Raw genomic sequence first — 55,615 nt, forward strand, 5'->3', positions numbered from 1 at the left:
ACTGTGGAACGCGATGTTGGTGATGTTCGCGCCCGACGTGGAGCCGCCGATGATGTCGATGTTGGTGTACGTCGCACCCGTGGGCATCGTGTCGGGCGTGGCGGCGATCTCGCTGGGCGTGCGCAGGTCGTAGACCGCCTTGATGCCCAGGCCGTTGAGGGTCGCCAGATCCGCCGCCGACGGCGTCAGCGCGTTGGAGCGGTAAAACACCCCGCCACGCATCGTGCCGTCATTGGCCGTGGAGTACGCGGTGGTGAGACCGGCGACATCGCGCAAGTTATCGATGCTCTTCAGGCGTGGGGTGTTGAGGGGGACAGTCTCGGCCGCCTGGGCGGCAGCGATGGACAGGCTCAAAACAGACAGCGAACACACAAGTCGTTGGAACACAGTGCAGCCTCATTGAAATCGCGTTGGGCTGACTAATATCTAGATTGAAATGGCGCTGAACATGACAAATCGCCTGCACACGCAAATCACTGCGCGATGTGTCCAGGTGGCTCGTTTTCTGTCCGTGTAATGCCTGTTGTGCGGTCAACCTGGGAGGCAGGTTATTGGGGATGTGCTGGTCGGGAACGAAATACGCGGTGGTCGCCGATCAAATGCCTGTCGCAATGATGGGTGATCCGACCTGCGCAGACCGCTCATCGGTAATCACGCCTACCTGTAATTTCTGACAGTAGATACACGGCGCGTCCGTCATTAGCATCGTGTTGTACGGGTACGAACTGACCTGCAACTGATGCCGTCTAACATTGAAAGGAGATCGATCGTGGCGACCAACAACAAGAGTATTGTGTACCGGTGTGAACCCTTGTTGCCTTATGCATATATCAAGCAGGCCTTCGCAATGAAGGTTGATCAAGGGTTTATGAGTAACGGCTGTACCGTTGTCATCCCGGGCTCTGACTACCTGAAGCCGGGGGATGAACTTATCGCTAATTTATATATTGAAAATACAGGAGATTTTTTCAGGTCTTTTACTTTGGACGAGACTAACGTCCTGAATGGAATAACCTGGAACGTTATGAAGTTTACAGGGATTGTTTATTTGGACTCCAGGGTTGAACTGTATTACACCCTACCCACGCTTGAGTTGTGTTCTCGGACCCAACCCTATGTCGTCGCGACATTGTCATAGGCACAGAGCGCCCCGCCAGTTGTTGTTTTAAGTAAATGAGGGCATTTGTCTTGAAGTTGAGTGGGGGCAGGAAAAGCTTTTCGGCAGTCGATCAATGCTGGGCGACCAGCACGTAGTGAGCCCGCTCATGAGGTTGCCAGACGTTTGAACAATTGCGTCCAAAAACGGATGACTGATCATCTTTTGGCCCGCATCGGTGACAGGCAGACAGTTGGCGGAGTTGAGTAAACGTGTTGGTGGGTTGTTTCTGGATCACCGCCCAAGGCCGTCAAGGCCAAGGACGGTGAACATTTCAAAGACCCGAATTCCAGTAGACCGTAAGGCTGCTCCGCTTAAGTGAACAGCATTACGCCTCTCAGCGAGTTTTTTGCTTCTCTGAAACTGATCTCTACGGCTGCGAACTCAGTGGGTTTTTTTCGAAGTCGACAGACCGGCCTTACTCAAGCCTTTGGTGTTGTGCTCACCCGGCGTCGAGGCCGAAATAGCCGTGGCCTTGGCAACACCACGGGTATCGGAGTGGGCGAGGCCTGAGGTCGTGGCGCCATGACCGTTGTCATCGTTGCGTTCATTACCGTAGTGGTTCCCGCTCAGGCCACGGTCGCGCACGGATTTGCCGGCATGGTCGCTGTCCAGCCCGTTAGCGCGGCCGTTACTGCCAGAGTGGCCGGTGCCGGCGTGTCCGCCGCCCATACCGCCGCCGTGGCCTCCACCGTTTCCGCCACCATTGCCTCCGCCGTTTCCACCGCCGCCACCGCCGCCGTTTCCGCCGCCACCACCGCCGCCGCCGTCCTTCGCGTATGCCGACCCCATGATCGACAGGCCATCAGGGAGTAACGGGGCGGCTGCAAGCATCATGGCGCATGACATTACAGCAACGAGACTCTTGTTTTTAAAAAGCATGATTGCTTCCATAGGAGGTTGATATCGCGTGATGTATGACGCGATATCTCCCCAACAGTTCAAGAACCACGACAAACGGCTGCAAATCCCTCAACTCGCTGTAGCCCTCGGCCAGAGCGGCACTGAGGCCACGAAGGCCGCCATTGCCCTGTCAATCAAACGCACCGTCAAGAATTTCATAGACAAGCCCGGTGGCCAGCGCAACCAGGATCAGGTCCGTGCCGACCTGCTGCCATTCGTAGCCGTCATAGTGGGGCAGCCTGCCGACCAGTCGGCCATCGAGTTTTTTGGCGATGCCGGGTGGAAGCGGTTTGCCCCGGGCAAGGTTCTTTTGAATACCCGGTGGCAAATCGGGTCCTGGGCTCCAGTAGCCTGTGTTCACGCCAATGATCTCGAGCACGCTGCCACGGTTGATGCTCGGGCCGTTGCTCCAGTCCCCACCGCCGCCGGAACTCTTGCTCTTGTTGCCATGGCCGCCCTGGTTGCCCTGGCCCTGGCTTCCCTGACCCTTGTTGCCTTGGTTGCCATGGGTGACCTTCCCGCTACCCTGGCCATTACCGGGATCAGCCAGCGCCGTCACCGAGCCACAGACCAGCGTCAAACAAGTAACCGCCGCAATCAATGATCGAGTCCTGAACATGATTCATTCCTTCGTGGTGGGGAATATTCCCTGAAATTTAGACGTTATAGACGAAGATGGTTCCATCGAGTCACCCACCGTCAAACCGTCTACGCTGATCCGTTCGAAGCCTCGCAGGTGTTTGCCGAAATCTGCCCCGCTGACTCAGCCCCTGATACAACCCCGATACCCGCTTGTAACACCAAGACACTTAGCCGCCCTGCCCCTCGCCCCTAGAGTGAAGCCGTCAATGGACTGCAGCGCCAAGCGCCGGCAGCCCATTGTTTGCCCAACACACCACCAAGGAAGAGGGAAACCATGAGCAAATCAATCGCTGTCAGCCAACAGAGCCAGCAGCTTCACAATGATGTGCAAGAAGCCGTCAAGTCGATCATGGGTGCAACGCAACTCAAGGCGTCGGATTACGGCCGGGTACTGAGGTCGGCCCTGGCGGCTTCGCAAAAAACCGTCACCATCGAAATCGCCGCCGGCGACCTGTCGCTGCTGAAGAAGTCCGGCTACAAGCTGTGCTTTGCCAAGAAGGTGGGTAACGCCGACTACAACGTGGTCTGGCAGTCCTATGACGCTTACCTGAGTAACAACGAGTTCAGCTGGACGCCGCAGTATCAACTGTTCGCCTCCAACGTGTTCAAGGAAAACGTGCAAGTCAAAGTCTCGACCAACATCGTCAACATTGGCCTGGGGCAAACATCGACACTCGATGAGCACGGTCTGTTGAGTTCGGCGGTTACCGGTGGCCCGGACATGTCCCTGACTTTCGTGAACAACTACGCGCCGATTCATCCGGGGGTCAACCAGTTGTCCACCGGCATCGATGGCAATCAGGTCAGTACGCCAATCTACGTGGCCGTAAACCAGGTCGTCACCGGCAATACCGTACTGACGCCGGTGGAAACCATCCTCGTGTGGTTCGAACAGAACGTACAGACCAGCACCATGTTCAGTACCTCACGCTCCAAGGCGATCGAAATCGACCTGACGTTCGATAACACCGCAGCTCGCCTTTACGAAGGCGGTCAGTGGAAAACCGTGTAACCGTCATGCCGGGGCAACCTTGCGGTTGCCCCTTCACTCCTCTTTGCCCGCCGTGGCGAAGTAGCCCGTCAGCGAGCGACAGATCGACTGCGCGAGGTCCTCCTGGGTGGCGATGCCATAGGGTCGATCACGATCGAACTGCGCCGACCAGCGAATCCGCCCCTGCGCCACATCCACCAGGCGCAATGACGCTCGCACCCGCGAAGGCTCGACCCGCACGCTGCCCTCCAGGCAATAGCTGTAACGCCCACCACGCTTGAAGTTCAGTACCGGCTCGACGTTGCGTGCCACCCGCATCAACACATGATTGGTCCCGGTCTGCGCCTGCTCGAACGACTCGAACAGCCGGCAGCTCAACTCCTCGCACAAGCCCCGGGTAAAGTCATCGCCATCGCGGGTGAGGCAGGTAAACGGCTGGATCTGGACCACAGGATGGCGAGTGCCGACGCCCTTGGGCCGCAGCCGCTGATAGGACAAGCGATAGCACCCGGGTGGAATGCACAAACGCACCGGGTCTTGCTGGCCGTTGCCGGCGTAATGCGCTGCGAGTTTGCGTCGCAAGCGCCCCACCTGCACTCGCACCACCGGATCGTCGCCCGTGCAATAAACGGCCGGGTCACGACGAAACACCGCGATGCCAATGGCGTGTTCGGTCAGCGGCGTTTTGCAAGCCTGAAGGTCGTGCTCGACCAGAAAGCGCAACAGACTGCCCATGCGCCTGGACTTGGCAAACAACGGGCTGACCAGCAACAGCGCCAGCACTCGCTCGATTTCTTCCCGATCGGGCGGCTCGGGAACCCCCGCCGCAGCTGGATCGGCCATGCTTTTGATCACCATCGCCTGCCTCCGTGCAGGTTGCCGACAGGAATGGATGTCGCGCTCCGTGATAACCCTTGCAGCGTGAGCGGGAATAAGGCTCGGACACTGCAACGACCAAGCGTAGCAGCCGTGTTGATATCGGCAGGCAATTGCGGTGATAGCAACCCGCCATCCGACGAACGTTCAATCTTGACGTCTGAAAAATGTGTAGGACTTGTTCCTTTGTGGCGAGGGAGCTTGCTCCCGCTTGGCCACGAAGCGGCCCTCATCCCTTGCAACTCATTTCCTCAGACACACCGCACCGTCCCGCTTTGCGGCGGCAGAGCCGCCGAGCGGGACGGTGCGGCGATCCGACAAGCTCCCTCGCCACAGGGGCCGTATGGCCTGCACCAGCCTCCCCGACTACGCCGAAAACGACATCAACACCGTCACTAATATTGTTTACAAGTATTCAGTTTTTAAACCCTTTTGCCATTACTTGCAAAACTAATAACTCTTGCATATGCAGGATCCATGTCTGATCCATCAGGTCGCCCACCTTCAGTCCATACGTTAGTAAATTGACCATGTATTTTCCCTTCAACAGGGTTCATTTCAATAAACCGTACTGTACCACCTACTATGAACCCTCCACTTACCATATCGTTTCCACCTTGAATCAACAGAGCGGAAAACCCTCCTGAGCCGACCTTGTAGTCAACATTTAATTCGAAGTCAAAATGCGAAAAGTTTACTCGAAGCACCCAATCGTTAGGTTGCATTTCGCGGTCATACCCATAAAAATAACGCTGCCCCTCTGCAGTAAATCTGCCACCGAACTGAACCTCACTGACAATATTTTGAAATTCACTATCCGTCAGTACAATTTTAAATTTTGCCTGCCAGTCACTTTCCATAGGGAACCCATCGGAAATAATATTTTCTGTTATTACTGTTTTCATGATCGACACCTATAATTAATTAAAACACCGAAGCTTTACGAGCTCACTGAGAATAATCAAATATCAGCCCATCAACACCTGTCATAAATAACAGTTTTTTATATCATTTCTCTATATCAAAACTAAAATTACATCAACAAAGCAACAGACATTTCCTTCATACTTTTTGCGGTTTCAATCGACGAATACAGAGGCATCGCCTACGCAGTCAATTACGTAGATCCGCTGGGTTTAAATGGCTACATCAGCCACCAGTAAATCTCTGGCGAGACCGAAGCTCATTGCCCACGCCCTGCATTCGGTGCAGGCCCTGGACTGATCAGCGACTGAGACGCACAAAAGCGCTTTTTTGAAAAACGTCTAAAAAATTCATCTCCCCCGCCGATTCATTTAGACTCGGCTGTTGGCTCATGGGGCCAGGCCAAGCCCTGTAACGGATATCCAAGACAGTTCTTCATGAAAAAAATAATCAGTTATTTGCGAAACAGTTACTGGAAAAGATGGATTCGCAAACACAAATGCAAAGTGGCAGGCGGTGTATTGTCACTGCACAAAAGAACGGCACTGACCATAGAAGAAGGCGTGACGCTTGGGCATATGGTCATAGAGTCGAAAAAGCTGGAAATCGGTGCGCATACCTATATCCGCAGTGACTGCTTCCTTTCGGCGGTCTCCTCCATTGGCAGGTTTTGCTCCATCAGCAGCAGCTGTTTTATCGGCCAGCAAAAGAGCTCACATCCGCTGGACTGGCTCAGTTCACATCCCTTTCAATATACCGATACGGCGCTGGTTTACGACCCGGAGGTTGCGGACATCACGATTGGGCATGACGTCTGGATCGGCCATAGCGCGATGATCCTGGAAGGCGTGACCATTGGCACCGGCGCTGTCATCGCAACCCGCGCCCTGGTTGCCCATGACGTGCCACCGTACGCCATTGTTGCCGGCACCCCGGCAAAAGTCGTCAAGTATCGGCACACACCCGAGTTGATCGAAGCGCTGATCAACAGCAAGTGGTGGGATGTCGATGTCGAGGTACTCAAGACATTACCGCTCAATGATCCACAAGCCACTTTGGCTCTGTTGGCCACCCTGCAGAAAGAAAACCGCGCCGACTACCAACAGATAGAGATAACCCGCAAAGGGTGCAGTGTTTTGTCTTGAGCAGCAGGAATGACCGATTCGAATGATAAAAAAACCCGCATCAGCTGCGGGTTTTGACGACGGGTTCCTGATGAACCCTGCCTGCAAAGCGCTTATCAGAAGTTCGCCGGCGTGTTGGCGCTGATGATTTCCGCCTCATCCGCCCCGATATTGCGAAACCGGTGCGGCAAGGTCGTCGGGAAATAATAGCCATCCCCGGCGTTGAGTACACTCACCTGGCCATCCACGGTCAATTCCACGGTACCCCGTGTCACCAACCCACACTCCTCGCCTTCGGAATGCACGATCGGCTCTTCGCCGGAGCTGGCGCCCGGTGCGTATTGCTCGCGCAGCAAGCGCATCTGCCGGCTTGGCACGGATGCACCGATCAGCAGCAGGCGCAGGCCGTGGCGGCCGAGGTCGGGCTGTTCGTTGGCACGGAAGACGTACTGGTGTTCGCGCGGTGGCTGATCGAAGGTGAAGAAGTCGGCCAGGGACATGGGGATGCCCTCCAGCAATTTCTTCAGGGAGCTGACGGAAGGACTGACCCGATTCTGTTCGATCAGGGAGATGGTTGCATTGGTGACGCCGCTACGCCGGGCCAGCTCGCGCTGGGACATTTTGTAGCTTTCGCGTACTAATTTGAGTCGTGAGCCCGTGTCCATGACAGCCTTATGTGCCAACCCGTAGGAGCGAGCTTGCTCGCGATTGCGATCCGCCCTTCAACATTGATGTCGACTGAATCAACGCTTTCGTCGGATCGCCGCCCGGAGCAAGCTCGCTCCTACAGGGATAATGGATGGGTGGAGTGCAGGCGCGGATCACGCCGTTTTCCGGTCCCGGAAACGTGAAAGGCGGCTATTAAATCACGTTTGTTCGTAATGCTCAGCAGGTTCGATAAACGGTGCCGGAAAAGAACCTGTGGGAGCGAGCCTGCTCGCGATGGCGGTGTGTCAGGCAGCATCCATATTGACTGATATGACCTCATCGCCAGCAGGCTGGCTCCCACAGGAGACAGCGGTGTTGCTGATGTAAAAAGCCGGCGGCACCCTTTGGGGAGATGCCGCCGGCGAGGTAAAGCTTAGATGCCGAAACGGTCACGCAACGAGTAGTACACGGCGCCGAGGGCGGTCAATGGCGCCGAGAAGGTGCGCCCGCCGATCATCGGCATGTGCGGCAAGGATGCAAACGCGTCGAAGCGCTCGGCGTCGCCACGGATCATTTCCGAGATCAGCTTGCCGGCCAGGTGCGAGCAAGTGACGCCGTGGCCACTGTAGCCCTGCATGTAGTAGGCGTTCTTCTCGATACGGCCGAATTGCGGCATGCGCGACATGGTCAGCAGGAAGTTGCCGGTCCAGCGGTAGTCGATCTTCACGTCCTTCAATTGCGGGAAGGTCTTGAGGATCTTCGGGCGGATCAGTTGTTCGATGTCGTCCGGCTCGCGTGCACCGTAGACCACGCCACCGCCGTACAGCAGGCGGTTGTCGGCGGTCAGGCGGTAGTAGTCGAGCAGGTAGTTGCAGTCTTCGACGCAGTAGTTGTTCTTGATCAGGCTGCGGGCCTGCTGCTCCGACAACGGCTCGGTGACGACGATCTGCGAACCGCACGGCATGCTCTTGCTGGTCACGCGGTTGTCCAGGCCCTGCGGCAGGTAGGCGTTACCGGCGATCAACAGGTACTTGGCCTTGACCACACCTTTGGCGGTGCGCACGGTGATGGGCTCGCCGTAGGTGATGTCCACCGCCGCCGATTGCTCGTAGATCTTGCCGCCCAGGCCAATGATGGCCGAAGCCTCGCCGAGTGCCAGGTTCAGCGGGTGAATGTGGCCGCCCTGCATGTCCAGCAGGCCGCCGACGTAGGCATCGGAACCGACTTCGCGCTTGATGTCGGCCGCGTCGAGCATTTTCAGGTTCTTGTTGCCGTAGCGTTCCCAGCTCTTCTTCTGTTCGGCCAGACCCTTGAGTTGCTTCTTGTTCATCGCCGCGAAGATACCGCCGGGACGGTAGTCGCACTGGATGTCGTAGTGCTGTATGCGCTGACGGATGATGTCGGCGCCTTCGAAGATCATGCTGCCGAGGACTTCGGCAGTCTTGTCGCCGTAGCGCTCTTCGATGACATCGACGTCGCGGCTGTAGGAGTTGACCAGTTGGCCGCCGTTGCGACCGCTGGCGCCGAAGCCGACTTTGGCCGCTTCGAGCACGGTCACGCTGTAGCCCGCTTCGGCGAGGAACAGGGCCGAGGACAGGCCGGTGTAGCCGGCGCCGATCACGCAGACGTCGCAGTCCACCGCGCCTTCCAGCACCGGGAAATCGCCGGTGAAGTTGCGGGTGGCGGCGTAGTAGCTGTTTACATGCTGTTGTGTTGAAGAGTTCTGTTTCATACGTTTCTCCGATGGCCGCCGACAGAGCCGGCGACCGTCGCTTTATTGTTATCAGAGCTTGATCCAGGTCGCCTTGAGTTCGGTGTACTTGTCGAACGCGTGCAGCGATTTGTCCCGACCATTACCCGACTGCTTGAACCCGCCGAACGGCGCGGTCATGTCGCCGCCGTCGTACTGGTTGACCCAGACGCTGCCGGCACGCAGGCCACGGGCGAAGGTGTGGGCCTTGCTCAGGTTGCTGGTCCATACGCCGGCGGCCAGGCCGAAGATGCTGTCGTTGGCAATCGCCAAAGCTTCTTCAGCGGTGTCGAAGGTGATGACCGACAGCACCGGGCCGAAGATTTCTTCCCGAGCGATGGTCATGGCGTTGGTCACGCCGTCGAAAATCGTCGGTTCCACGTACTGGCCACCGGTGTCTTCGAGGGTGCGGCTGCCGCCGGCGATCAGTTGGGCGCCCTGCTCTTTGCCGATGCCGATATAGCGCAGTACGTTGTCCAGTTGACGCTGGTCGACGACCGCACCGACGGTGGTTGCAGGATCGAGGGCGTGGCCTGGTTTCCAGGCTTGCAGGGCTTCCACCAACAGCGCAATGAACTGCTCGCGGATCGAACGCTCCACCAGCAAGCGAGAACCGGCGGTACAGACTTCGCCCTGATTGAAGGCGATGCCACTGGCCGCTGCCTGTGCTGCCGCGCGCAAGTCCGGCGCGTCGGCGAATACTACGTTCGGGCTCTTGCCCCCGGCTTCAGCCCAAACGCGTTTCATGTTGCTCTGCCCGGCGTAGATCATCAGCTGCTTGGCAATCGCCGTGGAACCGGTGAAGGCCAGCACGTCGACGTCCATGTGCAATGCCAGCGCCTTGCCGACGGTGTGGCCGTAGCCCGGCAGGACGTTGAACACACCTTTCGGGATGCCGGCATCCAGTGCCAACTGCGCGATGCGTATCGCGGTCAGCGGGGATTTTTCCGAAGGTTTGAGGATGAACGAGTTGCCCATCGCCAGGGCCGGGGCGAATTTCCAGCTGGCCATGATCAGCGGGAAGTTCCACGGCACGATGGCCGCGACCACACCGACGGCTTCGCGGGTCACCAGGCCAAGCTGATCCCGGGGGGTGGCGGCGACTTCGTCGTAGATCTTGTCGATGGCTTCGGCGGTCCAGCGGATCGCGTTGGCGGTCGCCGGAATATCGATGCTCATGGAGTCGCTGATCGGCTTGCCCATGTCGAGGGTTTCGAGCAGGGCCAGTTCTTCCTGGTTGGCCAGGATCAGGTCGGCGAAACGGATCAGGATGCGCTTGCGCTCGGCCGGGGCCAGGTTGGCCCACACGCCGGATTCGAAGGTACGGCGCGCCACGGCGACCGCTGCATTGGCGTCGGCTTCGTCGGTGCTGGCGACATTCGCCAGGAAACGACCGTCCACGGGGCTGATGCATTCGAACGTCGCACCGCTGGCGGCTGCGCAGTATTGGCCGTCAATGAATGCGCGACCTTCGATGGTTAGGGACTGGAAGCGCTGCTCCCAATCGCTGCGAGTGTTTGTCATGGTTGTGACTCGACGCAGGGGATTGGATGACGGACGAGCGAACGCCCATCCATCAAAACTTGGTAATCCGACCCCTGTAGGAGTGAGCCTGCTCGCGATAGCGGTGGATCAATCAACATCACTATTGAATGTGATGACGCTATCGCGAGCAGGCTCACTCCTACAGGGATTTGAGTGGTTCTTTAGACCGTGTGCAAGTACCAGTTGTACTCAAGGTCCGAGATGGAGTTCTCGAACTCGGCCAGCTCGCTTTCCTTGCACGCCACGAACACGTCGATGTACAGCGGGTCGATGTACCTGGCCATGACTTCGCTGTCGTCCAGCTCGCGCAGGGCGTCGCGCAGGTTGTTCGGCAGGCTCTGCTCGTTTTGCTCGTAGCTGTTGCCTTCCACCGGGGCGCCCGGTTCGATCTGGTTGGTCAGGCCGTGATGTACGCCCGCCAATACCGAAGCCATCAGCAGGTACGGGTTGGCATCGGCGCCCGCCACGCGGTGTTCGATGCGCACCGAATCTGGCGAGCCGGTCGGCACACGCACCGCCACGGTGCGGTTGTCGATGCCCCAGCTCGGCGAGTTCGGCACGTAGAACTGCGCGCCGAAACGACGGTAGGAGTTGACGTTCGGGCAGAGGAACGCCATCTGCGCCGGCAGGGTCTCGAGCACACCGCCGATCGCGTGTCGCAGCGCGGCGTTCTGCTCGGGATCCTCGCTGGCAAAGATGTTGTTGCCTTCTTTGTCGAGAATCGAAATGTGCACGTGCAGACCGTTGCCCGCCTGGCCAGGATACGGCTTGGCCATGAAGGTGGTGTCCATCTCGTGGTCGTAGGCGATGTTCTTCACCAGACGCTTGAGCAGGACGGCGTAGTCGCACGCCTTGATCGGGTCAGCCACGTGATGCAGGTTGACTTCGAATTGCGCCGGGGCGCTTTCCTTGACGATGGCGTCAGCCGGGATGCCCTGCTCTTTTGCGCCTTCGAGGATGTCTTGCAGGCAGTCGACGTATTCGTCGAGGTCGTCGATCAGGTACACCTGGGTCGACATCGGACGCTTGCCGGACACCGGCGAACGTGGCGATTGCGGACGACCGTTCACGTTGTCCTGGTCGATCAGGTAGAACTCCAGTTCGAACGCGGCGCAGATGGTCAGGCCCATGTCGTCGAACTTGCGCACGATATTAGCCAGCACTTCACGCGGGTCGGCGAAGAATGGCTCGCCTTCGAGCTCGTGCATGGTCATCAGCAGTTGCGCGGTCGGGCGCTTCTGCCAAGGCTCGATACTGAGAGTGCCGGGGATCGGGAAACAGATTCGGTCTGAATCGCCGATGTCCAGACCCAGGCCGGTGCTTTCCACCGTAGAACCGTTGATGTCCAGCGCAAACAGTGACGCCGGCAGGTTGATGCCTTTTTCGTAAACCTTATGAAGACTGGTGCGCTCGATGCGCTTGCCGCGCACCACACCGTTCATATCCGCAATCAGAAGGTCGACGTACAAAACCTCAGGATATTTCTTAAGGAATGCGTTTGCTTCGTTGAGTTGAACGGCACGCAGAGGGACCGACATGATGCACCTATTTTTAGCTGTTAATTATTATGTTCACTACCCTTTCACGAGCCCAGTCAACCCGAACGGCAAAGTGAAGTCAATAGCGAACACCTGGCCTTTCAACGTTTATTTTAGGGCCTCTCAGACGGACGAGAGTGCCATATACGCCCTCAAACACGCGTAAAGCCTGAAGATCGGACGCGCGGCGTTTAGAATTTTTTACATGAGAGTTGTTAATTAAAATCAACAAGGCTAAGCTCCAGAAAAGCTCGTTCAAGTGTGAAACTTCGAGGTGATAAAAATGGCACTCAAGCCATTGATCGGCGTTACTGCGTGCGTCAAACAGATTGGCCTGCACCCCTACCACATCAGCGGTGACAAGTACTTGCGTGCTGTCAGCGTTGCGGCGCTGGGGCTGCCTGTCGTTATTCCTTCCTTAGGCGACCTGACCGAAATCGATGACCTGCTGCCGCAGCTCGACGGTCTGTTGCTGACCGGCTCGCCATCGAACGTGGAACCCTTCCACTATCAAGGCCCCGACAGCGCCCCCGGCACGGATCATGATCCGGCGCGGGATGCCACCACCCTTCCCCTGATCCGCGCCGCGATTGCAGCGGGCGTGCCGGTGCTCGGCATCTGCCGTGGCTTCCAGGAAATGAACGTGGCGTTCGGTGGCAGCCTGCATCAGAAGGTCCATGAACTGCCTGGCTTGCTCGACCATCGCGAGGCCGACCATCCGGACCTGGCCGTGCAATACGCTCCCGCTCACGGGGTGAATGTGCAGCCCGGTGGTGTGTTCGAAGCGCTGGACCTGCCTGCGGTGTTCCAGGTGAACTCGATTCACAGCCAGGGCATCGACCGACTCGCGCCCGGCCTGCGCGCCGAAGCCGTCGCACCCGATGGCCTGATCGAGGCGATCTCGGTCGAACACAGCAAAGCGTTTGCCCTCGGCGTGCAATGGCACCCGGAATGGCAGGTGCTGGATAACCCTCCTTACTTGAGTATTTTCCAGGCGTTCGGCGAAGCCTGCCGGCAACGGGCGGCACTGCGTCACTCGAGCTGACGACCTGATACCCGCATTCAACGATTGACTGCCCAACGCGAGCGGGCAGGCGCTTGTGCGTGCCCCGCTCGCGAAAACAACACACTGCAATAACAACAAGTACGACCAGGCAGCCAGGATGGCGGCGCCGAATAAACCCAGGGCGGGAAACGCAATTCCCTGTAGGAGCGAGCCTGCTCGCGATGGATGTCCGGACACCGCGGGCACTCAGACTGCCAGCGTCATCGTCAGCGACCATCGCGAGCAGGCTCGCTCCTACAAGGGATCAGCGCGGACCGGCTTCACGGGTTTGCAATCCACTATTAAGCCGGGCCGTGTTGGCCGGGCGACTGAAACCTGTTGGGAGTTTCACATGGCAAACGCCTCCAGCATCTACAGGAAGGCTCTTGAGGGTCACCAGGCACCGAAAAAGGTGTTGGTGAAAATCGATCGCGTCACCAAGAAGTTCGACGAAACCACCGCTGTGGACGATGTGTCCCTGGAAATCCACCAGGGTGAAATCTTCGCCCTGCTCGGTGGTTCCGGCTCCGGTAAATCGACCCTGCTGCGCATGCTCGCCGGTTTCGAGCGCCCGACCGAAGGCCGGATTCTGCTCGACGGCGTCGACATCACCGACATGCCGCCGTACGAACGACCGATCAACATGATGTTCCAGTCCTACGCGCTGTTCCCGCACATGACGGTGGCGCAGAACATCGCCTTCGGCCTCAAGCAGGACCGTTTGCCAGCGGCCGAAATCGAAGCCCGGGTGCAGGAGATGCTGCGCCTGGTGCACATGACCCAGTACGCCAAGCGCAAACCGCACCAACTGTCCGGTGGCCAGCGTCAGCGCGTGGCCCTGGCCCGTTCCCTGGCCAAGCGTCCGAAGCTGCTGCTGCTCGACGAGCCAATGGGCGCACTGGATAAAAAGCTGCGCTCGCAAATGCAGCTTGAGCTTGTCGAGATCATCGAGCGCGTCGGCGTGACCTGCGTGATGGTGACCCACGACCAGGAAGAGGCCATGACCATGGCCGAGCGCATCGCGATCATGCACCTGGGCTGGATTGCCCAGATCGGCAGCCCGGTCGACATCTATGAAGCACCGGTCAGCCGCATGGTCTGCGAATTCATCGGCAACGTGAACGCCTTCGACGGCACCGTTGTCGAGGACCTGGAAGGTCACGCGATCATCCACAGCCCGGACCTTGAGCAGAAGATCTACGTCGGTCACGGCGTAAGCACTTCGGTGCAGGACAAGTCGATCACCTACGCGATCCGCCCGGAAAAGCTGCTGGTCAGCACCGTCAAGCCCGAGAACCGCTACAACTGGTCCGCCGGCAAGGTGCACGACATCGCCTACCTCGGCGGCCACTCGGTGTTCTACGTCGAGCTGCCTGGGGGCAAGATCGTCCAGTCGTTCATGGCCAACGCCGAACGCCGTGGCGCGCGTCCGACCTGGGACGATCAGGTCTACGTGTGGTGGGAAGACGACAGCGGCGTGGTACTGCGCGCATGAAAACCTTCAATCAGCAATTTCTGAGACTGGTCCCCAGCGGGCGCAAGCTCGTCATCGGGATTCCATTCATCTGGCTGTTCCTGTTCTTCATGTTGCCGTTCTTCCTGGTGATGAAGATCAGTTTTTCGGAAGCAGCCCTGGCCATTCCGCCGTACTCGGAGATCTACACCTTCGCTGAGCAAAAATTTCAGCTGCTGTTGAACCTCGGTAACTACAGCCTGCTGACCCAGGACGAACTGTACATCTCGGCGTACCTCGGCTCGTTGAAAGTAGCGTTGCTCAGCACGATGATGTGCCTGGTGATCGGTTTCCCGATGGCCTACGCGATCACCAAGGCCAGCAAGGAAGCGCAAAACGTCCTGCTGCTGTTGATCATGATGCCGACCTGGACCGCGATCCTGATCCGCGTTTACGCGTGGATGGGCATCCTCAGCAACAACGGTTTGCTCAACGCATTCTTGATGTGGACCGGACTGACCTCGGCGCCGATCGAGATCCTCAACACCAACACCGCCGTCTACATCGGGGTCGTTTACGCCTACCTGCCGTTCATGGTGTTGCCGCTGTACGCCAACCTGGTCAAGCACGATGGCAGCCTGCTGGAAGCCGCGTCGGACCTGGGTTCGAGCAACTTCAACAACTTCTGGAAAATCACCGTGCCGTTGGCCAGGAACGGCATCATCGCAGGCTGCATGCTGGTGTTCATTCCGGTGGTCGGTGAGTTCGTGATTCCGGAACTGCTGGGCGGCCCGGAAACCCTGATGATCGGCCGTGTGTTGTGGCAAGAGTTCTTCAACAACCGCGACTGGCCGGTGGCGTCTGCCCTGGCGGTGGTGATGCTGTTGATCCTGATTGTGCCGATTCTGCTGTTCAACCGCAGCCAGGCCAAAGAGATGGAGGCACGGGGATGAAACGCTTCGGATTTTCAAAGTTCATGCTGATTTTCGGCTTGTCGTTTATCTACCTGCCGATGCTGATTCTGGTGATCTACTCGTTCAACGCATCCAAGCTGGTGACGGTGTGGGGTGGCTGGTCGATCAAGTGGTACGCCGGTCTGCTGGACAACTCGCAATTGATGGGTTCGGTGGTGCGCTCGCTGGAAATCGCCTGCTACACCGCCATCGCGGCAGTCGCACTGGGCACCCTGGCAGCGTTCGTCCTGACCCGCGTTACGCGTTTCAAGGGCCGCACGCTGTTCGGTGGCCTGGTCACCGCACCGCTGGTGATGCCTGAGGTGATCACCGGTCTGTCACTGTTGCTGCTGTTCGTGGCCATGGCGCAGTTGATCGGCTGGCCGATGGAGCGTGGCATCGTCACGATCTGGATCGCCCACACCACCTTTTGTGCCGCCTATGTGGCGGTGGTAGTCTCCGCCCGCCTTCGCGAGCTGGACCTGTCCATCGAAGAAGCGGCCATGGATCTGGGGGCGAAGCCGTTCAAGGTATTTTTCCTGATCACCATTCCGATGATCGCGCCGTCGCTGGCGGCCGGCGGCATGATGTCGTTTGCCCTGTCGCTGGATGACCTGGTGCTGGCGAGCTTCGTGTCTGGCCCGGGTTCCACGACCCTGCCGATGGAAGTGTTCTCGGCGGTGCGTCTTGGGGTCAAGCCCGAGATCAACGCCGTGGCCAGCCTCATCCTGCTGGCGGTATCCATCGTGACCTTCATGGTCTGGTACTTCAGCCGCCGCGCCGAAGCCACCCGCAAGCGCGCGATCCAGGAAGCCATGGACCAGACTGCCAGCGAATCCTGGCAGCAGCCTGAAAAGAAAATGGCGGGAGCGACGGCCTAGTGCCACCCCCCCAGTAGGAGCGAGCTTGCTCGCGATGGACGTAAACGATGACGTGGGCTGTCTGAATCAACGCGGCGTCCTTGTGTTTTTCGCGAGCAGGCTCGCTCCTACAAATGAGCGCTCTCGCCACAGGTTTTGTGTTTTTGAATAAAAAAGAAATGGAGTTGTACCGATGAAAATGTTTGGCAGGACTCTGCTGACACTGTCCTTATTGGGCGCAATCGCCACTGGCGCCCAGGCCAATGACAAGGTTCTGCGCGTCTACAACTGGTCGGATTACATTGGCCCGGACACCGTCAAGAAGTTCGAGGACGAGACTGGCATCCAGGTGACCTACGATGTCTTCGACAGCAACGAAACCCTTGAGGCACGCCTGCTGGCGGGCAAATCCGGCTACGACATCGTGGTGCCGTCCAACAGCTTCCTGGCCAAGCAGATCAAGGCCGGTGTCTATCAGGAATTGGACAAATCGAAGCTGTCGAACTGGAAAAACCTCAACCCGGTGCTGCTGAAAAACGCCTCCGCCAGCGATCCCGACAACGCCCATGCCATTCCGTACATGTGGGGCTCGATCGGTATCGGCTTCAACCCGCAGAAGGTCAAGGAAGTGCTCGGCGCCAACGCCCCGACCAACTCCTGGGACCTGTTGTTCAAACCGGAAAACGCCGAGAAGCTCAAAGCCTGCGGCATCAGTTTCCTCGATTCACCGACTGAAATGATCCCGACCGCCCTGCACTACCTGGGCTACCCGGTGAACGATCAGGACAAACAGCACATCGCCCAAGCCCAGGCGCTGTTCATGAAGATTCGCCCGAACGTGGCGTACTTCCATTCCTCGAAATACATCTCGGACCTGGCCAACGGCAACATCTGCGTGGCCGTCGGTTACTCCGGCGACGTGCTGCAGGCCAAGGCCCGCGCCCAGGAAGCCGGGGACAAGGTGAAGATCGACTACAGCATCCCGAAAGAAGGCGCCGCCAGTTTCTACGACATGCTCGCCATCCCCCGCGATGCCGCCAACGTCGAGAACGCGTACCTGTTCATGAACTTCCTGATGCGCCCCGAGGTGATTGCCGACATCACCAACAACATCGGCTACAGCAACGCGAACGCGGCGGCCACGCCGCTGGTCGATGAAGCGATCCGCAACGATCCGGGTTCCTACCCGCCAGAAGCGGTGATGGCCACGCTCTACGCCGTGCCGGACCAGCCGATTGCCGTCCAGCGGGTCATGACCCGGGGCTGGACCAAGGTGAAACTCGGGCAGTAATTCACTCGAAAATGCCTTCGCGAGCAGGCTCGCTCCCACATTGGTCCGTGTTGAACCGGTGATATGTGAACGACGCTCCCCCCTGTGGGAGCGAGCCTGCTCGCGATGAGGCCAGAACATCCAGCACACATTTCAGCTTTACCAATTTCCGTTCACGCAGCGCCTTACCACCGCTGCCTCTCCTGCAAGTAGAACGGCCTCACCTGGCTCCCTCGGTTCAGGTGAATGTTGGCGCCCTCGGGCGCCTTTTTTTATGAGCGGTCAACAACAAGCAGCGGCCATTCGGCCAGCGCCCGATAGCGTCCCTTGTGGGATTCGAACAAGGTGAACCGGTCGGCACGCAGGAAGAACTCCGGCGCCGTTGCGGACTCCGGCACCGGCGCCCGATAGTCCCGCGCCAGGGTCAGATGCGGACGGTATTCCCTTGGCGCTTGCTCCAGCCCAAACGGCAACATCGCCTGTTCCAGGGCATACACCAGGCGCAGCAATGCCGGGGGCGCCTGCTGCGGCGCGAGCACCAGCGCTCCTGCCCTGCGCCACACGTCCAGCCGGTCCAGCACCACCGTCAAGCGCTCGCCCGGTGTGCGGATCGACGCCGCAGCCGTGCAGATCTCGGCGATCTGCGCCACGCCCACCGCCCCCAGAAACTTCAGCGTCAGGTGAAAGTTTTCCGCCGGCACCGGCCGTCCGTTGCGCAGTTGCAGCGCACTGCGCCACTGCGCTATCTCCCGGCGCTGCGCCGGGGCGCAGTTCAGCGCAAAGAACAGACGCTTGAACGGCTCGCGGGATTCGTCGTTCATGCAGGGCACCTCGTGGGAAGACTGCATGAGTGTACCCAACACCCGCTTATCGACCAGCGCATTTCTGGCATCGTGGGACATGCGCGTTATAGTTCTAGGGGGCGTTCTCAATTAGTTTTCCCGCCGCGTTGTCGCCTTAAAGCGGGCCAGGCAAGGCGCAGGCCGCTGGGAATGGTTGTTCCCTTTCCAAGGCCTGCAACGCAGCCTGGCCCGCTTTAAGGCACAACCCGAAGGGCCGGGCCTGCTGTTGTGCAGGGCTGCGTTGCTCGAAGCTTATTTGGAATGACCAAACCACGCTTCTCGCGCCTTGCCCTGCACAACAGCAGACCCGGCGCGGCGTGAAAACTAATTGAGAACGCCCCCTACCATCCCGAAAAACCGGAGGGGGCCATGCGACAGATCATCAGCAAGGAACCATGGTGGGCCAGGCCGCCCGAGCCCGGCCAGGATGAACTCAAGCTGGAATGGGGCTGGCTGGTGCATTACAGCGAAGGCGAGCCGCGCTTCGAGTTCATCCGTGAGCGGCCGACGGACGACGAAATCCGCGAGCGCAAGAGTTGCAGGATCACCCCGACGCCGGAGTGATCCCACGTGCGACGTCAGGCCTGGAGGAGTACTTCGAACCCGCCGTAGACCATGCGCTGGCCATCGAAGGGCATCGGATTGACGTCCGGCTTCATGCGCGGGTCCTGCATCATCCTGTCCATTCCGGCATTGCGGGTGGCCTTGTCAGGCCAGATGATCCAGCCAAAGGCAACGGTTTCGCCTTCCTTGAGCTTCACCGACATGGGAAACGAGGTGACCTTGCCTTCCGGGACATCCTCGCCCCAGCATTCGACAATGCTCAAGGCACCGTTTTCCTTGAAGACCAAGGCGGCGATTTTGGCGTGCCTGATGTATTGCTCACGGTTGGCGGTGGGTACGGCAGCGATGAAACCATCGACATAAGACATGAGTATTTCTCCTTGGGTCATGGGGTGTTCTGCTGCGTAGTCGGTTGCGATGGCGTCAAATCGACAGTCCCGGCGCTCAATCCGACCGGCGGTGCAGTGCGGTCCGCCAGGCTGCCCTCGATCTGCCCCGCCATGTACAGCGTGCCGGCCATGACGCCGCTGGTCGGGTTCTGCACCAGCTTGAGCCAGGCCTTGTCGAAGGTATTGCCCAGGCTGCTGCGAATCAGCGCCTCGCTGTCGGGCCGGTCATTGGCCTGAATCAGTGCGCGAATGCCCGCCACCCCTACCGTGATCAAGCCACCGGCGAGTTTCCCGGCTGCCGCGGCCACGGCGCTGGCGGCCCCGCGCGGGGCCATCTCGGCTTCCATCCGCCGGCTGGCGCGCCTGGCCACCGGCGCCATCGCGGTGTCTGTTGAACCCACGCCCCTGTCGCCACCGGCCTTGTGGACTTTATCGATCAGCGCGGCGTAGGCCGGCAGAGTGTTCAGCGGTTCGGTGCGCACGATCTGGTACAACGAGGCGTTCCGCGTCGGCGGCGGTCCGAGGGCGATGGCCGGGATTTTCTGGATACGCCCATTGAGCTGGGCCATCGGCACGCCGTGGCGGGTGGATATCTTCTGCAGTTCCTCCTTGAGGATGTCAACGTAGAACGCCACTGACAGGCCGAGAATCGAATCGGGATCGACTTCCTGTGCCACGGGGGCCAGCACCTTCTCCTGATAGGCTTCGAGCAGGTAGGCCGCCAGACGTTTTTCCGATGCGTCCTGCTCGCCCTTGGCGCTGAGGGTGTACCAACTGACCTTCATCGACAGCCATTCCTGGGTCCAGTAACTGCTGAACCACGGAATGAAATTCTGTTCGGTCAATTCATAGACCCGGGTGCGCCAGTAATCCATCGCACCGCGGGAGTAGATTCGGGTCTGCTCGGTGGCCGACTGCGACGCGGCGACGATTTCCCGGTCCACTTGTTGCCAGGTGCTCGCTGAAACGATGACCGGCGCCACTTCCACCGGCGCACGCGGCGGTGTGGCGCACCCTGCCAACACCACCAGTACGGCAATGATCAGTGAACGCAGGCTCAAGATCGCGACTTCCTGCAGTGTGCACCGGGCAGAATGCCCGACACCCAAAACCCTCGGTTTAAGTATAGGTGGCGGTGTCCGTGAGGCCGCCTTCGCGAGCAGGCTCGCTCCCACAGGTTCACCGCCAATCAGGGTGGGAGCGAGCTTGCTCGCGATGGGGCCCGCATCAACAGCGCAAAAACCACCATCACTGGCGTCGATATTCACCATCGCCGCGATTGCCTTCCGCTTTAACGCCGTCAGCGTAGGATCGATCCCAAGCCAACTCGAAACCCCGAATCGGAGGGAAACCTCATGCTGATCCATCTGCTGACCTGCCTGACCCTGACGGCGTTCACATTGAGTGTGTTTGCCTGGTACGTCCTGAGCGAGGAGCAAACGTCATGATTCACACGGTCACCCTCGCCGTACGTTTCCCGGTGTTCGGCAACAATTTCTACGCTCAGGAATTCGAGTCATGTAAAGAGTTGACTCTGCTCTTCGACGAGAAGTTCGAGGCGTTGCTGATGCCGGCAGCCGATCATCACTTCAGCAACGAAGTGGTCGGGCTCAATGATCAGTTCCGCTTTTTGAATGATGTGCTGGTCGAGCATCTGCTGGATGTCGAATTGGCAAAAGGCTCGGCCCGTTCGTTCGGGTTCTGACAGCGACCGCCGGTCGTCCGGGCTCACAACGATCGCTGGCTATTACCGATCCCCTTGGCAATATCGATCCCCCAATCCATCGCTGCTTCCATGTCCAGCATGTGCGGCCGTGGGTCGTGGTTTTCATTGATGGCCGTGCCGTCCGGCCGATAGACACCGATGAACATGCTCAACGAACCGTCCTTCAATATCTCGGCCTTGACCTTGATGCTGCATCCGTTCGATAGCGTTTCCTTGTGCTCCACATGGCGCTCGGTCATGACTGCATTGCTCCCCTGACTGAATTCAAACCCTACTGGCCATGCTAGCTCAGCCCCCGGAACTGCGCCGACCCGCTGGACCGGAGGGCCTGCCCTGACAGCGGCGCAATGCCACCTATACTGAAAACCACCTCCCCCCAGGGGGATCTGCACGTTCAACAATAAAAAGCAGAGGTGGAACATGGTCTGGCAGCAAGTCTACGATCCGTTCGGTAACCCGGTGCTTTCAACGCTCATGGCGGCTGTGCCGGTGGTGGTGATGCTGGCGTCCCTCGCGTTTTTTCATGTCAAGGCGCACCTGGCGGCGTTGCTCGCCCTGGCCTCGGCCTTGCTGATCTCGATCTTCGCCTTCGGCATGCCGGCGGGCATGGCAGGTTCGGCGGCGTTGTTCGGTGCGGCCAACGGCCTGCTGCCAATTGGCTGGATCGTGTTGAACATCATCTTCCTGCACCGCCTGACCACCGAGAACGGCTCGTTCAAGGTGTTGCAAGACTCCCTGGCGCGCATCACCGATGACCGACGCCTGCAATTGCTGCTGATCGCCTTCTGCTTCGGCGCGTTTTTCGAAGGCGCCGCCGGTTTCGGTACGCCGGTGGCGGTGACCGGAGCGATCCTGATCGGGCTGGGCTTCTCGCCACTCGCCGCCTCGGGGCTGGCGCTGATCGCCAACACCGCCCCCGTGGCGTTCGGCGCCCTCGGTACGCCGATCATCACCCTGGCCAAGGTCACCGGGCTGGATGAAATGGAACTGTCGATGATGGTCGGCCGGCAGTTGCCCTTCTTCTCGGTGTTGGTGCCGTTCTGGCTGATCTGGGCTTTTGCCGGCTGGCGCAAGATGGTGGAAATCTGGCCGGCGATCCTGGTGGCCGGGGTCAGTTTTGCCGTGCCGCAGTTCCTGGTGTCCAACTACCACGGGCCAATGCTGGTGGACGTAATCGCCGCGCTGATTTCCATGGCCTGCCTGACCGGCTTCCTCAAGGTGTGGAAACCCGCCACCGTGCACACTTCCGCTGCGCTGTCCGGCCGTGTCGACGACTCGAAGATCGACGCCGAGCACGACGAAAAACCTGTACCCACTGCAACCTTTGCCAACGAGGCAAAACCGGCCGTGATGCGGGCGTGGATGCCGTGGCTGATCCTCACGGTCTTCGTGTTCATCTGGGGCACCCAGGGCTTCAAGAACACCTTCGACACCCGCCCCGCCATCGACCCGCAAACCAGTGCCGCCAAGCTCGATCCCCAGGGCAAGCCGATGCGTGAGGCGAACCCGGTGTTTGCGCCGGTCGTGACCTTCACCACCCTGCACTTGCAGGTCGAGAAAGTCCCGCCCGTGGTGGCCGCGCCGAAAACCGAAGAAGCGGTGTACAAGTTCACCTGGTTCACCGCCACCGGCAGCGGCATTCTGCTGGCGGCGATTGTCGGCGGTTTGCTGATGGGGTACTCGATCCCGCAACTGATACACCAGTACCTGCGCACCCTGTGGGTGGTGCGTTACTCGCTGATCACCATTGCGGCGATGCTCGCGCTGGGCTTCCTCACGCGCTACTCGGGACTGGACGCGACCATGGGCCTGGCCTTCGCCGCGACGGGCATTTTCTACCCGATGTTCGGCACCCTGCTCGGCTGGCTCGGCGTGGCATTGACCGGCTCGGACACCGCGTCCAACGTGCTGTTCGGCGGCTTGCAACGGGTGACGTCCGAGCAACTGGGCATCAGCCCGGTGTTGATGGCCGCCGCCAACAGTTCCGGCGGGGTCATGGGCAAGATGGTCGACGCCCAGTCGATCGTGGTCGCCTCCACCGCCACCCGCTGGTACGGCCATGAAGGGGAAATCCTGCGTTACGTGTTCTTCCACTCGATTGTGCTGGCGATCCTGGTCGGCGGGCTGGTGACATTGCAGGCCTATGTCGCGCCGTTCAGCCATATGGTGGTGGGCGGGCATTGAGTCTGCGCTACCTGCTCCCAACGCTTGCAACGCCCGGGCTCCGTCGCCCGGGCGTTGGCATTTTCCGCGCAGATTTATTGAATGAATGCCCGTTTCAGGCTGACAAACATCCCATGGACAGTCGGCCGTTACAGGCCAATGATGTACATCAGTGGCCTCCAGCGGGAGTCATGAACCAATGAACATTCTCTACGATGAACGCGTTGACGGCGCCCTGCCCGACGTCGACAAACAGGCGCTGTTGCAGGCCCTGCAAACCCGCTTGCCGAAGCTGGAAGTCTTGCATCATCGGGAGGAACTCAAGCCCTACGAGTGCGACGGGCTGTCGGCCTATCGCACCACGCCGATGCTGGTAGTGCTGCCCCGATCCATCGACGAAGTCCAGGGGGTGCTGCGGGTCTGCCATGAGCTGCGCGTCCCCGTCGTGGCCCGTGGCGCCGGCACCGGTTTGTCCGGTGGTGCACTGCCCCTGGAGAAAGGCGTGCTGCTGGTGATGGCGCGCTTCAACAACATCCTGCACATCGATCCTGCCGCCCGTACCGCGCGGGTTCAGCCCGGCGTGCGCAATCTGGCGATCTCCCAGGCGGCGGCGCCCTTTGGCCTGTATTACGCGCCGGATCCGTCCTCGCAAATTGCCTGCTCCATCGGCGGCAACGTCGCGGAAAATGCCGGTGGCGTGCACTGCCTCAAGTACGGCCTGACCGTGCACAACGTGCTCAAGGTCGACATCCTCACCGTCGATGGCGAGCACCTGAGCCTGGGCTCCAATGCCCTCGACGCCCCCGGTTTCGACCTGCTGGCGCTGTTCACCGGCTCCGAAGGCCTGCTCGGGGTGATCACCGAGGTCACGGTCAAGCTGCTGCCCAAACCCCAGACCGCCAAAGTGCTGCTGGCGGCGTTCGATTCCGTGGAAAAAGCCGGGCGCGCGGTCGGCGACATCATTGCCGCCGGCATCATCCCCGGTGGCCTGGAAATGATGGACAACCTGGCGATCCGCGCCGCCGAGGACTTCATCCACGCCGGTTATCCGGTGGATGCCCAGGCCATTCTGCTGTGCGAGCTCGATGGTGTTGAAGCCGATGTCTCTGATGATTGCGCCCGGGTGCGCCAGGTGTTGCAACAGGCCGGCGCAACTGAATTGCGCCAGGCCAAAGACGAAGCCGAGCGCGTGCGCTTCTGGGCCGGGCGCAAGAATGCCTTCCCGGCGGTGGGCCGCCTCTCCCCGGACTACTACTGCATGGACGGCACCATCCCCCGCCGCGAACTGCCCGGTGTGTTGCACGCCATCGCCGAGCTCTCTAACGAATACGGCCTGCGGGTGGCCAACGTGTTCCATGCCGGCGACGGCAACATGCATCCGTTGATCCTGTTCGACGCCAATCAACCCGGTGAACTCGATCGAGCCGAAGCCTTGGGCGGCAGGATTCTGGAGCTGTGCGTGAAAGTCGGCGGCAGCATCACCGGTGAACACGGCGTGGGCCGCGAGAAGATCAACCAGATGTGCGCGCAGTTCAACAGCGATGAGTTGACCCTGTTCCATGCCGTCAAGGCCGCCTTCGACCCCGGCGGCCTGCTCAACCCCGGCAAGAACATTCCGACCCTGCACCGCTGCGCCGAATTCGGTGCCATGCACATACACGGCGGTCAATTGCCCTTCCCTGAGCTGGAGCGTTTCTGATGCGCAGCCCTGAAGATTTCGATGACAGCCAGTCACTGCTGGAGCAGGTCAATCGGGCGCTGGAAAACACCACGCCGTTGCGCATCCAGGGTTCCAACAGCAAAGCCTTTCTGGGCCGCACCACAGCCGGGGAAATTCTCGATACCCGGTCGCACCGGGGCATTGTCAGTTACGACCTGACTGAACTGGTGATCACCGCCCGTTGCGGCACGCCATTGTCGCAACTGGCGCGGGTGCTGGACGCCGCACAACAGATGCTGCCCTGCGAGCCACCGTCCTTCGGCGACGGCGCCACCGTCGGCGGCATGATCGCCTGCGGACTGTCCGGGCCACGGCGCCCGTGGGTCGGTTCGGTGCGGGACTTCATTCTTGGCACGCGGGTCATCACCGGTCAGGGCAAACTATTGCGCTTTGGTGGCGAGGTGATGAAAAACGTCGCCGGCTACGACCTGTCGCGCCTGATGGCAGGCAGTTACGGCAGCCTGGGACTGATCACCGAAGTGTCCCTCAAAGTGCTGCCAAAACCCCGGCGAGCCTTAAGCATCAGCCTGGAAATGGACGCCGAACGGGCCTTGCTGCGCCTGGCGGAATGGGGCCAGCAGCCGTTGCCGATCAGCGCGGCCTGTCATGACGGCTCACGCCTGCACCTGCGGCTCGAGGGCGGTGAAGGTTCGGTGGCGGCGGCCCATGAGCGCCTTGGGGGCGAACGGCTGGAGGCTTTTTTCTGGGACGATCTCAACGAACAGCGCTTGAGTTTCTTCGATCAAGACCAGCCGCTTTGGCGCCTGTCGCTGCCGCACAACACACCGCTCCTGTCGCTGCCGGGGCGCCAGTTGATCGACTGGGGCGGTGCCCAGCGCTGGCTGAAATCCGATGCCGATGCAGCGTACATACGCCAGGTCGTCGACGAGGTCGGCGGCCATGTCACCTGCTTCAGCCACGGCCTGACCGACAACCCCTTCCATCCGCTACCCCCAGCGCTGATGCGTTATCACCGCAACCTGAAACAACAACTCGATCCACGGGGCATCTTCAACCCCGGACGCCTGTACGCGGAGCTTTGAACCATGCAGACGACCCTGAGTGAAAGCGCCAGCCATCTGCCCCGCGCCGCGGAAGCCGAAAGCATCCTGCGCACCTGCGTGCACTGCGGGTTCTGCAATGCCACTTGCCCGACCTATCAATTGCTCGGCGATGAACTGGACGGCCCACGGGGCCGAATCTACCTGATCAAGCAGGTGCTGGAAGGCAACGACGTCACGCAAAAGACCCAACAGCACCTGGACCGCTGCCTGTCGTGCCGCAACTGCGAAACCACCTGCCCCTCGGGCGTCGATTATCACAACCTGCTGGACATCGGGCGCGCGGTGGTCGACGCGACGGTGCCACGCCCCCTCGGCCAGCGCCTGTTGCGCGAAGGGTTGCGCCAGACCGTGCCCCATCCAGAGCTGTTCAAGAGCCTGGTCAATGGCGGCCAGGTGTTCCGCGCACTGCTGCCCGGCACCCTGCAAAGCAAGTTGCCGCGCAATGTCTACCCGGCCAAGCCGCGTCCCATGACCCTGCGTGAGCGTCAGGTGCTGATGCTCGAAGGTTGCGTGCAGCCCAGTCTGTCGCCCAACACCAATGCCGCGGCGGCGCGGGTGCTGGACCGGTTGGGGATCAGCGTCATCGCGAGCCGCGAAGCCGGTTGCTGCGGCGCCGTGGACTACCACCTTGACGCCCAGGCCGTTGGCCTCGACCGTGCCCGGCGCAACATCGACGCGTGGTGGCCGGGCATCGAAAAAGGCGCCGAGGCGATTGTGCAAACGGCCAGCGGTTGCGGCGCCTTCATCAAGGATTACGGCCACCTGCTCGCCAGCGACCCGGCCTATGCCGACAAGGCGAAAAAGGTCAGCGAGCTGGCCCGGGACCTGGTGGAGGTGTTGCGCGACGAACCGCTGGAAAAGCTCGGCATCCACGCCTCGCAACGCCTGGCCTTTCATTGCCCCTGCACCCTGCAGCACGGGCAGAAACTTGGCGGTGCCGTGGAAGCGCTGCTGACCGGACTCGGCTTCAACCTGACCTGCGTCCCCGACGGACACCTGTGCTGCGGTTCGGCGGGCACCTATTCGCTGACCCAGCCCGAACTGTCGCGACAACTGCGCGACAACAAGCTCAACGCCCTGGAAAGCGGCCATCCCGAGGTCATTGTCACGGCCAACATCGGCTGCCAGTCGCACCTTGACGGCGCGGGGCGAACCCCGGTGCGGCACTGGATCGAACTGGTCGAAGCCGCCCTGCCCTAACCGAACCCTGGAGATGCCCATGAACAGCAAAGCCGTTCTGAGTCTGAACGAAATCGGCCACATCCTCGCCGCCGCCCGCGCCGAAGCACAGGCCAATCAATGGGCCGTGACCATCGTGATCGTCGATGACGGCGGCCACCCGCTGGCCCTGGAACGCCTCGACGGCTGTGCGCCCGCCAGCGCGTATATCGCCACCGAAAAGGCACGCACCTGCGCCCTCGGGCGACGCGAATCGAAAAGCTATGAAGACATGGTCAACGCCGGGCGCTACGCTTTCCTTTCAGCACCCTTGCTGACTTCGCTTGAGGGTGGTGTACCGATTGTCTTCGATGGCCAGGTGATTGGTGCTATCGGTGTCTCTGGCGTCAAGCCTGAGCAGGATGCGCAAGTGGCCAAGGCCGGGGCGCAGAGCCTGAAATGAACAGAATGCACATCAAACATCCACCATAGAGCCCTGTGGGAGCGAGCCTGCTCGCGATGGCGGCAGATCAGTCGACATCCATGCTGAATGACACTCCGCTATCGCGAGCAGGCTCGCTCCCACAGGGACGGCGTTTCGCCAACAAGATTGATCCGTGTTAAACCAGCCGAGAGGAGTTGCAGCAATGACCCGTCTAACTGCCAAAGACTTTGCCCCCGAACTGCTGGAACTGTACGACTACTACGCCCACGGCAAGATCAACCGCCGGGAGTTTCTCGACCGTGCGGCGCTGTTTACCTTCGGCGGGTTGACCGCCGGCGCCCTGCTCGCCGCGCTAAGCCCAAACTATGCGCTGGCCGAGCAAGTCGAGTTCACCGATCCGGACATTCTTGCCGAGTACATCACCTACCCCTCGCCCAAGGGCCACGGCCAGGTTCGCGGTTATCTGGTGCGTCCGGCCAAGGCCAGCGGCAAGGTGCCGGCGGTGGTGGTCGTGCACGAAAACCGCGGGCTCAACCCCTACATCGAAGACGTCGCGCGGCGTGTGGCAAAGGCCGGTTTCATCGCCCTGGCCCCGGATGGCCTGAGTTCGGTCGGCGGTTATCCCGGCAATGACGACAAAGGCCGCGAACTTCAGGCGAAGGTCGACCCGGAAAAGCTGATGAACGACTTTTTCGCCGCCGTCGAGTGGATGATGAAACACCCCGCCGCCACTGGAAAAGTCGGCATCACCGGGTTCTGCTACGGCGGTGGCGTGACCAACGCCGCCGCCGTGGCCTATCCGGAACTGGGAGCCGCCGTGTCGTTTTATGGCCGTCAGCCGACGGCCGAGGAAGTGCCCCGGATCAAGGCCCCGGTGATGCTGCACTACGGCGAACTGGACACGCGGATCAACGAAGGCTGGCCCGCCTATGAGAAAGCGTTGAAGGCCGGGGGCAAGACCTATGAGGCCTATATCTATCCGGGCTGCAATCATGGTTTCCACAATGATTCGACGCCGCGTTATGACGAGGCGGCGGCGAAGCTGGCGTGGGAGCGGACGTTGGGGTGGTTTAAAAAGTACCTGGTTTGAATAAAAGTCCTGGGCCAGCAGGACTGGCCCCATCGCGAGCAGGCTCGCTCCTGCATTGGGCTTCAGTCGTAGACAGACTTTGTGTTCACCGAAGATCCCTGTAGGAGCGAGCCTGCTCGCGATGGCGGTCTCACGGCTGATGACTACTTCGGCTGAGCCACGGTCCGCAGATACGGCTTCAGGGTCTTGAAGCCATCCGGGTATTTCTTCTTCGCGTCTTCGTCAGACACCGACGTCGGGATGATCACGTCTTCACCCGGCCGCCAGTTCACCGGCGTGGCGACGGTATGTTTGGCGTTGAGTTGCAGGGAATCGAGCAGACGCAGCACTTCATCGAAATTGCGCCCGGCGCTCATTGGGTAGATCAGCATGGCCTTGACCTTCTTGTCCGGGCCGACGATGAACACCGAACGCACCGTGGCGTTGTCCACCGCCGTGCGCGCACCGCCGCTGGCATTGGGGTGGATCATGTCGTAGAGCTTGGCCACCACCAGGTTTTCGTCGCCGATCAGCGGATAGTTGACCGCGCAGCCCTGGGTCTCGGCGATGTCGCCTACCCAACGATTGTGGTCACTGACCGGGTCGACGCTGAGGCCCAGGACCTTGGTGTTGCGCTTGTCGAATTCCGGCTTGAGTTTGGCCAGGTAACCCAGTTCGGTGGTGCACACCGGGGTGAAATCCTTGGGGTGGGAAAACAGAATGGCCCAGCCATCGCCGACCCATTGGTGAAAATTGAGGGTGCCTTCGGTGGTGTCGGCGGTGAAGTCCGGTGCTTCGTCGCCAATACGGATAGCCATGTTCGATCTCCTTGCAGTGATGGACAGGGACGCCGCCAAGGCTGTGAATGCACTTCCGGCGGCATGGACGCGAAACAGTATAGGAGAGGTTCGACGACTCGCCGCAACGCTTGGAACAAGTCGCTAACCCACCAGCGCAATCAGTTGCTGACGCTGGGCATCGGTCAGCATCGGGCCGAATCCGGCGCGGGCGTTTTCCGCCATGTAGCGCGGGTTGCCGGTGCCGGGAATCACGCAGGTCACCGCCGAATGCGACAGCAGGAACTTCAGCGCCAGTTGCGGCCAGCTCTTGACCCCGACTTGCGCCGCCCAGCCTGGCAGCGGTTTGTCTTTCAATTTGGCCAGCAAGCCGCCACCGCCAAACGGCCGGTTGCAGATCACCGCCACCCCCCGCTCGCGGCACAACGGCAGCAGGCGTTTCTCTGCGCCGCGATCATCCAGGGCGTAGTTGATCTGCAAGAAGTCCAGGGGTTCGGCCTTGAGTACCGCCTCCACTTCTTCATAGGCCGACGCCGTGTAATGGGTGATGCCGATGTAGCGAATGCGCCCTGCTTCTTTCCAGTGGCGCAGGGTCGGCAGGTGCGTCTGCCAGTCCAGCAGGTTGTGGATCTGCATCAGGTCGATCCGGTCGGTCTGCAACAGGGCGAAGGATTGTTCCATTTGCGCGATGCCTTCTTCGCGGCCCCGGGTCCACACCTTGGTGGCCAGGAACGCCGGTGAGCGCGGCTCATGGATCGACAGCAACTCGCCGATGGTCTGTTCGGCGCGACCGTACATCGGCGAGCTGTCGATCATCTTGCCACCCTTGTCGAATAACGCATCCAGCACCGCGGGCAAGTCTTTGTAGGCCAGTTGCGAAGGCTCGACATCGAATCCGCGATAAGTGCCCAACCCTACGATCGGCAAGGACTCATTGCTGGAAGGAATGGCGCGGGTCTGCATGGTCTTGCCTCCTGTTCCCGTCAACGGCTCGGGTTGTGCACCCACCGGACCGAACGTGAAGACCGCCGAAGCACCGGCAGCCAGCGTGAGTACTTCTCTACGGGTGTAACCCTCAGGATGGCTCATAAAACGCTTCTCACCAGTCGCAGGGGGCCGGCCTGTTGCGCCGACAACCCGGATTACCCGCGCCAAGGGTCGATTGACTACACTCAGAAAGCCTTGCGGCACCAGCCACTTTCAAACCCCGAGCCGTCAATGCCGCCCACTAACGTTAGTCGAATGTCACGTACCCTGGTGTTACTCATCGTCATCATCGCTGCGTTGTACCTGGCGCTGTGCGTGGCGCTGTTCGTGTTCCAGCGGGCGCTGATTTATTACCCGCAACCGCGCGCCGTCGGGACCACCGCGACGCTAATCACCCTGCCGGTCACCGACGCGCAGGTACTGGTCTCCATCCGACCGCACGAAGGTCCCAATGCGCTGATTTATTTTGGCGGCAATGCCGAAGACGTCTCGCGCAACCTGCCCGAGTTCACCCAAGCGTTCCCTGACTACGCGCTGTACCTGCTGCATTACCGTGGATATGGCGGCAGTTCCGGCTCGCCCTCCGAAGAGGCCAATGCCCGCGACGCCATCACCTTGTTCGACCTGGTACATGCCAGCCATCCGCATGTGGCGGTGGTCGGTCGCAGTCTGGGTTCCGGGGTGGCCGTGCGCCTGGCCAGCGAACGCCCGGCCGCGCGACTGGTGCTGATCACGCCCTACAACAGCCTCGAAGGGCTCGCTGCCCGTCAGTTCCGCTGGTTTCCGGTGCGCTGGTTGTTGAAGGACAAATACCCGTCCTGGCAGTACGCCGCCCGCATCACGGTGCCGACACTGTTGATCGCAGCCGAGCATGACGAAGTGATTGCGCGTTCGAGTACTGAACGTTTGTACACACACTTCGCCAAAGGCGTGGCGTCACTGCGGGTGATACCGGGGACGGGGCATAACTCGATCGGCGAAAGCCCTGAATACTTAAAGGTGCTGAGGGATGGGTTGTAGCCAGCAAGGTAGAACATACCTGTGGCCTGAGAGCCTCCACGGTTAAGGCTCTGTCGGCGGCCGTTCATCCGAGAGTTTGCCAACACCCAATAAAAACATATTTTTATGCCTATATTGATATTGTCGAACGTTCCCATTCTCAGAGGGTGCCGTCATGAATATCAAAACCCTGGCTTTGCTCCTGCTGGCGTTGTGTGCGCAACCGGTCTGGAGCCAGACGCCTGCCGCCTCACCCGCCACTGCCGACAGCCCCGCGCTGACCACGCGCCTGGCCGAGCGTGACCTTTGGGTCGAACACATTTTCTGGATCAGAAACTACGCGCTGGCCAATCAATCCGCCGACAAAAAACAAGCCAAAGTCGCGGCGGACCAGGTCGTCGACAACGCCACCAAAATCGCCAACAGCATCGCCCCGCTCTACGGTCAACCGGCGGCGGATCAACTGCTCAAGCTGCTTGCCGGTCACTGGGGCGCGGTGAAACACTACAGTGATGCCACTGTGGCCAAGGACGCCAAGGGCAAGCAGGCCGCCGTCACCGAGTTGACCGCCAACGCCAAGGCGATTGCGGCGTTTCTCGCTACGGCGAACCCCAATCTGCCTGAAGCCACGCTGGTCAACATGTTGTCGGCCCATGGCGGTCACCACGTTGCCCAGATCGACGAGTTTGCCGCGCACGATTACGCTGGCGAAGCCCGCACCTGGGCGATGATGCGCACGCACATCCTGGCCCTGGCCGACGCCTTGACCGGTGCGCTGGTCAAGCAATTCCCGGACAAGTTCTGATACCGCGCGAGGGCACACCATGCTGGAAGGACTGGGCCGAACACAGCAGGACCTGCTCAATGCACTGCTGCACCATGGGGGCGGCATGAGCATTGACGAGTTGGCTGAGCACTTGGCAGTCACGCGCACGGCGATCCGCCAACACCTGGCGGCGCTGGAGCGTGACGGCCTGGTGCTGCGCGGCGATACCCGTCCGACGGGCCGTCGTCCGGAGCAGCTGTATCGGCTCACCGACCACGCGCGGGAGCAGTTCCCTCGCCACTATCAGCTACTGGCCAGCGTACTGATTGATGAAGTCGCCACCATCATCGGCCCCGAAGCCCTGGCCTCGCTGATGCGCAGCATGGGCCGCAAGCTGGCTTCGGACCTGGAACAACAGGTCGTGGATGAAGCCAGGATCGTGCAGCACATGACCCAGACGGGCTACGAAGCCGAGGTGTTTTTTCGCTCAGGCGGCACCCCGGAAATCGTCGCCCATAACTGCGTGTTCCATCGCCTGGCCGCCGAGCACCCGGTGGTCTGCGAACTGGACCTGGCCTTGATCGGCGCGTTGGGCGGCGGTGAAGTCGAGCACAGCGAGTGCATGGTGCGTGGCGGGCATGTCTGTCGCTTCAGGCTGCGACCGACAGAAGCCCCTGAACCACCACTCGAACACTGACCTTACAGATCGACCATCTGCATGTTCGCTTTGAGAAAGCCCATCAACTCGGCTGCCGCTGGCGACAGGCTGTGCCCCTTGCGGCACAGAATGCCGATCTGGCGTTCCAGTCGCGGCTCTGAAAGCGGCAGGAACGTCAGTTTCTCATTGCCCTGTGGGAACGCCAGGGACGGCAGCGTCGTGATGCCAATGCCCTCTTCAAGCATCGCGATCAGCGAAATCATGTTGGAGACGAACAGCAGACTGCTGTCCAGCAACCCCGCCGCTTCCGTGCCTGCAAGCAAGCGCGAGGTGCCATTGCGCACCAGCGGCCAGGCTTGCAGGCTCGACCAATGCAATGCCTCGCCTTTGGCCACCAACGGATGATCGTGGCGGCAGACCACCCCCACCCGATCACTCAGAATCGGCACGAACTCAATGTTTTCGTCCGCCGCCCACACGCTGCTGATCGCAAAATCCACCTGCCCCTGGACCAACAGCTGCTGCACGCTGTCGGCATTGCCGTCCTGCATGCTGATGTGCATTTTCGGGTGCTCGCTGACAAACCGTGCGAGCAGATGCGGCAACAACCGACTGGCCACCGACGGCACCGTAGCGATGCTCACCTGACCGATTTCATGCCTTGCCAGCAAACTGACTTCGCGGGCGATGCGGTCGTGATGCGCCAGCAAATCCTGGAACAGCGGCAAACAGTGCTCGCCGAATGGCGTCAGTTCGGTTTTGCCGCCCTTTTCGAACAATGGCTGGCCGAGCTTCTGCTCCAGCTCGCGCACAGCCAGGGACAGCGCCGGTTGCGTGCGATAGGCCTGCCTTGCCGCGCCGTGGAAGCTTTTCAGCTGGGCAACCAGGACGAAATAGCGCAGCTGGGTAATCTTGAGCTCGGGAAGCACGGTAAGTTTTCCTTATCATTTCATATTTATTATTAATTTTTATTTGCAGATTAATACTCTCAAGATGGGACCAACGCAATCGGAGGTTCCCATGGCACTGCAACCCTACAAAAACTACATCGGCGGCAACTGGTGCGAAGGCCAGGGCGTCATCGCCAACCACAGCCCTTCGGATGTTCAAGACCTCATTGGCCATTACCACCAGGCCAGCGCCGAACAGACACTGGATGCCATCGCCGCCGCCCGCGACGCCCAGCCGCAATGGGCGACCAGTGGCCTGGAACAGCGCCAGCACGTATTGATGGCCATCGGCAACGAGTTGATGGCGCGCAAGGAAGAACTCGGCGAACTGCTCTCCCGGGAAGAAGGCAAGCCGCTGGCTGAGGGCGTCGGCGAAGTCAATCGCTGCGCGCAGTTCTTCCACTACTACGCGGCTGAAGTGCTGCGTCAGATGGGCGAGACAGCCGCCTCGGTACGCCCTGGCATCGAGATCGAAGTCCAGCGTGAACCAATCGGCGTGATCGGCATCATCACGCCGTGGAATTTCCCCATGGCCACCGCCGCGTGGAAGATTGCCCCGGCCCTGGCCTTCGGCAACGCCGTGGTGTTCAAACCGGCAAACCTGGTACCGGCCAGCGCCTGGGCCCTGACTGAAATCATCAGCCGTCAGGCCTTGCCCGCCGGTACCTTCAATCTGGTCATGGGCAGCGGCGCTGTGGTCGGCGAAAGCCTGATCCAGTCCGCCGACATCGATGCGTTGACCTTCACCGGTTCCCTGCAGACCGGTCGCCGCGTCGCGGTCGCCACCGCCAGTAATCTGGTGCGTTGCCAACTGGAAATGGGCAGCAAGAACGCCTTGGTGGTGCTCGATGACGCCGACCTCGACATCGCCGTGGAATGCGCGTTGAACGGCGCCTTCTTCGGTACCGGGCAAAAGTGTACGGCCTCGTCGCGATTGATCGTCTGCGACGGCATCCATGACCGCTTCGTCGAGGCGTTGGTGGCACGCATGCGTCAACTGAGGGTCGGCCATGCCCTCGGAGATGGGGTGCAGATCGGTCCGGTGGCTGAAGCCCGGCAACTGGAACAGAACCTTCATTACCTGCAACTGGCAGAAGGCGAAGGCGCAACCCTGGTCGAGGGTGGCCAATTACTGAACCTGGAGCCGGCCGGGTACTACCTGCGACCCGCCCTGTTCACCAACACCCACAACACCATGCGCATCAATCGCGAAGAGGTTTTCGGGCCGATTGCCTGTGTGATCCGGGTCAGCGATTACGAAGAAGCCCTCGCCGTGTTGAACGACACCGAATACGGCCTCACCGCCGGGATCATCACCCAATCGCTGCGTTATGCCAGCGACTTCAAGCGCCGTGCCCGCACCGGTTGCGTCATGGTCAACCTGCCCACCGCCGGCACCGATTACCACGTGCCGTTCGGCGGCCGCAAAGCCTCCAGCTTCGGGCCGCGCGAGCAAGGGCAATACGCCCGCGAGTTCTACACCGTGGTCAAGACCACCTACGTGCGTCCTTGAACAGGAGATCGCCATGCACGATTTATTGATGATCGACGGCCTGCAATATTCCCACTGGAACGAAGAGATCTTTCGCCAGATGCAGGCCGGTGGCCTGAGCGCGGTGCACGCCACCATCGCCTATCACGAGAACGCCCGGGAAACCCTGTCGCGCATCGGCGAATGGAACCGCCGCTTCGAAACCTGGCCCGAGCTGATTCGTCCGGTGCGCGAGGCTTCGGACATTCGTCTGGCGCATCAGGAGGGTCGCGTCGGGATTTTCTTCGGCTTCCAGAACTGCTCGCCGATTGAAGACGACATCAGCCTGGTGGAGGTTTTCCGCCAGCTCGGCGTGCTGATCATGCAGCTCACCTACAACAACCAGAGCCTGCTGGCCAGCGGTTGCTACGAGACCGAAGACAATGGCATCAGCCGTTTCGGCCGCCAGGTGATCCGCGAGATGAACCGCGTCGGCATGCTGATCGACATGTCCCACAGCGCCGAGCGCAGCACCCTGGAAGCCATCGAGTTGTCGAGCCGGCCGGTGATCGTCTCCCACGCCAACCCATCGAGTTTCCATGCGGCCAAACGCAACAAGTCCAACGCGGTGTTGCGCGGCATCGCCGAGTCCGGCGGCCTGCTGGGTTTCAGCACTTACCCGTTCCACCTCAAGGGTGGGTCGGGCTGCACCCTGGAATCGTTCTGCGACATGGTTGCCAGCACGGCGGAGCTGATGGGCGTCGAACACATCGGCATCGGCACTGACCTGTGCCAGCAACAACCCCTGCAAGTGCTCGAATGGATGCGCAACGGGCGCTGGAGCAAAGACAAGGATTACGGCGAAGGATCAAAGGACAACGCCAACTGGCCGACACCGCTGCAATGGTTCCGCGACAGCCGGGATTTCCCGATCATCGCCCAGGGCCTGCGCGACCGTGGCTTCGCCGAGGACGAGGTACGCAACATCATGGGACTCAACTGGTTGCGCCTGCTGGAAAACGCTACGACGGCGCAAGACTGACTCTTGATCGACACCGTGAGGACAGCATGAAAAATAACAACAATAGCCTCCCGTTCATCTCCCCGACCGGCGATGCACAGCCCCAGGCGCGTATTTTGGAGGCATCATGAAAACATCCGACTCCCTGCAAGCCGACGTCCAGCCACTGGACCTTGCACCGCCGAAAAAAGACATCGACTGGCCGCTGTTTTTAATCAGTGGCGGCTTCCTCGGCGCCTTCCTGATCGCGGCACTGATCGACATCGATGGCGTATCGCTGTTGGTGAACACGCTGTTCGCCTGGTCGACGAAGTTCTTCGGGTTGTACTGGCAGATCCTGATGCTGGCGACCTTTGCCATGAGCCTGATCATCTGCTTCAGCAAGTGCGGACGCGTCAGGCTGGGCGGCGTCGACCAGAGGCCCGATTCCAGCACCTTCAACTGGATCGCCGTGATCATGTGCGCCCTGCTCGCCGGGGGCGGCGCATTCTGGGCGGCAGCGGAACCGATGATGCACTTCGCCAGCCCACCACCGTTGTTCGCGGGGGTGCAGCCTCACACCGAAGCCGCCGCACACGCTGCGCTCGCGCAATCGTTCGTGCACTGGGGCTTCCTGGCCTGGGCAGTGTTGGGCAGTCTGCTGGCCATCGTGCTGATGCATTTGCACTACGACAAAGGCTTGCCACTGGCACCGCGTACCCTGCTCTACCCGTTGTTCGGTGAACGTGCGCTCAAGGGACCGATCGGCACCCTGGCGGACGCCACCTCGATCATCGCCGTCGTCGCCGGCACCATCGGCCCGATCGGTTTCCTCGGCCTGCAAATCAGCAGTGCATTGCATTCGGTCTGGGGCATTCCCAATGACCTGATGGTGCAGTCCATCACCATCGTGCTGGTCACGGTGATGTACACCACGTCCTGCCTGGTCGGGCTCAAGGGCATCCGTTTCGTCAGTGAAATCAACGTCTGGCTGATGATCGGCCTGGCGGTGTTCATGGTGTTGCTGGGGCCCACCGCGTTCATTCTCGGCGGCTTTCCCAGCGCGTTCGCCTTGCATCTGGAGCAGTTCATTCCGATGACCCTGTTCCGCGCCGACCCGAAATGGCTCGACTGGTGGACGGTGTTCTACTGGGGCTGGTTCATTGGCTACGCGCCGATGGTCGCCCTGTATGTGGCGAAGATCTCCCGTGGCCGGACCATCCGCGAAGTGATCATGACCCTGTCGATCATCGCCCCGCTGGTGACCATGTTCTGGTTCACCGTGGTCGGCGGCGCCGGCATCGGCATGGAATTGCAGACGCCAGGCATCGTCACCGCCCACGGCGCGCAGCCCGAAGACCTGCTGCTAGGCGTGACCCAGAACCTGCCCCTGGGCGGACTGATCTCGGCGCTGTTCCTGTTCCTGAGTTTCATTTCCGTGGCCACCAACGGCGATGCGATGGCGTTCACCGTGGCGATGGCGATGTCCCGCAATGACAAGCCGAAACCCTGGCTGCGGGCCTTCTGGGCCATCGGCATGGGCCTGGCCGCCGTGGTGTTGATCACCATTGGTTCGGGCGGGGTCACGGCGCTGCAATCCTTTATCGTAATTACCGCCGTACCGGTTTCACTGCTGATTCTGCCGTCGCTATGGGATGCACTGCGCATCGCCCGGCAGATGGCTCGCGAACAGGCAGTCTGATGATGAACAGCTCAGGAATCGCAATGATGTCGCACACCGACACAAACACCGCTTCGGCCTTGCGGCCCGCCGCTCGGGTCATGGACCTGGAGCGACTGGGCAGCCACTTTCAAAGCCGCTTGAGTTTCGTGCGCAGCAGCATGCGGCGGATGATGAACGAGCAGTGGCGCATCCAGCGCACCTGCTTCGACCTGGATGCCGAGGGCTTCGGTACGGCGATCTACCGCATCGACACCGCCAATGCCCACTATCACTGCGTGATTTTCTCCATGTACCTGCCGCCGGAGAAGCGCAGCGACCGGGTCATCGCCGATCAGTGGGATGTCACTTTTGTCCTGCTCGCCGGCGATGTCGATGAGCAGCAATTGGCTGACCTGCGGCGCAATGTGCCGTTGCAGGAAGCCGGGCGTTTTGATTCGCGAGTGCTGGTGCTGTCGCGGGCCAACCGCAGCCTGCGCAACTTCGAGCGCTTCCTCGAAGCGCTGGCCGAAGGTTGTCAGCCAGACCCGCGGCAACTGGCCGAGGTCGGCTACCTGTATCGCACCACCGCGGTGTACGGCAACGGCAAGTTCGGCATCGCCGACTTCAGTTGCCTGCAAGGCACTGCGGACTTCACGCAACCCTTCAGCGCCCAGATGTTTACCGTGTACCTGCTGCGGCATTTCAGCATCGAGCAGATCGAACACATGGCCCGGGCGCGCAACCCACAGCGGGCGGTGGGCCTGGACCCTGCCCTGCAGCGTTACCTTGGGGTCGGCAATTCCACGGGGCTGGGGATGGCACCGTTCCTGATCAATCACCCGCAACTGGTCAACCAATGGCTGTGGGCCAGGGAAACCGCACTGGCGCAGGTTGTGGTGCAAGCGGCTGACTTGCCTCATGCCCAACGCTTTCAGGCGTTGCTGCTACGGGCCCGTCGGCACTTGCAGCAAACCAGCACCGAGGACCCACGGCAAAGCGCCATCGACCAGCAGACGCTGGCCGACCTCGAACAACTGGCCGAGTGGTTCGCGGGCCAGTCGGTCAACGCGGGTTTGTGGTCGCGCCTGCAAGCCTGGGCCGAGGTGAACGTCGGCGCCGGTTGCCAGGAACTGCTGGTCAGCCTGCTGCTGGAGTTGTACCCCGAACAGGTCGATCCGCTGGCCGAGCAGATGTCGGTCAACGAGGGGTTTCGCCTGAACGCCGAGATGCCATTGGATGAGCTGTGCGATCTCATCGAGACCGAGTACCGCTGGGCGCTCGACTACGACTTGAGCGGCGCCGAGGCCAACCACTTTTTCTGGTATCGCTCGGCGGAAAAGGAAGAACCACGCCTGGGCGAACGGGCCATGGAGCCCGGTGCCGAGAAGGAAATGCAATTGGGGATCGCGCACAACATTCAACGCTGTCATCGCGCCCTGCTTACCTACCGCGAGCAATACCCACGGCAATTGACCGCGCACTTTCTGCTGGCGCAGCCGCAGTTCAAAGGCACGGTCTGCCGCCTGCAAGGCATGGCCCGCTGCGCCTTCGGGGAGATCCGCGCCAACCTGATGGACCGCGGCATGCTGCCGATCCATTTGCTGCGCTGCAAGCTGGCGTTCTTCGGCGCCGGCAAGTTCGACCCCAAGTCCAGCCGCTGGGTGCGCATCACCTTGTTTCAGGGGGCACCTCTGGTCAGCGAGATCGGCCAGCCATTCCCCGACGACTGGAATTTTGCGGTCATGCCTGAACTGACCAACGCTGCCGGAGCACTCTGAAATGCGTGTATCGCTCAATGAAATCCAGGTGATCTGCCGCAAGGCCTTCGAAGGCATCGGTTTTGCGCCCGGTGATTGCGACGACGCCGCCGAGATGATTGCCAGGCTGCAACAGCAAGGCCTCGACGGTATCGGCGCGCTGAAAAAAGCGTTGGACTTCCTTCACGATGAAGTCGATCGCCCCATCGAAACCTGCTACGAAGACGCCACGCAACTGACCCTCGATGCCCATGGCCAGAGCGTGTTGCGCTGCGCCGCCCAGGCCATCGAACTGGGGGTAGGCAAGGCCTTGCGCGGCGGCAGCGCGCTGATCCGCGTCCGCCATTGCCACAACCGCATCCTGCTGCTGGGCTACCTGGCGCGCTGTGCCGGAGAGGGTCTGAATTTTTGTGTGTACTGGCGCGATGCCCGGCAGGAACTGGTGGCCACCTTCGGCACCGGGAACGCCAGCCCGGCCTTGCGAGTGTATGACCTGCCGCAACCGGCGCAGGGCGATGAGCAAAGCATCAACGTGCTGATTTCCAGACACTTCGCGCTGCTGCCACGCCTGAGTGCCGAAGACGCGGCCCCGACGCTTGAATTCAGTCAGCCAGCAGTCGCGGGCGGGCTGCAGGTCAATGATGAAGTCTGGGCCCAGTTGAAAAAACTGGGTGAGCGGGTGCTGGTGGAAAGCACCGAAGAATCCCGTCGCCGTGGCGCCGGTGAAGGCAGCGACGCCCGGTAATCCCCTCAAACCCGCATCAGGAATCATCAATGAAACAGGCAATCAAAACCGACCTCTTTGCCTCGCGCGCGCCATTGGAATGGGCCGTTGTCGGCAACGGCACGCTGTACACCGCGCAAATCCCCATCGACCGCCAGGGCCAGGTGGTGAGCGGCGGCATCGAAGCACAAACCCGGCAGACCCTGGACAACCTGCGCCATACCCTGCAAGCCGCCGGCAGCTCGCTGGACGCAGTCACCCAGGTGCTGATCTACGTCACTGACCGCAGCTACCTGGCAACCGTGAATGCGGTCTACGCCGAGTACTTCCAGGCGCCCTACCCTAACCGCGCCGCCGTGGTCGTGGCGGGCCTGGCCCGGGAAGAAATGCTGGTGGAGCTGGTGGTTTACGCCTGCATGGACTGATCCGGCCCTGTAGGAGCGAGCCTGCTCGCGATGAACTCAAATACAACGCGTTGAATCAGCAAGCACGCGTCATCGTTAACGTCCATCGCGAGCAGGCTCGCTCCTACAGGGGTCCGCGTTGCCCGCCCGTTTCAATACCCTTCGTCGGACATTCGGCTCCGGCAATAAACAGGTTCACGCCCGCCGTGAACCTTGTTTCAAGGCACCAGTCATAGCCCAGCGCTTTTCCCCACTTTCCTCGTTGTCATCTCATCAGAGTTGTCCGTCCATGCGCCAAACTGTCGTTGCCTTGCGCTTTTCTTCGCTGTGCCTGTTTTCCCTGCTCCCCGTTTTTGCAAGCCCCGCCCACGCCGATGGGCAACGGCAACTGGTAGACGCCATCAACGACTATCGCGCCCATCCGCAACGCTGCGACCGGCGGCCGACGCAACGCTTATCCCCCCTGACGCTCAAGTCGAACCTGGCCCTGCCCGTTGGCTATGGCGGTGGGTTGCGGGACCGGTTGAAGGCTTCCGGCTATCAGGCCACCATGGTGCGGTCCATCCGCGTGGTGGGTGCACGGGATGCCGAAGAAGCTTTCGATATGTTCCAGGACGAGCACTGCGCCGCACTGCTCGACAATCAATACGCCGACATCGGCGTCAGCCGTGCCGGGAGTGAGTGGCAAGTGGTGCTGGCGCGCCCGGTGCTCGACGGGCAGACCGGCGATCCACGTAGCGCCGCACAGGCGTTGCTGGCGCAGGTCAACGCCGCCCGGGCCAAGCCGCGCCTGTGCGGTCGCCAGCGTTTCGCCGCCGCACGGCCGCTGTCCTGGAGTGCAGCCTTGGGCTCCGCAGCACAAAGCCACAGCAAGGATATGGCCTACGGCAACTATTTCGCCCACCAGGACCCCGACGGTGACATGCCCTCCGACCGCGCCAGGGCAGCCGGCTACCGTGGCCGGCAGATCGGTGAAAACATCGCCGCCGGGCAAGGTTCACCCAGCAAGGCCATGGCCGGCTGGCTCGCCAGCCCCGGGCACTGCGCCAACCTGATGAACCCGATGTTCACCCAGGTTGGCGCCGCTTACGCCGCCAACGCGCGCAGCGACAACGGTGTTTACTGGACGATGCTGTTTGGCGCGCCTTGAGCCGCTGACCGAACTCACTTTGCGGGCATTAAAAAGCCCGCTCTGAGCGGGCTTTGTGGGTGGATGTAACAAGTAGGTGGCCGGTGCTGGTCTCCGGCTTACAAGGTTTATCAGGCCTCCCACAAAAGAGTCGTGAAACTGTAATGGAACTCTTCTGCTTCACACGGCATAAGGGCTGGATCCCAGCGCGGGGATCTTTCTAACCGTGTACCCTTCGGAACGCGCCCCACGTCTCCTTGCTATCCTTTTGCGCATCAGTCTGCGTCTTCACCTACAGGGTTGAGGATAGCAAAACAGGAGCGATTGCCAACCGGGCTTTTAGACCGATTTTGACCAGCAGAAAACATGGCAGGACGGAAAAATGCTATCGGTGTGCAGATGACTGTATATGGATGAATTTCGCCAAGGCAGTTGCCTTTGTGAGAGCGAGCCTGCTCGCGATGAGGCCAACACATTCAACATTGATATCGACTGAACCACCGCCATCGCGAGCAAGCTCGCTCCCACAGTGATTTCGGCTGCTCGCAGCTTTTGCGTACACCCACCAACCCTGTGGGAGCGAGCCTGCTCGCGATAGCGTCAAATCAGTCAACATCAATGTTGCCTGACACTCTGCATTCGCGAGCAAGCTCGCTCCCACAAAGGTTGTACCTGGTGACCTGGCAGCAGCGCCTCACGAAGGCCGGCGCACCACCCTCACCTTGCCGCTATCGCCGCCACCGCAGAACAACCGTTCGCCGCCATCGGACTCCAGTCCCGACACGCCGACGCCTTCCGGCATCTTGAGGCTCTGCAGTACTTCACCGGTTTGCGAGTCGATGCGCCGCAGTTCACTCTCATCGCCCTCCCAGGTACCATGCCACAGCGCGCCATCCACCCAGGTCACGCCGGTGACGAAACGGTTGGATTCGATGGTACGCAGGATTTTGCCGGTCTCGGGGTCGATCTGGTGAATCTTGCGCTCACGGTACTGCCCCACCCACAACGTCCCTTCGGCCCAGGTCAGCCCCGAGTCGGTGCCGGCGCCGGGGGCAGGAATGGTCGAGAGGATACGACCGGTGCGGGGGTCGATCTTGTGGATGCGGTCTTCGGCGATCTGGAACAGGTGCTCCCCGTCAAACGCGGTGCCGGCATGAGCAGCGACATCGATCGAGCCCAGCACCTTGCCGCTTTCCAGGTCCAGGGCGTTGATTTTACTGTTGCACGCGAACCAGACCTTTTCGCCGTCCCAAGTGACGCCGCACACGTGGTCGACATCGGCAAACGGGCCATACTCACGAATGATTTCAGCAGTTGCGTGTTTCATCCTGGCATTCCTCATTGGGGGTTGGTGGCGTTCATCCTAGCCACCGGGCAGCGGCGCCGGGAGTAACAAGGTCGTCGCGAATCCCGGCACGGGCGGCGTCATCCAGCGCCGTGCGCGACCACGGCCAAACCACTGCACCTTGCCCTGCTCCGCCAGTGTATCGAGCGCCCGTTGCACGGTGCGCTGGCTGGTACCCAAAGCCAGTGCCAGGGCGGAACTCGACCACGACTCGCCATCAGCGAGGCAGGCCAATACCGCAGTAAATTTTTCCTCGACCGGTTGCGCCAACGCCACCACCTCCGTACACACCGACGATTGCAGGGCATAACCGCGGGCTGTCGCGATGACGTCGGCCAACGGCTTGAGCGCCTTACGCAGCCTGCCGATTTCCACACGAAGCCGGGCGCGATGGGATTCATCCGAGAGCCTCAGACGGAACGCCCGGGCGATCAGCGTTTCCCGCGCAACGTCGGCGGGCCACGCCTCGGCCAACGCACGGGCGAGCACGAACAGGATAGGCCGCGTCACGAGCGGCACCGACATGCCACAGCCATGCACAACGTACCGGCAGGCATCCACCACCAGGGACGTTGAACAGAACAACGCTTCAACGTCATCGAGCAACAGTGGCCGTACTTCACCTTGGGCAATCAGGCGTGCCGCAGGGGCATCCAGCAGATACGCCGCGTGTTGGACCTCAGCGATCAGCGCGGCAATCCCCGTTTGACTGGCTGCCTGCCCGGCCCTGTTCAACGCCTCCCGGGCTTCGTGCGATTGCAGGCGACGAATGGCAATCCCCGCCAGCACCAATTCATGGGTTGCCCGCAAGGCCGGCGGCAACGGGTCGGGGTCGAGTTCGGCCAATAACCGCTGTGCCTCGTCGAGATGCCCGATCAACAGCAAACGGCGGATTTGCAGATAGCGCGCATGGGCGGCATTGACCCGGTCACCGTGGTGCTCAAGGGTGACCCGCGCCGTTTCGAGCGCTTTGACCGGCCACCCGAGTTCCCGCGAAGCCAGGGCGATTTCGGCCTCGGCCACCACACAGCGCGCCCGGGCCAGCACTTCCCTGGGCGCAAAGGCCCGTTGCGCACGCTTGACCAGCGCCCTGGCCCGCACCAGATCGCCCAGTTGCGCCATGGCGATACCGCGCAGGGCAAGCGCCGGCGCATCGTCGCGCAAGGCCACGCGGTCCAGTGCACCCAGCGGATTGCCCGCCGCCAGCGCCTGTGCGGCGGCCGCGATCATCGAGTCCATGGAATTCCCGCCACGCTTGTCACTCCCATCATTTGACACCCGGGTTTAGTCTAAATCACGACCTTTCACCAGGAGCGCAGAACGATGAACACGCACAAAACCGCGACCCGGGACCAATGGCTGGCGGCACGCCTGCAACTGCTCGAAGCGGAAAAGGCCCTGACCCGACGCAGTGATGAAGTGGCCAGACAACGCCAGGCATTGCCTTGGGTTCGCCTCGACAAGGGGTACCGTTTCGATACCGACAACGGCAGCGCCACCCTGGCCGAGCTCTTTCAAGGGCGCTCGCAGCTGCTGGTCTACCACTTCATGTTCGGCCCCGACTACACGGCCGGCTGCCCTTCCTGCTCGGCCATCGCCGATGGCTTCGACCCCCTCGTCGTCCACCTGGCGAACCACGACGTGACCCTGATGGCGATATCCCGCGCGCCGTTGGCGAAACTGCAGGCCTACAAGCGCCGAATGGGCTGGACCTTTCCCTGGGCCTCGGCTGCCGACAGCGACTTCACCGCTGACTTCAACGTCTACTTCACCGAAGCCCAACAGCGCGAAGGCCTGGTCGAGTACAACTACCAGCGCGGCGGGCACGCCATGGATGCCAGTGAAATACCGGAACCGGTGAAACAGTTCGCCGCGACCTGTGGCACCGATGCGCCGACCTATACCCGCGACAGGCCAGGACTGAGTACGTTTGTGCTGGAAGACGGCGAGATCTATCACACCTATTCCACCTACGCCCGGGGCCTGGACGGATTGTGGGGCATGTACCAATGGCTCGACCGCGCGCCCAAGGGCCGCAATGAAACGGGGCCCTGGTGGCGGCGGCATGATGAGTACCGGTAAGCGCGGAGGCGGGGTCGACACTCTATGGGTACGGAGCTGGCACGCCAGGCAATCAGAGTGATCTGCGGTGTGTAATCACGCCGGCGGAATCGTCGCCAGCATGCCGATCAGGATGGTCAACAGCAGAAAACCGCCGAGAAAAATCGTCATCTTGGCCATGGGGCCTCCCACACTATGAATTGGCGGTACAGGGGCCGCGTGCGCTGCCCCGACGGCGTACCGAAGACTTATTGTGGGCTGGCGGCTGTATCCGTTACAGAGGCAGATTGCGCTGAAAAATACGGATCAGATCCGCTTTGAGGCTGTGCTTTCGGGCGTTTTGCAGAGATGAGTTTGCGCGCGATATCCACGAAAGGCGTGACGATCAATCCCCGTAGCGTCAGGTAACGCTCGTGATCGTTCTCACCAGTGCCGAAGTGAATGGCCTCGGGTGTGGACCGGGTGACGTAGAGCGTGCCGAACATCCAGTCCCACAGTGACAGATTGATGCCGAAGTTCTTGTTGAAGTGTCGCGGTGCATCGCTGTGATGAATCTGGTGTTGCGCCGGGCTGCTCAGCACCCGCTCCAGCACCGGCCCGAAGGAACACCAGACGTGGCTGTGGCGCAGGTTGGCCGCCAGGCTATTGAAGATGAACACCATGTAGGTCACGCCAAACAAGGTGTAGCGACTGATCTCGCCCCCGCAGGCGTACCAGAAGACACCGGCAAAGGCGCCGACGCAGATGATGTCCGTGAGCTTTTCGACCACCTCTTCCAGAAAGTGCACGCGGCTGGCCGTCGCCGGCACCAGCACCGGCGCCGAATGATGGACTTTGTGGAAGGCCCACAGATAGCGCGAATGGAAAGCACGATGGCCCCAATAATGACTGAAGTCCTTGACCAGAAATACGCCCAGCCCATAGAGCAGGGTCAGCGCCAGGTGCTCCTCCACTTGCGTACGCGCGCCCCACAGCTGGGTGAAGAACGCGATGTAGTCCGCTGAGCGCAAGACGTACGGATCCACCAGACCGACGATGGGCAACACCAGGGCAACCTTGAGGATGGCGAGTACAAAGTAGTAGCGGTAGTCGAGCAACGCCGAGCGATGCAGGTACACCCGGCGGCCGCCGATGAACTGCCCGAATGAACGCGCGTCGGTCAAACCCCGGGATTTTCGGTGGCGGAACAGGCAATAGGCGACGCCGTAAGACATGCAGAGAAAGGATAGACCGAGTCGCCCGTTGACATCGAAAATGCCAAGGAACTGCCGGGTGACCGGCTCGATCACCCACTGGGAAAAATAAAGATGGATTGCGGCGAGAACATCCATACCGGGCTGCCCGACGTAAATGGAAGGGCAATAGTAAATGAGAATGAGTCTTTAGTGTGTTGAATTATGTCCGTCTGTCAGCCGCCCAGCGCAATGATTGCAAAGATCAGCACACCCCCCGTGGCGGCCATGATCACCCCACCCTGCCATTGCGTGGCGCCAGCGTATCTGGCGAGCATCCAGCCTGCGATGAACAGCACCACGAGCCCTATCAGGTTGGACAGGCGAATGGCGAGTGCCGTCTGATCGAGCAGTATGAACGGCACCACCAGCGGAAATGTCGAGCCCACGACCAACAGGAAAACTCCGAGGGCGCCCCTGAAGTCGCTCCAGCCGAGACCGGCCCTGATCGGCAAGGAGGGCTGATCGAGCAGCCGACGGCGCAACAACTCCAGCCCCTCGCTGCCGGCCGCCGTCGCCAATTGCAACGGCAACACCTGCGCAACGAGCGCCTGGCCGGCCGTGGCGTCCGCGCCGTTGCGCAAGGCCATGTACAGCTTGATCCTGCGCGTGCGCTCGACCAGTGCGCGCAACAGGTACATGACCGCATCGGCCAGTCCCCAGGCGAGATTGCAGCCGAGCGCGGTAATCATCATCGTGCGTTCGGCTGCCTGGTCCGCGGTGGCCACGCTGATGGTGCCGGTGAACGTCATGGCCATCAGCAGGCCGAAGATCACTTCGGTAATGCGCTCGACAGGGTCCAGTACAGGCGCCCTCTCGAATTGTCCATTGGTTGGCATGAATTCACCTCGTCGGGGAGTGCTTGCACGTCATCGGTCGACGCTTCGGCCAGGCACCGGCTGCCCAGGCTGGAGATCCGCATCCCCGTCAAGTGTAGATTGAACGACTACACTCAGGCGCACACGTTATCTGCTTCAAGAGGAGTGGTTCATGCTTGATTACTTCGCCCTGGGCCTGCTGGTCTTTGTCGGGCTTGTTCTGTTCTACGGGATCATTCTGCTCCACGACATCCCCTATGAAATCGCCGTCCACCGCAACCACCCTCACCAGGATGCGATCCACGCCACCGGCTGGGTCAGCCTGTTCACCCTGCACGCGCTGTGGCCGTTCCTGTGGATCTGGGCCATGGCCTATCGAGAGGACCGGGGCTGGGGTTTCAGTGACGGACATTCAGCAAAAAGTCATGTGGTTCACCTCGAACAGCAGGTCGCCGAGCTGCAAGGCCGGATCGAGCGCCTGGAGGCAGCGACGGGCACGCCCCAGAACCGGGTGCCAACGGACAATCTCGGCGAGGGCATTTGAGCCATGGATCTCTTACTCATTCTGACGTATGCCGCTCTGTGCGTAGCCATCTTCAAGATCTTCCGCATCCCCCTGAACAAATGGACGGTGCCCACGGCGGTGCTGGGTGGGATCGTGATTATCGGCGCGCTGATTTTCACGATGAACTACAACCACCCCTACTCCGAGGTGGCGCGTTCCTATTTCGTATCGGTTCCGGTGATACCGGTGGTCAGCGGCCAGGTGATCGACGTGCCGGTAAAGACCAACCAGCCCCTGGAAAAAGGCGATGTGCTGTTTCGCATCGACCCCGCGCCGTTCGAATACCGGCTCAAATCCCTCAAGGCACAGCTGATTGCCGCCCAGGCCGATCGCGCGCGGATCACCGAGCTGATCAAGCGTAATTTCAGTACCCAACGGGAACTGGACATGGTGGTCGCGCGCAGTGATGACCTGAAGGCACAACTGGACAGCGCGCAGTACGAACTCGACAACACCACGGTCCGTGCGCCGAGCAAAGGCTTCGTCACCCATGTTTCGCTGCGTCCGGGCATGATGGCGACCAAGTTGCCGCTGCGCCCTTCGATGGTCTTCATTCCCGCTGAAGGGCACTACTTCTCCGCGTGGATGCGTCAGAACAGCCTGTTGCGCCTGACAGAAGGCGACGAGGCCGAAGTCGCTTTCGACGGCATTCCAGGCAAGGTTTTCGAAGGCAAGGTCAAGACCGTCGTTTCGGTGATCGCCGAAGGCCAGATCCAACCGTCGGGCACGCTGATCAGCTTCACCGGCTCACCACCGGCCGGCCGGGTTCCGGTGATCATTGAAATCACCGACCCCGACTATGCCCAGTACGCCAGCCAGATGCCCGGCGGCGCCTACGGTCAAGCGGCGTTGTACAGCCAGCATTTCCATCACATCGCGATGATGCGCAAAATCCTTCTGCGCATGGCCGCCTGGATGAACTACATCTTCCCGTTCCACTAACCGGGTAGCGATGGCAACTGACTCAATCCTTGAATTGGGTCAGCTGCCGCCGCCACGGCCGGCTCGACGTTCTCTGCGGTCGCCGAGGCAACCCGTTGCATGGAACACGCCTTGATTCTGCGCTGCTGGTACAACTGCTCGGCGACCTGCAATTGCTCGCGGTCATTGACCCCGATCACGTCGAATCCATCCACTTCCACGGCCGTTACCGCAAGCCCCGACTCGTTGGCCACCGCCACCGCATCGGTGAGGTAGTACTCACCCTGGGCGTTGCGGTTGCCGATACGCTCCAGCAGCCACAGGCAGGTGTCGGCACGCAGGCCCATGACGCCGCCATTGCAGAAGTTGATGTCCAGCTCCTGCGGGCTGGCGTCTTTGGCTTCGCGGATGGCCCGCAGACGACCGTCCTTCACCAGCAATCGCCCATAGGGTCCCGGTTGCTGGGTATGGAAACCCGCCACCGCCACCGCTGCGCCGTCAATCAATGCCCTGCGCAAGCGATTCAAGGTCTGAGGGGTGATCAAGGGTGAATCGCCAAACAGCACCAGCACACACCCCTGTTGCGCCTGCAAGGCCGGTCGGGCCGCGAGCACCGCATGGGCCGTGCCCAGTTGTTGGTGCTGGGTGAACACCTGCACCGTCGGTGCCACCTGTTGCAGGTACTCGACCACCTGCCCGCCGCCGGCGCCTACCACTACCGCCCGTTGCTCGATGCCCGCCGCCTCCACCGCCGCCAGCACATGGCCAAGCAGCGGCTGGTTGGCCACCGGGTGCAAGACCTTGGGCAGCGGCGACTGCATGCGCGTGCCCTGCCCGGCCGCGAGAATCACCGCCAGGGTCGGCCATCCCATGTTGTCGCTCATCACAATCCTCCTGTGTGCATCGGGCTTCAGGCCGGATCGCGATAGAACACGTCATCGGCGTAGGGATACCACCAGTCCTGGATTTTCGGCTGGTGGTCGATGATGACCATTTTCGAACGGCGGAACGCTTCCAGCCCCTGACGCCCGAGTTCGCGCCCAAGACCCGACATCTTCCAGCCACCGAACGGCAGCGCATCGTTGTCGATCAGCGGGTTGTTGACCCAGACCATCCCCGCCTCCAGACGCTCAGCGGCTTCCATGGCTTCGGCCAGGTCCGTGGAAAACAGCGAGGCGCCAAGGCCGAACGGCGAGTCGTTGGCCAAGCGCACCGCCTCATCGAAATCGCTGACCCGACAGATCGCCGCCACCGGACCGAAGCACTCTTCCTGCAGAATCGCCATGTCGCCGGTCACGCCGGTGAGGATGGTCGGCTCATAGAACCAGCCGACGCTGTGCCCGGGCGGAATCCGCCCGCCACACACCACCGTCGCGCCCTTGGCCACGGCGTCATCGACCAGGCGCATGACCTTGTTGCGTGCCGCCTCGCTGACCATCGGCCCGATCTCCGAACGCTCCAGGCCATGGCCAATGCGCAAGGCACGGGTGCGTTCGGCGAATTTCGCGACAAACTCGTCATGGATTTCATCAACGACGTAGAAGCGTTCGGCCGACGTGCAGATCTGCCCGCTCAAGTGGAACGCCGCCGTCACCGCTCCCGCCACCGCCACGTCCAGCGGCGCATGCCTGGAGATGATCAGCGGATCGCTGCCACCGGCCTCGATCACGCAAGGTTTCATCCGTTCGGCGCAGGCCACGGCCACCGCTTTGCCTGCCGCAACGCTGCCGGTGAACGCCACCGCGTGGGTCTGCGCTGACTGCACCAGCAACTGCGCAGTCGCTGCATCACCTGGCACACAGGACACCAGCCCCGGCAGTAGCGCGGCGAAGTGCTCCATGAACTTGAGGGTGCACAGGGTCGTGGCTTCCGCCGGCTTGATGATGCAGGCATTGCCCGCCGCCAGTGACGCGGCGACCGTCCAGCACATCAGCAGGATCGGAAAGTTGAACGGCATGATGTGCACGCTGACGCCGTACGGCTCGTAACGCACATGCTGGAACGAGCCGATCTGCGTGGTACCGGCGACCTTGCCGGCATCGTCCCGGGCCATTTCCGCGTAGTAGCGAAAGATCGGCGCGCAGTTGGCCAGCTCGCCCATGGCTTCGGGAAACGGCTTGCCCATCTCCAGGGTCATCAGGCGTGCGACTTCACGGTTGCAGGCCAGGTTCTGCTCGATGGCGTTGGCCAGTTGATGCAGGCGCGCGGCGCGGCTTTTGGCATCCACTACGCGCCATTGTTTTTGCGCGGCGGTGGCGGCATCGGTGGCGGCTTGCACATCGGCTTCGCCACACACGCCGACTTGCCCGACCGGTTGCAGGGTCGCCGGGTCGAGCACTTCGCGCACACGACCGGCGGTTAGCGGCAGAAACTCGGAGTTGATGAAACGCAATGCGGTGTCAGTGTTGAACGTGGCCATGGGATGATCCTTGAACCAATCGATAAGGGGTTTCGCGCAACGTCGCCAGGGTCTCGGCGGGCAATTCTTCACGCCAGCCCGGCACTTGCAGGTCGAGCCATTGGCGCAGCGGCGCAAAGGCCTCGGCGTCCAGGGCGCGGACAAACAAACCCAGGGTGCGCGGCAAGTGCGCCAGGTAACCGTGCTTGCCGTCACGGCCGGCCAGGCGTACGAAAATCCCCAGCACCTTGGCGTGACGCTGGGCGGCCAGGCGCCGGTAGTCTTCGAGAAAACCCGGCGCATCCAGCTCCGGGCGCTGCAACAGGTAATGGCTGATCAGTGCTGCCCGCAGCGCTTCGGGCACATCGCGCCGGGCGTCTTCGAGCAGGGACATCAGGTCATAGGCCGCCGCCCCGACCAGGGCGTCCTGGAAATCCAGCAAGCCGCAGGCCGCCACGCCTTCACGGCCTTGCAGCAGCATCAGGTTGTCGACGTGAAAGTCGCGCAGCACCAGGGCTTCGCGGCGTTTTGCAACGTCGCGACAAGCATCGGCAAACAGCGCCAGATACTCATCGCGCAGGTTCTGCGCCGCGTCCTTGCCGATCAGCAGCGGCACGTACCAATCGATAAACAGCGCGTACTCGTGCGCCAGTCGCGGTTCGTCGTAAGGCGCCAATTCCGCCGCTGGCGCTGCGCGATGCAAGGCCACCAGCGTATCGACCGCCAGGTGATACAGCGCCGACTCCGAGTGCCCGGCCAGCAGCAGCCGGGTGTAGGTGTCGTGACCGAAATCCTCGATCAACGCCAGCCCCGCCGCCTCGTCCACCGCCAGCAAGGCCGGCGCGGACAGGCCCAGCCCCTGCAACTGCCGGGCGATGCGCACGAACGGGCCGATGGGCTCACTGTCGGGAGGCGAATCCATCAGCAACAGACCCGCGCCCTCCAGGCGGAAATATCGCCGGGTCGAAGCATCCGCCGGCAAAGCGACCAGCAGGGCCCCGGCGTAACCGGCGCGGGCCAGAAAGGCGGTGCGCTGGTCTTCACGGGTTGGCAATGACGCCAAAGCATCTGTCATGGCGATCACCGGATCATGTAGACCTTTTTGATGGTCTCGTGGACGGTGCACACACCCTTCCAGTCCTTGCCGAAGAAGGCGGCGGTGTCCGGCCTGATCTCGATCACCTCGCCGGACTCATGGACGTAAGTGCAGCGACCTTCGAGAAAGTGGCAGAACTCGTCGCTGGTGACATGGCAGAACCATTTGCCCGGGGTGCAGATCCAGATACCACATTCGGACTGGCCTTCGGGGCCTTTGTGGAGCACCACGCCGGAAACACGGGATTCACCCTCGAGCATGGTCGGGATCACGCCCCAATCCTTGACATCGGTGATGCTCAGCGGGTCGTATAGAAACGGGGTAGTCATTCATCTTCTCCAGTTTTTTGTAGGAGCGAGCCTGCTCGCGAAGGACGTCAACGATGACGCGCGCTGTCTGGATGACGGCGTTGTCCTGGCGTTTTTCGCGAGCAAGCTCGCTCCTACAGGGGTGGGGTATTCAGGTTCAGGCCAGCATGTACACGTTGCGCAGGGTTTCCCGGACGTGGCACTCACCGGTCCAGCCGGCCGGGAAGAGCACCAGGGTGTTGGGGCGCACTTCGATCACTTCACCGTTGTCGTTACGGTAAGTGGCGTGCCCCGCGAGGAAATGGCACAGCTCGTCCCGTGGAATCGACAACCGCCAGCGGCCGGGGGTGCACACCCACAGTCCGGTTTCCGGGCTATTGTTCGGGCCCTTGAACAGCAAGCGTCCGCTGGAATGCGAGACGCCTTCGACGGCGTCGCTCTGCACGCCCCAGTCCACCAGGTCGGTGCGGCTGCTGACGGCTTCGAGGTACGGCGTGATACCCGCCGTGGTGGATGAATCAGGCATCGTTGAGCACCTTGTCGAGAATCGCGGCCGCGTCTTGCGGCCCCTTGCGCGATTGCATCTGCGCGCTGGTGCGCTGCAGCCGTTGGCGCATCGCCTCGTCGTTGAGGCACGCGTGGAGTTTTTCCGCGAGCTGTTCTTCGTTCCACTCATAGCGATCGAGCTTGAAGCCGTGGCCGCTTTCTTCGGCGCGCATGGCATTGTCGTGGCCGTCCCAGACGTAGGACATGACAATCGCCGGTTTGCCGAAGAACAGGCACTCGGTGAAGCTGTTGTTGCCGCCGTGGTGGATCACCGCGTCGACCTGGGCGATCACCGACGGCTGCGGGAACCAGTTGGAAATCTGCACGTTGTCCGGCAGGTCCGGGTACTCGTCGAGGTGTTCGCCGACGTTGAACAGCGCCCGGTAAGGCAGCTTGCCCACCGCCTCGATCAGGCGCTTGAGCAGCTCGACATCGCCGGAACCGAGGCTGCCGAAACTGGCGTACAGCAGCGGCTTGTCGTTGTGGGCGCGAAACGGCGGAATCTCGTAGGGCGTGTCGTGGCGCACGCAACCTTGCAGGTAATGGAAACGCTCCGCCGGTAGCGGATGACGCCGCTCGAACTTGACCGCATCCGGGTACAGCAGCAGGTTCATGAACGGTGAGGCTTCAAAGAATGTGCCCAGCGGATAGGGTTCCTCGCCGTGGACCTGGAGGAACTGGTTGAAGTCGTCGTGAATCGGCCCGACCACCTCCTCGAAACGCTGGCGGAATTGCGCGTGGCCGGCCTTGTCGTCGATGCTCATGCCCGACAGGTGCGGCGGGATATCCGGGTCTTCGATCTCGTTTTCCGAGCAGGAAATGATCCGCACCCACGGCTTGCCGTATTGCTTGATCGCCGGGAACAGGATCACGTTGTCCACGCAGATCAGGTCGGGCTTGACCTTGTCCAGCACCGCCGGCAGGTCCTTTTGCGCCCACTTGGCGGTTTCGACGATGGCCGCCCAGCATTCCATGACGTAGTTGTCGATCTGGTCGAGCGGCGACTTGCGGAAGTTCGGAATGTGGCCGTTGATGAAATCCACCCAGTAGCGGGCCATCTCTTCGGCCGGCATCGGCGCCGACATGTTGACCATGTGCTCTTCAAAACCATAACCGGCGTAGACACCGCTCATGCCCGGGTCGGTGAGGAACACCGCTTTGTGCCCCAGGGCTTCACAGGCCTGGGCGATACCCACTGAGTTCAGCGCCGGGCCATAGGCGGCTTCCGGAAAGAATGCGATCACTTTCTGTTTCATCGAGTGCTGCTCCTGCCTGGTCTTTTTATTGTTCAGCGCGTCAATACGCGGGCATGCCGGGCCTGCCAGCCCAGCCGGATGGTCGTGTCGATTGCAAAATGGGCGAATTCGAACTGTGAGGACGGCACGCGTACGATCAGCGGCTTGTCGCTGAGGGGGGTCTGCACGTGCAGATTGGTGTCGAGGCCGTGGTAGGCGACTTCGACGATCTTGCCGCTGACCTGATTGGCGCAATCGCCGCCCTGTTCCGTCAGCACTTGCAGGCGTTCGGGGCGAACCACCACGGCGACGGATTGACCGGTCACCAGCGGTGCGTCGGTTTCGACGCTCAGCTCGTGGCCGTTGACCCGCACCGAATGCTGGCGCGAGCGCACGCCTTCGAGCAGGTTGCTGACGCCGATGAAGTTGGCGACAAAACGGCTGTTGGGGTTTTCGTAGAGTTCGGTCGGGCTGCCGCACTGGCACACCTTGCCGCCGTCGAGCACGGCCATGCGGTCGGACATCACCAGGGCTTCTTCCTGGTCGTGGGTGACGATGATGAACGTGATGCCGCTCTCGTGTTGCAGGCGCTTGAGTTCCAGCTGCATCTTTTCCCGCAGCTTCTTGTCGAGGGCGCCCAAGGGTTCGTCGAGCAGCAACACTCGCGGGCGTTTGACCAATGCCCGTGCCAGCGCCACCCGCTGACGCTGGCCGCCGGACAGCTGATCGGGCTTGCGCTCGGCCAGTTCACCCAGTTGCGCGGTGCTCAGCACTTCATCGACCCGGCGGCGGATTTCGCTTTCCGGTAGGCGCTCCATTTCCAGGCCGTAGGCGATGTTCTTGCGCACGGTCATGTTGGGAAACAGCGCGTAGGACTGGAACATCAGGTTCAGCGGCCGCTTGTTCGCCGGCAGCGGCGAGATGTCATTGCCATCCAGATAGATGCAGCCACCGCTGGGGGTCTCGA

Annotated in this window: 56 protein-coding genes and 1 pseudogene (2 of these 57 cut by a window edge); 30 read left to right on the forward strand and 27 right to left on the reverse strand. The window is 61.1% G+C overall.

What is annotated here, in order from left to right:
* On the reverse strand, window positions 1–387 hold the 5' portion of the coding sequence (locus AC3ITA_RS16625) for a tyrosine-protein phosphatase (RefSeq protein ID WP_489277913.1). Its footprint begins 1,533 nt before the window's first position; only the first 387 of its 1,920 coding nucleotides appear in the window; it begins with the start codon at window positions 385–387; its stop codon lies off the left edge, out of view.
* A gap of 382 nt (window positions 388–769) precedes the next feature.
* On the opposite strand from AC3ITA_RS16625, the gene AC3ITA_RS16630 reads away from it, so the two are divergent.
* Both AC3ITA_RS16630 and AC3ITA_RS16635 read left to right on the forward strand, forming a co-directional pair.
* Window positions 770–1,138, forward strand: coding sequence for a hypothetical protein (locus AC3ITA_RS16630; protein WP_489277915.1), 369 nt, complete (start codon window positions 770–772; stop codon window positions 1,136–1,138).
* Between the two features lie 193 nt (window positions 1,139–1,331).
* Window positions 1,332–1,478: pseudogene (locus AC3ITA_RS16635) on the forward strand (IS4 family transposase); the annotation flags it as partial.
* A gap of 62 nt (window positions 1,479–1,540) precedes the next feature.
* Here the strand turns inward: AC3ITA_RS16635 and AC3ITA_RS16640 are convergent.
* Both AC3ITA_RS16640 and AC3ITA_RS16645 read right to left on the reverse strand, forming a co-directional pair.
* Complete coding sequence (locus AC3ITA_RS16640; RefSeq protein WP_489277917.1) at window positions 1,541–2,038, reverse strand: hypothetical protein; 498 nt, start codon at window positions 2,036–2,038, stop codon at window positions 1,541–1,543.
* A gap of 151 nt (window positions 2,039–2,189) precedes the next feature.
* Complete coding sequence (locus tag AC3ITA_RS16645) at window positions 2,190–2,678, reverse strand: anti-virulence regulator CigR family protein (RefSeq protein WP_489277919.1); 489 nt, start codon at window positions 2,676–2,678, stop codon at window positions 2,190–2,192.
* Window positions 2,679–2,975: 297 nt separating this feature from the next.
* Here AC3ITA_RS16645 and AC3ITA_RS16650 point away from each other — a divergent pair, with 297 nt between their 5' ends.
* Window positions 2,976–3,713: a hypothetical protein gene (locus AC3ITA_RS16650; RefSeq protein ID WP_095946149.1), complete on the forward strand. Its 738-nt coding sequence runs from the start codon at window positions 2,976–2,978 to the stop codon at window positions 3,711–3,713.
* Between the two features lie 33 nt (window positions 3,714–3,746).
* Here the strand turns inward: AC3ITA_RS16650 and AC3ITA_RS16655 are convergent, their stop codons facing one another.
* Both AC3ITA_RS16655 and AC3ITA_RS16660 read right to left on the reverse strand, forming a co-directional pair.
* Window positions 3,747–4,550 (reverse strand): hypothetical protein, encoded by an 804-nt coding sequence (locus AC3ITA_RS16655; RefSeq protein WP_150673288.1) that lies wholly within the window; start codon window positions 4,548–4,550, stop codon window positions 3,747–3,749.
* A 440-nt stretch (window positions 4,551–4,990) separates the two neighbouring features.
* Complete coding sequence (locus AC3ITA_RS16660; protein WP_414928897.1) at window positions 4,991–5,473, reverse strand: hypothetical protein; 483 nt, start codon at window positions 5,471–5,473, stop codon at window positions 4,991–4,993.
* A 456-nt stretch (window positions 5,474–5,929) separates the two neighbouring features.
* Between AC3ITA_RS16660 and AC3ITA_RS16665 the strand changes: the two genes are divergently transcribed.
* Window positions 5,930–6,637 carry a CatB-related O-acetyltransferase gene (locus tag AC3ITA_RS16665; RefSeq protein ID WP_489277922.1) on the forward strand — a complete coding sequence of 236 codons (708 nt, stop codon included), beginning with the start codon at window positions 5,930–5,932 and terminating at the stop codon, window positions 6,635–6,637.
* Between the two features lie 95 nt (window positions 6,638–6,732).
* Here the strand turns inward: AC3ITA_RS16665 and AC3ITA_RS16670 are convergent, their stop codons facing one another.
* From AC3ITA_RS16670 to AC3ITA_RS16685, 4 genes are all read right to left on the reverse strand, one after another.
* Window positions 6,733–7,281, reverse strand: coding sequence for a cupin domain-containing protein (locus tag AC3ITA_RS16670; protein ID WP_046042404.1), 549 nt, complete (start codon window positions 7,279–7,281; stop codon window positions 6,733–6,735).
* A 416-nt stretch (window positions 7,282–7,697) separates the two neighbouring features.
* Window positions 7,698–8,996, reverse strand: coding sequence for an NAD(P)/FAD-dependent oxidoreductase (locus AC3ITA_RS16675; RefSeq protein ID WP_095946155.1), 1,299 nt, complete (start codon window positions 8,994–8,996; stop codon window positions 7,698–7,700).
* Between the two features lie 51 nt (window positions 8,997–9,047).
* Window positions 9,048–10,538 (reverse strand): aldehyde dehydrogenase, encoded by a 1,491-nt coding sequence (locus tag AC3ITA_RS16680; protein WP_095946156.1) that lies wholly within the window; start codon window positions 10,536–10,538, stop codon window positions 9,048–9,050.
* 182 nt (window positions 10,539–10,720) lie between these two features.
* The gene (locus tag AC3ITA_RS16685) at window positions 10,721–12,097 is read right to left on the reverse strand and encodes a glutamine synthetase family protein (RefSeq protein WP_414874496.1); all 1,377 of its coding nucleotides are present in this window, start codon (window positions 12,095–12,097) and stop codon (window positions 10,721–10,723) included.
* 283 nt (window positions 12,098–12,380) lie between these two features.
* Here AC3ITA_RS16685 and AC3ITA_RS16690 point away from each other — a divergent pair, with 283 nt between their 5' ends.
* From AC3ITA_RS16690 to AC3ITA_RS16710, 5 genes are all read left to right on the forward strand, one after another.
* The gene (locus AC3ITA_RS16690) at window positions 12,381–13,142 is read left to right on the forward strand and encodes a gamma-glutamyl-gamma-aminobutyrate hydrolase family protein (protein WP_095946158.1); all 762 of its coding nucleotides are present in this window, start codon (window positions 12,381–12,383) and stop codon (window positions 13,140–13,142) included.
* Window positions 13,143–13,494: 352 nt separating this feature from the next.
* Entirely contained in the window at window positions 13,495–14,637 is a 1,143-nt protein-coding gene (gene potA, locus AC3ITA_RS16695) for a polyamine ABC transporter ATP-binding protein (protein ID WP_414928901.1), read from the forward strand.
* Window positions 14,634–15,548: an ABC transporter permease subunit gene (locus AC3ITA_RS16700; RefSeq protein WP_150673293.1), complete on the forward strand. Its 915-nt coding sequence runs from the start codon at window positions 14,634–14,636 to the stop codon at window positions 15,546–15,548. Before potA ends, AC3ITA_RS16700 begins: the two co-directional genes overlap by 4 nt.
* A complete protein-coding gene (locus AC3ITA_RS16705; RefSeq protein WP_095946161.1) occupies window positions 15,545–16,429 on the forward strand; it encodes an ABC transporter permease subunit in 885 nt (294 codons plus the stop codon). Before AC3ITA_RS16700 ends, AC3ITA_RS16705 begins: the two co-directional genes overlap by 4 nt.
* A gap of 172 nt (window positions 16,430–16,601) precedes the next feature.
* Window positions 16,602–17,699 (forward strand): polyamine ABC transporter substrate-binding protein, encoded by a 1,098-nt coding sequence (locus AC3ITA_RS16710; RefSeq protein WP_095946162.1) that lies wholly within the window; start codon window positions 16,602–16,604, stop codon window positions 17,697–17,699.
* Between the two features lie 251 nt (window positions 17,700–17,950).
* Here the strand turns inward: AC3ITA_RS16710 and thpR are convergent, their stop codons facing one another.
* A complete protein-coding gene (gene thpR, locus AC3ITA_RS16715; protein WP_095946163.1) occupies window positions 17,951–18,499 on the reverse strand; it encodes an RNA 2',3'-cyclic phosphodiesterase in 549 nt (182 codons plus the stop codon).
* A 390-nt stretch (window positions 18,500–18,889) separates the two neighbouring features.
* Here thpR and AC3ITA_RS16720 point away from each other — a divergent pair, with 390 nt between their 5' ends.
* Window positions 18,890–19,084, forward strand: coding sequence for a hypothetical protein (locus AC3ITA_RS16720; RefSeq protein ID WP_489277926.1), 195 nt, complete (start codon window positions 18,890–18,892; stop codon window positions 19,082–19,084).
* A 14-nt stretch (window positions 19,085–19,098) separates the two neighbouring features.
* On the opposite strand, the gene AC3ITA_RS16725 is transcribed toward AC3ITA_RS16720, so the two are convergent.
* Both AC3ITA_RS16725 and AC3ITA_RS16730 read right to left on the reverse strand, forming a co-directional pair.
* Complete coding sequence (locus AC3ITA_RS16725) at window positions 19,099–19,452, reverse strand: DUF1428 domain-containing protein (protein WP_095944703.1); 354 nt, start codon at window positions 19,450–19,452, stop codon at window positions 19,099–19,101.
* Window positions 19,453–19,469: 17 nt separating this feature from the next.
* Window positions 19,470–20,534, reverse strand: a complete 1,065-nt coding sequence (locus tag AC3ITA_RS16730) for a hypothetical protein (protein WP_095944702.1) — start codon at window positions 20,532–20,534, stop codon at window positions 19,470–19,472.
* 383 nt (window positions 20,535–20,917) lie between these two features.
* Here AC3ITA_RS16730 and AC3ITA_RS16735 point away from each other — a divergent pair, with 383 nt between their 5' ends.
* Window positions 20,918–21,178 carry a hypothetical protein gene (locus tag AC3ITA_RS16735; RefSeq protein ID WP_095944701.1) on the forward strand — a complete coding sequence of 87 codons (261 nt, stop codon included), beginning with the start codon at window positions 20,918–20,920 and terminating at the stop codon, window positions 21,176–21,178.
* A gap of 23 nt (window positions 21,179–21,201) precedes the next feature.
* Here AC3ITA_RS16735 and AC3ITA_RS16740 read toward each other — a convergent pair whose 3' ends face one another.
* The gene (locus AC3ITA_RS16740; protein ID WP_095944710.1) at window positions 21,202–21,438 is read right to left on the reverse strand and encodes a hypothetical protein; all 237 of its coding nucleotides are present in this window, start codon (window positions 21,436–21,438) and stop codon (window positions 21,202–21,204) included.
* 181 nt (window positions 21,439–21,619) lie between these two features.
* Here AC3ITA_RS16740 and AC3ITA_RS16745 point away from each other — a divergent pair, with 181 nt between their 5' ends.
* The 6 genes from AC3ITA_RS16745 to yghX all read left to right on the forward strand — a co-directional run bounded on the left by AC3ITA_RS16745 (window position 21,620) and on the right by yghX (window position 28,839).
* Window positions 21,620–23,383, forward strand: coding sequence for an L-lactate permease (locus AC3ITA_RS16745; RefSeq protein ID WP_095944700.1), 1,764 nt, complete (start codon window positions 21,620–21,622; stop codon window positions 23,381–23,383).
* A gap of 178 nt (window positions 23,384–23,561) precedes the next feature.
* On the forward strand, window positions 23,562–25,061 hold the full coding sequence (gene glcD / locus AC3ITA_RS16750) for a glycolate oxidase subunit GlcD (protein WP_414928902.1): 1,500 nt from the start codon (window positions 23,562–23,564) through the stop codon (window positions 25,059–25,061).
* On the forward strand, window positions 25,061–26,125 hold the full coding sequence (gene glcE, locus AC3ITA_RS16755) for a glycolate oxidase subunit GlcE (RefSeq protein ID WP_489277929.1): 1,065 nt from the start codon (window positions 25,061–25,063) through the stop codon (window positions 26,123–26,125). The genes glcD and glcE overlap by 1 nt, the downstream gene beginning before the upstream one ends.
* A gap of 3 nt (window positions 26,126–26,128) precedes the next feature.
* Window positions 26,129–27,346, forward strand: coding sequence for a glycolate oxidase subunit GlcF (gene glcF / locus AC3ITA_RS16760; protein ID WP_095944696.1), 1,218 nt, complete (start codon window positions 26,129–26,131; stop codon window positions 27,344–27,346).
* 19 nt (window positions 27,347–27,365) lie between these two features.
* Entirely contained in the window at window positions 27,366–27,767 is a 402-nt protein-coding gene (locus AC3ITA_RS16765; RefSeq protein ID WP_095944695.1) for a heme-binding protein, read from the forward strand.
* Between the two features lie 184 nt (window positions 27,768–27,951).
* On the forward strand, window positions 27,952–28,839 hold the full coding sequence (yghX, locus tag AC3ITA_RS16770) for a YghX family hydrolase (RefSeq protein WP_095944694.1): 888 nt from the start codon (window positions 27,952–27,954) through the stop codon (window positions 28,837–28,839).
* 143 nt (window positions 28,840–28,982) lie between these two features.
* Here yghX and AC3ITA_RS16775 read toward each other — a convergent pair whose 3' ends face one another.
* The gene (locus AC3ITA_RS16775; protein ID WP_095944693.1) at window positions 28,983–29,636 is read right to left on the reverse strand and encodes a peroxiredoxin; all 654 of its coding nucleotides are present in this window, start codon (window positions 29,634–29,636) and stop codon (window positions 28,983–28,985) included.
* A 123-nt stretch (window positions 29,637–29,759) separates the two neighbouring features.
* A complete protein-coding gene (locus AC3ITA_RS16780; protein ID WP_191628402.1) occupies window positions 29,760–30,704 on the reverse strand; it encodes an aldo/keto reductase in 945 nt (314 codons plus the stop codon).
* Between the two features lie 129 nt (window positions 30,705–30,833).
* On the opposite strand from AC3ITA_RS16780, the gene AC3ITA_RS16785 reads away from it, so the two are divergent.
* The 3 genes from AC3ITA_RS16785 (at window position 30,834) to AC3ITA_RS16795 (ending at window position 33,064) form a co-directional block, all read left to right on the forward strand.
* Window positions 30,834–31,622: an alpha/beta hydrolase gene (locus AC3ITA_RS16785; RefSeq protein WP_095944691.1), complete on the forward strand. Its 789-nt coding sequence runs from the start codon at window positions 30,834–30,836 to the stop codon at window positions 31,620–31,622.
* Between the two features lie 154 nt (window positions 31,623–31,776).
* Window positions 31,777–32,406, forward strand: coding sequence for a hypothetical protein (locus AC3ITA_RS16790; RefSeq protein ID WP_095945733.1), 630 nt, complete (start codon window positions 31,777–31,779; stop codon window positions 32,404–32,406).
* Between the two features lie 19 nt (window positions 32,407–32,425).
* Complete coding sequence (locus AC3ITA_RS16795) at window positions 32,426–33,064, forward strand: helix-turn-helix transcriptional regulator (RefSeq protein WP_095945732.1); 639 nt, start codon at window positions 32,426–32,428, stop codon at window positions 33,062–33,064.
* 2 nt (window positions 33,065–33,066) lie between these two features.
* Here AC3ITA_RS16795 and AC3ITA_RS16800 read toward each other — a convergent pair whose 3' ends face one another.
* The gene (locus tag AC3ITA_RS16800) at window positions 33,067–33,954 is read right to left on the reverse strand and encodes a LysR family transcriptional regulator (protein WP_095945731.1); all 888 of its coding nucleotides are present in this window, start codon (window positions 33,952–33,954) and stop codon (window positions 33,067–33,069) included.
* 91 nt (window positions 33,955–34,045) lie between these two features.
* On the opposite strand from AC3ITA_RS16800, the gene AC3ITA_RS16805 reads away from it, so the two are divergent.
* From AC3ITA_RS16805 to AC3ITA_RS16835, 7 genes are all read left to right on the forward strand, one after another.
* On the forward strand, window positions 34,046–35,488 hold the full coding sequence (locus AC3ITA_RS16805; RefSeq protein ID WP_489277934.1) for an aldehyde dehydrogenase family protein: 1,443 nt from the start codon (window positions 34,046–34,048) through the stop codon (window positions 35,486–35,488).
* Window positions 35,489–35,501: 13 nt separating this feature from the next.
* The gene (locus AC3ITA_RS16810; RefSeq protein ID WP_150673297.1) at window positions 35,502–36,488 is read left to right on the forward strand and encodes a dipeptidase; all 987 of its coding nucleotides are present in this window, start codon (window positions 35,502–35,504) and stop codon (window positions 36,486–36,488) included.
* A gap of 106 nt (window positions 36,489–36,594) precedes the next feature.
* Window positions 36,595–38,148 (forward strand): BCCT family transporter, encoded by a 1,554-nt coding sequence (locus tag AC3ITA_RS16815; protein ID WP_095945728.1) that lies wholly within the window; start codon window positions 36,595–36,597, stop codon window positions 38,146–38,148.
* 23 nt (window positions 38,149–38,171) lie between these two features.
* Complete coding sequence (locus tag AC3ITA_RS16820; protein WP_489277936.1) at window positions 38,172–39,887, forward strand: hypothetical protein; 1,716 nt, start codon at window positions 38,172–38,174, stop codon at window positions 39,885–39,887.
* A gap of 1 nt (window position 39,888) precedes the next feature.
* Window positions 39,889–40,611 (forward strand): DUF3726 domain-containing protein, encoded by a 723-nt coding sequence (locus AC3ITA_RS16825; RefSeq protein WP_489277938.1) that lies wholly within the window; start codon window positions 39,889–39,891, stop codon window positions 40,609–40,611.
* A 29-nt stretch (window positions 40,612–40,640) separates the two neighbouring features.
* Window positions 40,641–41,015 (forward strand): RidA family protein, encoded by a 375-nt coding sequence (locus tag AC3ITA_RS16830; protein WP_095945725.1) that lies wholly within the window; start codon window positions 40,641–40,643, stop codon window positions 41,013–41,015.
* A gap of 268 nt (window positions 41,016–41,283) precedes the next feature.
* Window positions 41,284–42,144, forward strand: a complete 861-nt coding sequence (locus AC3ITA_RS16835; protein ID WP_489277941.1) for a CAP domain-containing protein — start codon at window positions 41,284–41,286, stop codon at window positions 42,142–42,144.
* A gap of 673 nt (window positions 42,145–42,817) precedes the next feature.
* On the opposite strand, the gene AC3ITA_RS16840 is transcribed toward AC3ITA_RS16835, so the two are convergent.
* Together AC3ITA_RS16840 and AC3ITA_RS16845 are read right to left on the reverse strand one after the other, a co-directional pair.
* Window positions 42,818–43,450: a Vgb family protein gene (locus tag AC3ITA_RS16840; protein WP_150673302.1), complete on the reverse strand. Its 633-nt coding sequence runs from the start codon at window positions 43,448–43,450 to the stop codon at window positions 42,818–42,820.
* 36 nt (window positions 43,451–43,486) lie between these two features.
* Window positions 43,487–44,707, reverse strand: coding sequence for a helix-turn-helix domain-containing protein (locus AC3ITA_RS16845; RefSeq protein WP_489277942.1), 1,221 nt, complete (start codon window positions 44,705–44,707; stop codon window positions 43,487–43,489).
* An 84-nt stretch (window positions 44,708–44,791) separates the two neighbouring features.
* On the opposite strand from AC3ITA_RS16845, the gene AC3ITA_RS16850 reads away from it, so the two are divergent.
* Window positions 44,792–45,550, forward strand: coding sequence for a DUF899 domain-containing protein (locus AC3ITA_RS16850; RefSeq protein ID WP_489277944.1), 759 nt, complete (start codon window positions 44,792–44,794; stop codon window positions 45,548–45,550).
* Between the two features lie 227 nt (window positions 45,551–45,777).
* Here AC3ITA_RS16850 and AC3ITA_RS16855 read toward each other — a convergent pair whose 3' ends face one another.
* Together AC3ITA_RS16855 and AC3ITA_RS16860 are read right to left on the reverse strand one after the other, a co-directional pair.
* Window positions 45,778–46,860 (reverse strand): sterol desaturase family protein, encoded by a 1,083-nt coding sequence (locus tag AC3ITA_RS16855; protein ID WP_489277945.1) that lies wholly within the window; start codon window positions 46,858–46,860, stop codon window positions 45,778–45,780.
* A gap of 77 nt (window positions 46,861–46,937) precedes the next feature.
* Window positions 46,938–47,600, reverse strand: a complete 663-nt coding sequence (locus tag AC3ITA_RS16860) for a hypothetical protein (RefSeq protein WP_489277947.1) — start codon at window positions 47,598–47,600, stop codon at window positions 46,938–46,940.
* Window positions 47,601–47,751: 151 nt separating this feature from the next.
* Here AC3ITA_RS16860 and AC3ITA_RS16865 point away from each other — a divergent pair, with 151 nt between their 5' ends.
* Entirely contained in the window at window positions 47,752–48,123 is a 372-nt protein-coding gene (locus AC3ITA_RS16865) for a DUF3302 domain-containing protein (protein WP_095946352.1), read from the forward strand.
* 3 nt (window positions 48,124–48,126) lie between these two features.
* Window positions 48,127–49,086 carry an HlyD family secretion protein gene (locus AC3ITA_RS16870; protein ID WP_095946353.1) on the forward strand — a complete coding sequence of 320 codons (960 nt, stop codon included), beginning with the start codon at window positions 48,127–48,129 and terminating at the stop codon, window positions 49,084–49,086.
* On the opposite strand, the gene AC3ITA_RS16875 is transcribed toward AC3ITA_RS16870, so the two are convergent.
* From AC3ITA_RS16875 to AC3ITA_RS16905, 7 genes are all read right to left on the reverse strand, one after another.
* On the reverse strand, window positions 49,083–49,949 hold the full coding sequence (locus tag AC3ITA_RS16875; protein WP_489277950.1) for an NTP transferase domain-containing protein: 867 nt from the start codon (window positions 49,947–49,949) through the stop codon (window positions 49,083–49,085). The two genes, AC3ITA_RS16870 and AC3ITA_RS16875, sit on opposite strands and share 4 nt — an antisense overlap.
* A 26-nt stretch (window positions 49,950–49,975) precedes the next feature.
* Window positions 49,976–51,484: an aldehyde dehydrogenase family protein gene (locus AC3ITA_RS16880; protein ID WP_489277952.1), complete on the reverse strand. Its 1,509-nt coding sequence runs from the start codon at window positions 51,482–51,484 to the stop codon at window positions 49,976–49,978.
* Window positions 51,465–52,538: an aminoglycoside phosphotransferase family protein gene (locus tag AC3ITA_RS16885; protein WP_150673306.1), complete on the reverse strand. Its 1,074-nt coding sequence runs from the start codon at window positions 52,536–52,538 to the stop codon at window positions 51,465–51,467. The genes AC3ITA_RS16880 and AC3ITA_RS16885 overlap by 20 nt, the downstream gene beginning before the upstream one ends.
* A 5-nt stretch (window positions 52,539–52,543) precedes the next feature.
* On the reverse strand, window positions 52,544–52,888 hold the full coding sequence (locus AC3ITA_RS16890; protein ID WP_056727343.1) for a cupin domain-containing protein: 345 nt from the start codon (window positions 52,886–52,888) through the stop codon (window positions 52,544–52,546).
* A 136-nt stretch (window positions 52,889–53,024) separates the two neighbouring features.
* A complete protein-coding gene (locus AC3ITA_RS16895) occupies window positions 53,025–53,393 on the reverse strand; it encodes a cupin domain-containing protein (protein WP_150673308.1) in 369 nt (122 codons plus the stop codon).
* Window positions 53,386–54,669 carry a nucleotide disphospho-sugar-binding domain-containing protein gene (locus AC3ITA_RS16900; RefSeq protein ID WP_489277956.1) on the reverse strand — a complete coding sequence of 428 codons (1,284 nt, stop codon included), beginning with the start codon at window positions 54,667–54,669 and terminating at the stop codon, window positions 53,386–53,388. The genes AC3ITA_RS16895 and AC3ITA_RS16900 overlap by 8 nt, the downstream gene beginning before the upstream one ends.
* A gap of 32 nt (window positions 54,670–54,701) precedes the next feature.
* Window positions 54,702–55,615, reverse strand: partial view of an ABC transporter ATP-binding protein gene (locus tag AC3ITA_RS16905; RefSeq protein ID WP_489277958.1) — the 3' portion only. 166 nt of this gene lie beyond the right edge of the window; the window shows 914 of its 1,080 coding nt (coding positions 167–1,080); its start codon lies off the right edge, out of view — the gene reads right to left on this strand; its stop codon occupies window positions 54,702–54,704.

The sequence above is a fragment of the Pseudomonas sp. GL_090 genome (genome assembly GCF_057837765.1).

Bases quoted from the DNA above. Each gene is read 5' to 3' on its own strand.
- AC3ITA_RS16785 (WP_095944691.1), top strand. From the start codon at position 30,834: ATGCCGCCCACTAACGTTAGTCGAATGTCACGTACCCTGGTGTTACTC.
- potA (WP_414928901.1), top strand. From the start codon at position 13,495: ATGGCAAACGCCTCCAGCATCTACAGGAAGGCTCTTGAGGGTCACCAG.
- AC3ITA_RS16775 (WP_095944693.1), bottom strand. From the start codon at position 29,636: ATGGCTATCCGTATTGGCGACGAAGCACCGGACTTCACCGCCGACACC.
- AC3ITA_RS16845 (WP_489277942.1), bottom strand. From the start codon at position 44,707: ATGGACTCGATGATCGCGGCCGCCGCACAGGCGCTGGCGGCGGGCAAT.
- AC3ITA_RS16725 (WP_095944703.1), bottom strand. From the start codon at position 19,452: ATGTCTTATGTCGATGGTTTCATCGCTGCCGTACCCACCGCCAACCGT.
- AC3ITA_RS16665 (WP_489277922.1), top strand. From the start codon at position 5,930: ATGAAAAAAATAATCAGTTATTTGCGAAACAGTTACTGGAAAAGATGG.
- AC3ITA_RS16900 (WP_489277956.1), bottom strand. From the start codon at position 54,669: ATGAAACAGAAAGTGATCGCATTCTTTCCGGAAGCCGCCTATGGCCCG.
- AC3ITA_RS16880 (WP_489277952.1), bottom strand. From the start codon at position 51,484: ATGGCCACGTTCAACACTGACACCGCATTGCGTTTCATCAACTCCGAG.
- AC3ITA_RS16640 (WP_489277917.1), bottom strand. From the start codon at position 2,038: ATGCTTTTTAAAAACAAGAGTCTCGTTGCTGTAATGTCATGCGCCATG.
- AC3ITA_RS16840 (WP_150673302.1), bottom strand. From the start codon at position 43,450: ATGAAACACGCAACTGCTGAAATCATTCGTGAGTATGGCCCGTTTGCC.
- AC3ITA_RS16875 (WP_489277950.1), bottom strand. From the start codon at position 49,949: ATGAGCGACAACATGGGATGGCCGACCCTGGCGGTGATTCTCGCGGCC.
- AC3ITA_RS16820 (WP_489277936.1), top strand. From the start codon at position 38,172: ATGATGTCGCACACCGACACAAACACCGCTTCGGCCTTGCGGCCCGCC.
- AC3ITA_RS16825 (WP_489277938.1), top strand. From the start codon at position 39,889: ATGCGTGTATCGCTCAATGAAATCCAGGTGATCTGCCGCAAGGCCTTC.
- AC3ITA_RS16685 (WP_414874496.1), bottom strand. From the start codon at position 12,097: ATGTCGGTCCCTCTGCGTGCCGTTCAACTCAACGAAGCAAACGCATTC.
- AC3ITA_RS16865 (WP_095946352.1), top strand. From the start codon at position 47,752: ATGCTTGATTACTTCGCCCTGGGCCTGCTGGTCTTTGTCGGGCTTGTT.
- AC3ITA_RS16655 (WP_150673288.1), bottom strand. From the start codon at position 4,550: ATGGTGATCAAAAGCATGGCCGATCCAGCTGCGGCGGGGGTTCCCGAG.
- AC3ITA_RS16860 (WP_489277947.1), bottom strand. From the start codon at position 47,600: ATGCCAACCAATGGACAATTCGAGAGGGCGCCTGTACTGGACCCTGTC.
- AC3ITA_RS16870 (WP_095946353.1), top strand. From the start codon at position 48,127: ATGGATCTCTTACTCATTCTGACGTATGCCGCTCTGTGCGTAGCCATC.
- AC3ITA_RS16855 (WP_489277945.1), bottom strand. From the start codon at position 46,860: ATGGATGTTCTCGCCGCAATCCATCTTTATTTTTCCCAGTGGGTGATC.
- AC3ITA_RS16745 (WP_095944700.1), top strand. From the start codon at position 21,620: ATGGTCTGGCAGCAAGTCTACGATCCGTTCGGTAACCCGGTGCTTTCA.
- thpR (WP_095946163.1), bottom strand. From the start codon at position 18,499: ATGAACGACGAATCCCGCGAGCCGTTCAAGCGTCTGTTCTTTGCGCTG.
- AC3ITA_RS16740 (WP_095944710.1), bottom strand. From the start codon at position 21,438: ATGACCGAGCGCCATGTGGAGCACAAGGAAACGCTATCGAACGGATGC.
- glcF (WP_095944696.1), top strand. From the start codon at position 26,129: ATGCAGACGACCCTGAGTGAAAGCGCCAGCCATCTGCCCCGCGCCGCG.
- glcD (WP_414928902.1), top strand. From the start codon at position 23,562: ATGAACATTCTCTACGATGAACGCGTTGACGGCGCCCTGCCCGACGTC.
- AC3ITA_RS16650 (WP_095946149.1), top strand. From the start codon at position 2,976: ATGAGCAAATCAATCGCTGTCAGCCAACAGAGCCAGCAGCTTCACAAT.
- AC3ITA_RS16885 (WP_150673306.1), bottom strand. From the start codon at position 52,538: ATGACAGATGCTTTGGCGTCATTGCCAACCCGTGAAGACCAGCGCACC.
- AC3ITA_RS16700 (WP_150673293.1), top strand. From the start codon at position 14,634: ATGAAAACCTTCAATCAGCAATTTCTGAGACTGGTCCCCAGCGGGCGC.
- AC3ITA_RS16890 (WP_056727343.1), bottom strand. From the start codon at position 52,888: ATGACTACCCCGTTTCTATACGACCCGCTGAGCATCACCGATGTCAAG.
- AC3ITA_RS16780 (WP_191628402.1), bottom strand. From the start codon at position 30,704: ATGAGCCATCCTGAGGGTTACACCCGTAGAGAAGTACTCACGCTGGCT.
- AC3ITA_RS16835 (WP_489277941.1), top strand. From the start codon at position 41,284: ATGCGCCAAACTGTCGTTGCCTTGCGCTTTTCTTCGCTGTGCCTGTTT.
- AC3ITA_RS16705 (WP_095946161.1), top strand. From the start codon at position 15,545: ATGAAACGCTTCGGATTTTCAAAGTTCATGCTGATTTTCGGCTTGTCG.
- AC3ITA_RS16710 (WP_095946162.1), top strand. From the start codon at position 16,602: ATGAAAATGTTTGGCAGGACTCTGCTGACACTGTCCTTATTGGGCGCA.
- AC3ITA_RS16645 (WP_489277919.1), bottom strand. From the start codon at position 2,678: ATGTTCAGGACTCGATCATTGATTGCGGCGGTTACTTGTTTGACGCTG.
- AC3ITA_RS16850 (WP_489277944.1), top strand. From the start codon at position 44,792: ATGAACACGCACAAAACCGCGACCCGGGACCAATGGCTGGCGGCACGC.
- AC3ITA_RS16790 (WP_095945733.1), top strand. From the start codon at position 31,777: ATGAATATCAAAACCCTGGCTTTGCTCCTGCTGGCGTTGTGTGCGCAA.
- AC3ITA_RS16795 (WP_095945732.1), top strand. From the start codon at position 32,426: ATGCTGGAAGGACTGGGCCGAACACAGCAGGACCTGCTCAATGCACTG.
- AC3ITA_RS16810 (WP_150673297.1), top strand. From the start codon at position 35,502: ATGCACGATTTATTGATGATCGACGGCCTGCAATATTCCCACTGGAAC.
- AC3ITA_RS16735 (WP_095944701.1), top strand. From the start codon at position 20,918: ATGATTCACACGGTCACCCTCGCCGTACGTTTCCCGGTGTTCGGCAAC.
- AC3ITA_RS16680 (WP_095946156.1), bottom strand. From the start codon at position 10,538: ATGACAAACACTCGCAGCGATTGGGAGCAGCGCTTCCAGTCCCTAACC.
- AC3ITA_RS16660 (WP_414928897.1), bottom strand. From the start codon at position 5,473: ATGAAAACAGTAATAACAGAAAATATTATTTCCGATGGGTTCCCTATG.
- glcE (WP_489277929.1), top strand. From the start codon at position 25,061: ATGCGCAGCCCTGAAGATTTCGATGACAGCCAGTCACTGCTGGAGCAG.
- AC3ITA_RS16720 (WP_489277926.1), top strand. From the start codon at position 18,890: ATGCGACAGATCATCAGCAAGGAACCATGGTGGGCCAGGCCGCCCGAG.
- AC3ITA_RS16805 (WP_489277934.1), top strand. From the start codon at position 34,046: ATGGCACTGCAACCCTACAAAAACTACATCGGCGGCAACTGGTGCGAA.
- AC3ITA_RS16895 (WP_150673308.1), bottom strand. From the start codon at position 53,393: ATGCCTGATTCATCCACCACGGCGGGTATCACGCCGTACCTCGAAGCC.
- AC3ITA_RS16765 (WP_095944695.1), top strand. From the start codon at position 27,366: ATGAACAGCAAAGCCGTTCTGAGTCTGAACGAAATCGGCCACATCCTC.
- AC3ITA_RS16815 (WP_095945728.1), top strand. From the start codon at position 36,595: ATGAAAACATCCGACTCCCTGCAAGCCGACGTCCAGCCACTGGACCTT.
- AC3ITA_RS16690 (WP_095946158.1), top strand. From the start codon at position 12,381: ATGGCACTCAAGCCATTGATCGGCGTTACTGCGTGCGTCAAACAGATT.
- yghX (WP_095944694.1), top strand. From the start codon at position 27,952: ATGACCCGTCTAACTGCCAAAGACTTTGCCCCCGAACTGCTGGAACTG.
- AC3ITA_RS16675 (WP_095946155.1), bottom strand. From the start codon at position 8,996: ATGAAACAGAACTCTTCAACACAACAGCATGTAAACAGCTACTACGCC.
- AC3ITA_RS16830 (WP_095945725.1), top strand. From the start codon at position 40,641: ATGAAACAGGCAATCAAAACCGACCTCTTTGCCTCGCGCGCGCCATTG.
- AC3ITA_RS16670 (WP_046042404.1), bottom strand. From the start codon at position 7,281: ATGGACACGGGCTCACGACTCAAATTAGTACGCGAAAGCTACAAAATG.